Genomic DNA, 56,240 nt, shown 5'->3' with positions numbered 1-56,240 from the left:
GCCGGGCCGCTGCACGCGCGTCGGTCCGTGACTGGGGAATCCCCTGCTCCTCGTGAGCGTGGGGCAGGGCCGAGGAGGGCCGGGTGACGACCTATGACGATCGAGCGAGCCTCACAGATCTGACCACGACTGCGGAGCGGGTGCGCAGGTCGGTGGAGAGCGTGATCGAGGGCAAGCCCGAGGTCGTACGGCTTTCGCTGACCGTGCTGCTGGCGGAGGGGCATCTCCTCATCGAGGATGTTCCCGGCGTCGGCAAGACGATGCTGGCCAAGGCGCTGGCGCGGTCCATCGACTGCTCGGTGCGGCGCATTCAGTTCACGCCGGACCTGCTGCCCTCGGACATCACCGGTGTGTCCATCTTCGACCAGCAGCGGCGCGACTTCGAGTTCAAGCCGGGCGCGATCTTCGCCCAGATCGTGATCGGCGACGAGATCAACCGGGCCTCGCCGAAGACCCAGTCGGCGCTGCTGGAGTCGATGGAGGAGCGCCAGGTCACCATCGACGGGCACACATACGAGCTGCCCGACCCGTTCATGGTGGTGGCCACCCAGAACCCGGTGGAGATGGAGGGCACCTATCCGCTGCCCGAGGCCCAGCGAGACCGGTTCATGGCGCGGGTGTCGATCGGCTATCCGAATGCGGAAGCCGAGCTGCGGATGCTCGATGTGCACGGCGGGATCTCGCCGCTCGACGATCTCCAGCCGGTGGCGCACGCCCACGACATCGTGAAGCTGATCGACGCGGTACGGACGGTCCATGTGGCCGACGCCGTGCGGCGGTACGCGGTGGAGCTCGTGGGGGTTACCCGCAGCCATCCCGATCTCAGACTCGGCGCCTCGCCGCGTGCCACCCTGCACCTGCTGCGCGCGGCGAAGGCCTCCGCGGCGCTGAGCGGCCGGGACTACTGCCTGCCGGACGACGTGCAGGCGCTGGCGGTCCCGGTGCTCGCGCACCGGCTGCTGCCGACGGCACAGGCCCAGCTGAACCGCCGTAACGCCGAGCAGGTCGTGCTGGAGATCCTCCAGCAGACACCGGTGCCGACGGCCGGCGGTAGCGGTGGCGGGGGCGTCCCACGGGTGCAGCCCCAGCACCAGCCGGGCCGTCCGGTGTACGGCCGGCAGCAGCCCGGCGTACGGCGGGCGTGATGACCGCCGGGGGGCCGGCCTCGATGGACGACGGCGACGGAAAGGGCGCTCTGCGGGCCGCTCTGAGCGGACTGACCACGCGTGGGCGGTCCTTCCTCGCGGCCGGTGTCGCCGCCGCGGTCTGCGCCTATGTGCTGGGGCAGGCGGATCTGCTGCGGGTCGGGCTGCTGCTCGCCGCGCTGCCGCTGGTCTGTGTGGTGGTGCTCGTCCGCACCCGTTATCGGGTCACGGGCACCCGGCGGCTCTCGCCCTCCCGGGTGTCCGCGGGCACGGAGGCGCGGGTCCATCTGCGGATGGAGAATGTGTCCCGGCTGCCGACCGGGCTGCTGATGCTGCAGGACCGGGTGCCCTATGTGCTCGGGCCGCGGCCCCGGTTCGTGCTGGACCGGGTGGAGGCGGGCGGCCGTCGCGAGGTGTCCTACCGGGTGCGGTCGGATCTGCGTGGGCGCTATCCGCTGGGGCCGCTGCAGTTGCGGCTGAGCGATCCGTTCGGGATGTGCGAGCTGACGCGTTCGTTCAGCGCGTACGACACCCTCGTCGTCATTCCGCGGACCGAGCCGCTGCCGCCCGTACGGCTGGCGGGCGAGGCCTCGGGGTACGGCGAGGGGCGGCAGCGTTCGCTGGCGCTGGCCGGTGACGACGACGTGATTCCGCGCGGATACCGGCACGGCGACGATCTGCGCCGGGTCCACTGGCGTTCCACCGCGCGGTACGGCGAGCTGATGGTGCGCCGCGAGGAGCAGCCGCAGCGGGCCAGATGCACGGTGCTGCTGGACACCCGGCGGATCGCCTATCAGGGGTCGGGGCCCGACTCCGCCTTCGAGTGGGCGGTGTCGGGGGCCGCGTCCACGCTGGTGCACATGCTGGAGCGCGGCTTCGCGGTCCGGCTGCTGACCGACGACGGGAACGCGGTGCCGGGCGAGGGCGAGGGCGGCTTCGCCGGATCGACACAGGATTCCGCCGATTCCGCGGGGCTGATGATGGACACCCTGGCGGTGGCCGACCACTCCGAGGGGGGCGGCCTGTCGCGCGCGTACGACGTGCTGCGCGGCGGCAACGAGGGGCTGCTGATCGCGTTCTTCGGTGATCTGGACGAGGAGCAGGCGGCGGTGGCGGCCCGGATGCGGCAGCGCAGTGGCGGCGCCGTCGCGTTCGTACTCGACAGCACTGCCTGGGTACATGACGACGTCCCGCCCGCGGGGGCGGACGCGGCGTTCGAGCAGCGGCTTCGGCTGCTGCGCGAATCGGGCTGGACGGCGGTGGCCGTGGCGCCCGGGACCGGTCTCGCCCGTTATTGGCAGCAGGCGGCGGGACACCCGGGCGTGACGACGCAGTCGGCTGCCGTCGGCGGCACCACAGGTGGCACGACAGGTTTCTCCGGGGGATGGTCATGAGCGGTCGCGGTCGGCTGACGCTGTGCGCCTTTGCGGCGACGCTCATGGCGGCGGGCTCGATGCTGCCGCTGGTCGAGCCGGCCGGGTGGATCCTGCAGGCCGCGTTCCTGCTGGCGGTCCAGAGCGGGATGGGCATGCTCGCCCGCCGGGTGCCCATGCCCCGGATGCTGGTCATCGTGGCGCAGACGCTGGTCACGCTCGTCCTGCTGACGGTCGTCTTCGCCAGGGGGCAGGCTCTGATCGGGGTCCTGCCGGGTCCGGAGGCCGTCCAGCGGCTCGCGGATCTGCTGATGTCGGGCGCCGACGATGTCGGACGGTACGCCGCTCCGGCGCCCGTGACGGACGGCATCCGGCTGATGCTGATCGGCGGTGTCCTGCTGGTCGGCCTGATCGTGGACGCCCTCGCTGTGACGTTCCGCAGCGCGGCCCCGGCCGGCCTGCCGCTCCTCGCGCTGTACTCGGTCGCCGCGGGGCTGTCCGAGGGCGGAGCGGACTGGCTCTGGTTCCTGCTCGCGGCCGGCGGCTATCTGCTGCTTCTGCTGGCCGAGGGCCGGGACCGGCTCTCCCAATGGGGACGGGTCTTCAGCGGCGCGGCCGGAACCCGGGGCGGTGCGACGGCCGGTGCGGCGTTTTCCGCCGACCGCCCGACGGCGCCGGTCCGCACCGGCCGCCGTATCGGCGCGCTGGCGCTGGGGATCTCGCTGTTCGTACCGGCGGCGCTGCCCGCGCTCGACAGCGGCCTGCTGGCCGGTACGGGGGACGGGAACGGCAAGGGGAACGGCGGCGGCACCATCTCCGCGGTGAACCCTCTGGTCTCGCTGCAGAACAACCTGAACCAGCCGGAGAACCGGGAGGTGATGTCCTACCGCACCAATTCCGCTGATCCACAGGGCTTCTACCTGCGGATCCTGGCCCTGGACCAGTTCAACGGAAACGAGTGGCGGCCCTCCACGCGCCGCCTGAAGGGTGTGCCGAAGCGACTCCCGGCCCCGGAAGGTCTCGGCCCGGACGTCATGGTCACGGAGATCAGCACGAACATCTCCGCATCGAGCTCGTACCAGCAGACCTATCTGCCGCTCCCCTACCCCGCGACCGAGGTCAGGGTCGGCGGACGCTGGCGGTACGAGCCGATGGGACGGACCCTCGTCGGTGACGGCGGGGAGACGACCCGCGGTGCGCAGTACCAGGTCTCCAGTCTGGTGGTCCAGCCGACCGCCGATCAGCTGGCTGCGGCGGGTGCCGCGCCGGTCGCCCTGCGGCGCGAGTACACCCGTGTTCCCGACTCCCTGCCGAAGGTGGTCGGGCAGACCGCGGACCGGGTGACGAAGGGCGCGAGCAACGATTACGAGCGGGCGGTGAAGCTGCAGAACTTCTTCGCCTCGGAGGGTGGCTTCAGCTACGACACCTCGGTCAACTCGGGCACCGGGAGCGCGGCGATCGGCCGGTTCCTGAAGGAGAAGCGGGGCTTCTGCGTCCACTTCTCGTTCACGATGGCCGCGATGGCGCGCACGCTGGGCATTCCGGCCCGGGTCGCGGTGGGCTTCACTCCCGGCACCGCGCAGTCGAACGGTTCGGTCTCGGTGGGACTGCGCGATGCGCATGCCTGGCCGGAGCTGTATTTCGAGGGTGTCGGGTGGACCCGTTTCGAGCCGACCCCGACGCGGGGCACCGCCCCGTCCTACACCCAGCCGGACGCCCCGTCGGGCGGCACGTCCGACCCGGCCCGGCCGGAGAAGGGCGCCTCGGCCGCTCCGACGGTCGCACCGTCCGTCGCGGAGAGCTGTCCGGCCCAGATGCGCAAACAGGGCGAGTGCGGCAGCTCGGCGGCGCCGGGAGTGGTGGCCCCGACGGATTCCGGGACGCCCACGGGCACCGTCCTCGGCGTGGTCCTGGGCGCGCTGGCGATCCTGGTGCTGCCGTTGCTGCCGATGCTCTGGCGGCTTCGGGTACGCAAGCACAGGCTGAGCTTCTCCGCAGGGCGTACGCCTGCGGATGCGACGGCGAGAACGCTGGCGGCCTGGCGGGAGATCACCGACACGGCATGGGATCACGGCATCGAGCCGGACGACTCCCGGACCCCGCGCAAGACGGCGGCCAGGGTGGTGCGGCTGGGGCAGCTCGAACCCGACGGGGCCGCCGCGGTGCACCGGGTGGCGGGGGCGGTGGAGCAGGTGCTCTACGCCCCGGAGCCCCGGTCGGGTACCGGGCTCGCCGAGGATGCGGAGGCGGTACGGGCGGGTCTGCGGGCGTCGTCCGGCCGGTTCGCCAGGGCCCGCGCGATCGCGGCACCGCGCTCGGCCGTTCGGGTGATCTGGGCGGCGTCGGACCGCTGGGCGGCGTTCACCGGCAGGTGGGCGGCGCGGTGGGGCCGGGAGCGGTGGACGGGGTGGCTGCGGCGGCCGTCCCGCCAGCAGGGGTGAGCGGGCGGGACATGAGCGGGATGCCCGCAAGCATGGCGCTGCCGTCCCGTCGACAGGGGGCGACGGGAGGGGCGTGGGCCGGATGCGGTCCTCCGGCCTCGATCACCGAACGGGCCGGCCGGTAGGTGGCCCGGGCCCGCCCGGCACCTTCTCGCCCGCTCGCCCCGGCAGCGGACGGGCCTGGCCGTCCCCCGGTCTCCCCGGCAGCCTCTCCCCGCCAGCCTCGCACCGGCACCGGCACCGGCACGACCGGGCCTGGCGGTTCCCGGGGCAGCCCGGCGCCCTGGCCTGAATGGCCGCGCGGGCTTGGTTCTCCTCGGCCTGTCCCCCGGATGAAGGGCCGCCGTCGGTCGCCGGGCGAACCCGATTCTCCAGCCTGCCCGGCGACCGAGGACAAAGTCGGCGGCGACGGCCGATCCGGGCGGCCCGGCCCGGGCACGCATGAGGGGCGGCCGCAAAAACGCGGCCGCCCCTCACCCAAAGACTGTCCGGGGGCCTATTGGCCCTGCTCGTCACGGCGGCGCTGCCACCGCTGCTCGATCCGGTTCATCACGGTCCGGCGTTGCCTGGGCCGACGGCTGTCGCCGCCGCCTCCGGCTGCCTGCCGCTCGCCCGGTTTGGGCGCCTTGCGCCAACCAGTGACCGCAAGGACCGCACAGCCGAGCATGACGAGGAACCCCACCACGCTGATCCAGATCTGCTGGGCGACCATTCCGGCCATGAGGAGCGCGATACCCACCAGGAAGCCTGCGACCGCCTGGTAGACCCGTCGCCGGGTGTACGTACGCAGCCCGCTTCCCTCGAGCGCTGTCGCGAACTTGGGATCTTCGGCGTACAGCGCTCGCTCCATTTGCTCGAGCATTCGCTGCTCGTGCTCCGAGAGCGGCACGGAGTCCTCCTCGTCGTCGGCCGCGGGGGGCGGCCGGTATGCGGCCCTTCCAGGATAGGCAGGGATTCGCCCCCGTGAAACCCGCCCTCATTGCCAATCAGCCAGTCCGGGCCGCCACGACGGCTCAGCTGCTGAGGCGTTGATTCCCCAACCTCCGATCCGTCATGCCGGATGGTGTCCCCCGATCATACGGGGCGAAGCCCCCGATCGGGGGTCCTGGGCCGTACTCCATCTGCGGCTGCGTCCCTGATCAGCCGCACTACAGCCGCGCTACCACCGGCACCCGGCCGCGCACGGCCGCGCTTCGTGCCCAGAACGTCTCAGGTGCGCTTCGTGCCCAGTACGTGCAGCTGCGTCGCGACCGAGTGGAAGGCAGGCAGTTCGGCCGCGGCCGCCTCAAGCTTGAGCAGGGCCTCCATGGCACCGGGCTCGGTGTCCACCAGGACGCCCGGTACGAGGTCGGCGAAGACCCGTACGCCGTGGACCGAGCCGACCTCGACGTCCGCCGCGGAGACCAGCTCGGTGAGTTGCTCCGCGGTGTAGCGCCGGGGCACCGGGTCCCCCTCGCCCCAGCGGCCCGCCGGGTCGCCGAGCGCCTGCCGGGCCTCGGTGAAGTGACCGGCGAGCGCCCGGGCCAGAACGGCGCCGCCGAGCCCGGCGGCGAGCAGGCTGAGCGCACCGGCCGGACGCAGCGCCTCGACCGCGTTGCGCACGCCCTCGGCGGGGTCGTCCACGTACTCCAGGACTCCGTGGCACAGCACCGCGTCGTAACCACCGCGCTCGACCACCTCGAACAGGCCGTGGATGTCGCCCTGGACCCCGCGGACCCGGTCGGCGACCCCGGCCTCGGCGGCGCGGCGCTCCAGGGCGAAGAGCGCGTTGGGGCTGGGGTCGACAACGGTGACCCGGTGGCCGAGGCGGGCCACCGGCACCGCGAAGTTGCCGGTGCCGCCGCCGGTGTCCAGGACGTCCAGGGCGTCCCGGCCGGTCGCCTTGACCTGGTGGTCGAGGGCGTCCTTCAGGACCTCCCAGACCACAGCGGTACGGAGGGAGGCGCGGGGGCGCAGCTGGTCCGACACGGCAGATGACTCCTCGGCACGGTGCCGCCACTGACGGCGGAGCGTGAACAGTGCAGGTGGTACACGTACTGTCCACCCTATTGCCTCGCGCCACCGTCGCCGTCATCCCGCGTCGGGCCGCTCCTTCCGGGCCTGCGGGAGCACCGGCTGAAGCACCAGCAGCCGCTCGACCAGGCGCAGGAACATCTCCGCGTCGCGCAGCAGGTCGTCGGCGTCCCGCCGGCTGGCCGCGCCCGGTATGCCGGCTTCCGCGCGGGCCCTGCGGCGGGCGCCGGAGGCGAACAGCGCACTCCACTCGGTCAGCTCGGGGGCTATTTCCGGGAGGACTTCCCAGGCGCTGCGGATCCGCTCCCGGCGCCGCCTGGAGGTCTCGGGGCGGGCCCGCGCGGCAAGCACGGCGGCGGCGGTGCGCAGCGCGGCAAGGTGGGCGGTGGCATACCGCTCGTTCGGCACATCGAGAACGGCGGCCTCGTCGAGACCGGTGCGGGCCTGGGCGAGCAGATCGAGGGCGGCGGGCGGCGCCGTGGTGCGGCGCAGAACGGGGTGGGCATCGCTTGCCGGGCCGGTCAGTGAGGGGGCAGGGCCGTCTGCGCGGCGCCGGGGTGCGGCTGCTGCGGACGAGTGGGCCATGACGAAACCTCCTGTCTCGTGTAACGGCTCCGTGGCCGTATGTATCCATCGTGGCGGGCGCCACTGACAATCGACCCCATCCCCTTCCTGACCTGCGCCTTTGCTTCGATTACGAGTTCGGGCTACATTTTTGAACTGACTAGTCAGTTCAAAACGAGGGGGAGTCTGTGGACAGCCCGCACGGGGCAGCCGTCACCGCCGAGGATCTCGGGCTCAGAGGACCGCGCGGCTGGGCCTTCCGGGGCGTGGGCATCAAGGCCGGGCCCGGCTCACTGGTGGCGATCGAGGGCCCCTCCGGCTCCGGCCGCACCTGCCTGCTGCTCGCGCTCACGGGCCGGATGCGCCCCACCGAGGGCCTGGCGGAGATCGGCGGACTGCGCCTGCCGCGCAAGATGGCCGCCGTACGCCGCATCAGCGCACTGGGCCCGGTGACCGGGGTCAGCGAGCTCGACCCGGCCTTCACCGTCGCGGAGCACCTGCGCGAGCGTGCCCTGCTGCAGCGCCGCTTCGACGGTTCGCTGCGCGCTCTGCTGCGCCCGCGCGCCGAGCGCGCCGCCGCCGCGCGGGGACGGATCGACGCGGCGCTGGATGCCGCCGGACTCGACCTCGCCACCCTGCCCAAGGCCGAGCGGACCTCCGTACGGGACCTGGAACGGCTGGAGGCGCTGCGGCTGGCCATCGCCCTCGCCCTGCTCGGTCGGCCCCGGCTGCTCGCGGTGGACGACACCGACCTCAAGCTCTCCGACGCCGAACGCGCCGAGGCCTGGGAGCTGCTGCGGTCCGTCGCCGACAGCGGCACGACCGTGCTCGCCGTGTGCAGCCAGGCGCCCGAGGACGCCATCACCGTACGTACCGACACCACGGCCGCACCGGCGGACACGCAGGATGCCGCGGCCGACGAGACCACGACCGAGGAGGGACCGGCCGATGCGTTCGCCGAGACTGGCCGCGCTTGAGCTGAAGCGTTTCGGCAGGGGGAAGCTGCCGGTCGCCGCACTGATCGCGCTCCTGCTGCTGCCGCTGCTCTACGGCGCCCTGTACCTGTGCTCCTTCTGGGACCCGTACGGCCGCCTCGACAAGATCCCGGTCGCGCTGGTCAACAACGACAAGGGCGCCACCGCCGCCGGAAAGCGCATCACGGCCGGCGACGAGATCACCGGCAAGCTGCTCGACTCCAAGACCTTCGAGTGGCACGAGGTGAGTTCCACCGAGGCGCACAAGGGCGTCGAGGACGGTACGTACTACCTCTCGCTCACCATGCCGTCGGACTTCAGCAGGCGGATCGCGTCCAGTTCGGGCGACTCCCCCGAGACCGGCGCGCTCCAGGTGCGGACCAACGACGCCAACAACTACATCGTCGGGCAGATCTCCCGTTCGGTGTTCTCCGAGGTGCGCACCGCCGCGTCGACCAACGCCTCACGCGGCTTCCTCGACCGGATCTTCATCAACTTCTCCGACCTCCATGACGCCACCGCGAAGGCGGCCAAGGGTGCCGACGACCTCAAGGGCGGCATCGGCAAGGCGAAGAAGGGGTCGCAGGATCTCGCGGACGGGCTGAAGGACGCCAAGGACGGCAGCAGCAGTCTGGCCGGTGGGATCGTCAAGCTGAACAAGGGCGCGGGCGACCTCGAATCCGGCTCCCGGCAGGTCGCCGACGGCACCCAGCTGCTCGCCGACAAGGTCGACGGGGTGGCGGCCGACGTCCGCCCGTTCCTGAAGGACAACGGGAAGTCCATCGGCGACACCGCCCGGCTGGTCGCCGACTCCTCGCAGACCGTGCGGGACAACCTCGACCTGCTGGTGGAGGCGGCGCCCACCGCGGCCACCGCTGCCCATGCGGCCTCCGGCGAACTGACCGAGGTCTACCGCACCAGCTGCGCGGAGCAGCCGCCCGCCGACCCCACCGTCTGCCCGCCGCTGAAGCGCGCAAAGTCCGCGGCGGCCGATGTCGCGAAGGTCGCCGACGATGTGAACGTGCTGGTCACCAACCAGAACGGCGATCTGAAGAAGCTGCGCGGCCGGCTGACCACACTGCAACGGCAGGCCAATGACCTGGCCGAGAGCGCGCCGCACCTGGACGAGGACCTGAAGTCCGCCGTGGCGAAGGTCAACGCGCTGAACACCGGCGCCCACAAGGTCGCCAAGGGAGCGAACGAACTGCACACCGGCCTGGCCACGGCCAGGACGGGCTCCGCGAACCTGGACACGGGCGTGAGCAATCTCAAGAAGGGCGCGACCGACCTGGACGGCGGGCTGATCAGGCTCGGCGACGGCTCGGCCACCCTCGCCGAGGGACTCAACGACGGCGTCGGCAAGATCCCCGACTACGACAAGAAGGACCGCGACGCGCGTACGGAGGTCATGGCCGACCCGGTGCGGCTGGCCTCCGAGTCGCTGCACGCGGCCCCCAACTACGGCACCGGCTTCGCCCCTTACTTCATCCCGCTCTCCCTCTGGGTCGGCGCGATGGTGGCGTACATGCTGATCCAGCCGCTCAACCGGCGCGCACTCGCCGCCGGGGCCTCCGCCTGGCGGATCGCCTTCGCGGGCTGGCTGCCGGTCGCCGCGATCGGACTGCTTCAGGTGGCCGCCCTGATGTCCGTACTGCACTGGGGGCTCGGGCTGCAGATGACCCGCGCCGCCGGGACGATCGGCTTCCTCGCACTGACGACCTGCTGCTTCGCAGCGATCGTGCAGTGGCTCAACGCCCGGTTCGGGGCCGCGGGACGCATCCTCGTGCTGGCGGTGCTGATGCTCCAGCTGACCTCGGCCGGGGGCACGTATCCCGTGCAGACCAGCCCCGGATTCTTCAACGCGATCCACCCCTACCTGCCGATGAGTTACATCGTCGAGGGCCTGCGCCGGCTGATCACGGGCGGCGGTCTCGGCCCGGTCTGGCAGGGCAGCGCGGTGCTGCTGGCCTTCACGGCGGGGGCGCTCGCCCTGACCGCGGTCGCCGCGCGCCGCAAGCAGGTGTGGACCCTGGAGCGGCTGCATCCGGAGCTGAGCCTGTGAGCGCGCCCGGACCTGTGAGAATCAGGGGCATGGAAAGCAGTAGCACCACCCGCCGCCAGGCCACCCGGCAGAAACTCTACGAGGCGGCCGTGACTCTCATCGCCGAGAAGGGCTTCTCGGCGACCACGGTGGACGAGATCGCCGAGCGCGCCGGGGTCGCCAAGGGCACGGTCTACTACAACTTCAAGAGCAAGACCGAACTCTTCGAGGAGTTGCTGCGCCACGGCGTCGGGCTGCTCACGGCATCGTTGCGCTCCGCGGCCGAGGACACCGAGGAGCGCGGCGGCACCCGGGTCGAGGCCCTGGACGCGATGATCAGGGCGGGTCTGGTCTTCATCGACCGCTACCCGGCCTTCACCCAGCTGTACGTGGCGGAGCTGTGGCGCACCAACAGGGCCTGGCAGTCGACCCTCCTGGTGGTGCGTCAGGAGGCCGTCGCCGTGGTCGAGGGGGTGTTGCGCGAGGGGGTGAAGAACGGTGAGCTCAGCGAGGAGATCGACATCCAGCTGACGGCCGCGGCCCTGGTCGGCATGGTGCTCGTGGCCGCCCTGGACTGGCAGGCGTTCCAGCCGGAGCGGTCGATCGACGATGTGCACTCGGCGCTCTCGCTCCTGCTGCACGGCCGGGTCAGCGGACGCTGACCGGGCGGCGTGGGCCGACCTGGCGGCAGGGACTGCCCCGGCGGGCGGCGTCGGCCGGCCCGGCGTACGGACACGCGAAGACGCCGGCCCGGTGAGGCTCGATCCCCCCGAGCCTGCGCCGGACCGGCGTCTCCTGTGCTGTCGGAGAGCCTTCCCCCGTGACCCCCGTGACCCCCGTTTCCCCCCGTGGTCCTCGGGCTCTCCGTCGTACTCCCCCGTTCCGGAAGGAGTTGCCGCACCCGCTCCGCCGCCCCGTGTCGGCGGTGCCGGTGCCGCGCCTCTCCCCCGTGGGCTCCACTCTCCCGTCCGCGCAGGTCGGAACCCATCCGCGCATCTACTCATCTCGTTGCCTAGGTACGGATACTCAGGGCTGCGCACCGATCCCCACCCCGGGCCTTACGCCATCTGGTTACTATCGCGTCCGTGTCCGTACTCCCCCTGGTGTTCACAAGCGGCTGGGCGAGCGGGATCAACGCCTATGCGGTGGTCCTGTTGCTCGGTGTCTTCGGCGCGACCGGTCTCAGCGACGAGGTGCCCGCGTCGCTGCAGCGCACCGATGTCCTCGTCGTGGCCGGTGTGCTCTTCCTGTGCGAGGTGGTGGCGGACAAGATCCCGTACGTTGACTCGGTCTGGGACTCGGCGCACACCGTCATCAGGCCGGTCGCCGGGGCCGTCGTGGCGGCGCTGCTGGCCGGCGGGAGCGGTTCGCTGCCGGAGCTCGCGGCCGGAGCCGTCGGCGGTTCCACCGCTCTGCTGAGTCATCTGGTGAAGGCGGGCACCAGGATGGCGGTCAACACCTCCCCCGAGCCGTTCAGCAATGTCGCGCTGAGCACGGCCGAGGATTTGGGCGTCGCGGGAATCGTCACCTTCGCGATATTCCATCCGCTGGTGGCCGCGGTCATCGCCGGGACACTGCTGTTGCTCGGCATGGTGGTACTGGTCCTCCTGGCCTCCCGGATCCGCCGGTTCCTGCGCCGCAGGGCGCAGCGCCGCGAGGAGAAACGCCTGGCGGGAGCCGGTTCGCACTGGCCGCTGGACTGAGTGTCAGAGGTGGCCGTTAAGGTCACTGACATGGCACGTATTGCGGTGATCGGCGCCGGGATGGGCGCGATGGCGGCGGCCGCCCGGCTCGCCGTGGCAGGCCACCGGGTGACGGTGTACGAGCGGTCGGACACCTTCGGCGGCTCGGTCGGCCGGTACGCCCATGAGGGCTTCGCCTTCGACACCGGTCCCACGCTGCTGCATCTGCCCGCGGTCTACCGCGACTTGTTCGTGAAGACGGGCAAGGAGCCGCTGGAGCGGTGCGTCACGATGACCCAGGTCGATCCGGCGAGCCGCCACATCTTCGCGGACGGTACGGCGGTCTCGCTGCCGAATGCGTCACGGGCCGGGGTGGTCGCCGCCCTGGACACCGCGCTCGGGGGCGGCGCGGGCGCGGCCTGGGGCGAGTTCCTCGACCGGGCGCGCGATGCCTGGGACCGGTCCCGGCGTCCGCTCCTGGAGGAGCCGTTGCGCTCCGACTGGCAGGGGCTCGGCCGGGATCCGTATCCGGCGCTCCGGCAGCGCCGCCTGCTGCGCCCGGCCCGTCGGGCGGACACGGTGGCGGAGATCGGCGCGTGGGAGCTGCCGGACCCCCGGCTGGCCGCCCTTCTCGACGGGTACGCCCTGTCGTACGGGCTCGACCCGCTGCGCGCCCCGGCGGCGGCCGCCCTGCTGCCGTACATGGAGGAGACCTTCGGCAGCTGGTACGTCTTGGGCGGGATCCGGGCCCTGGCGCAGGCCGTGTACGAGCGGTGCCTGGCCCGGAAGGTGGAGTTCGTCTTCGGCGGCGAGGTGGCCCGGGTCGTCGAGAAGGACGGCCGGGCGGCAGGCGTCGAACTCGTGGACGGGACGGTTGCCGAGGCCGCCCATGTCGTGCTGGGGGCCCGCCCGCATCCGGGCCTGGTGCCCGGTCAGGAGCTGTGGCGGGACGGTGATGTGGCGGTTCAGCCGCGGCCGGGGCAAGGGGTGGTGCCGGGCCGGTTCCTGGTCCTGCTGTCGCTGCGCGGCGCCCGGCCGGGGGACGCCGTGCACCGGACCCTGGTCCACCCGGCGGACGGCGCGGCGGAGCGCGAGGCGGTGTTCGGCGGCCGGCTCGCCGACCGTCCCACGGTGACGGTGCTGCGCCCGGACGACCCGTCGACCCGCCCCGACGACGCGCACGAGGCGGTGACGCTGATGGCGACGGTCGCCCCGCACGGTGCGGTCGACTGGACGGACCAGGTGTTGCGTGAGCGGTGTGCCGACGCGCTGATCGAGGCGGCCGGCGCGGCCGTGCCCGGCCTGCGGGAGCGGCTGCTCCACGCCGAGGTGCGGACCCCGGCCGAGACGGCGGGCGACACCGGCGCCGAGGGCGGTTCGGTGCCCGCGCCCGCGCTGGCCGGGGCGCAGGGCGCGTATCTGCATCCGGGCAATCGCACCCGGCTGCCGGGGCTCTACGCCGCGGGCGGCTGGTCGCACCCGGGCGGCGGGCTCGCCCATGCGGGGATGTCGGGGGCGCTGGTCGCCGGGCTGATCGTGGAGGGGGACGGGTTCCGGGGCTCGCAATGATCCCGGAAGCCGCCTGCCGGGCCCGTCCTCAGGAGCGGTACTGCTGTTCGTCGTAGCCGTTGCCGTTGGCGTAGCCGTTCGGGTACGGGGCGGGCTGCTCCGGAGGCGTGGGCGGGTACTGCTCGCCCTCGCGCTGCTGCGGCACCCAGACACCGCCGGGCGGGGTCTCGGGGGCGTACTGCCGGGCGTACGGGTCGGCGGTGTACTGCTGCTGGCCGCCGTAGCCGTCATAGCCGTTGCCGTAGCTGTCGTACGCGGCGTACTGCGTGGAACCGTCGGTGGTGCCGGTCCCGATGTACGGGTCGGAGTACGCGGCGTACTGCTGCTGACCGGTGCCGTAGTCGTACTGCCCCTGCCCGGCGAAGGAGTCCTGGCCGCCGAGGGAGTCCTGGCCGCCGAAGGAGTCCTGGCCCGCGTACGGATCCTGGCCCGGCCCGGCGTACGTGGAGTGGCCTGCGTAGGGGTCGTACGCGGCGTACTGCGGCTGCTGTTCCGCCTGGCTGCCCTGGCTCTGGCCCTGCCCCTGCTGCGACCGCTGGTGATCTCTGTAGATGCCGTACTGCCCGGTGTCGTCGGGGAGCGGCTCCGGCTCGTAGACCGCGGTCCGCTGCGCCGGGGTCCCCGGTGCGGCGGACGATGCCGCCGCGGTGTCCGCCTGCGCCGGGGCCCGCTCGTCGTGCTCCAGCTCCAGGTCCGACACTTCGAGCGTGGGCTCGCGGCCGTCCCGGTCACCCCCGCCCCGGCGGCGACGGCTCTCGCCGGGGCTGCCCCCTATCGCCCAGCCGGTGGAGAAGCCGCGCCGGAAGGACAGCGTGACGTACGTCTGACCGGTCGCGAACGCGATCGCGCCGATGGCGATGACGAACACGGACGGCATCAGCACGCCGACGACCACACAGCCGAAGCCCGCGAAGGCGAGCAGACGCCAGCGAAGGCGTGCCTTGTACTGCAGGAGCACCTCACCGAGCAGCCACAGCGCGACGATGCCGAACGCGATGTAGAGGACCGTCCAGCCCATGCCCGCCCCCTCCTACGGCCACCGCCCCGGGTCGCGGCGGGTACGGCCGGTCAGGACTGCTTGTGCAGTCCGAGATTCTCGTAGATTTCGAGCGTCGCCGTCGAGTTGTTGAGCGTGATGAAGTGCAGTCCGGGCACACCCTCGGATCGCAGCCTCGCGCAGAACTGCGTTGCGAAGTCGATGCCAATGGAGCGTACAGCGGCGGGATCGTCCTTGGCGGCGAGGATGCGTTCTTTCAGCGCGGAAGGGAAAGACGCGTTGCTGAGCTGCGCAAACCGCTCCAACTGCTTGACGCTGGTCAGCGGCATGACCTCGGGAATGATCGGGGTTTCGCAACCCACGGCGACCACCCGGTCACGCATCCGCAAATAGTCGTCCGGATTGAAGAACATCTGCGTGATCGCATAGTCGGCACCGGCGCGGCACTTGTCCACGAAATGCCGGATGTCGGTGTCCCAGTCGGTCGAGCGCGGGTGCATCTCGGGAAATGCCGCGACGCCGACACAGAAATCTCCGGATTCCTTGATGAGCCGGACGAGATCGGCGGCGTACCGCACGCCCTGCGGGTGCTTGACCCACTCGCCCATCGGGTCGCCGGGCGGGTCTCCGCGCACGGCGAGGATGTTCCGGATTCCGGCGTCGGCGTACTGCCCGATCATGTTGCGCAGCTCGGCGACGGAGTGGTTGACCGCCGTGAGGTGCGCGACCGGGGTGAGGGTGGAATCGGCGGCGATCTGCTCGGCAACCCTGACCGTACCGGCCCGGGTGGAGCCACCCGCCCCGTACGTCACGGAGACGAAGCTCGGCCCCACCGCCTCGACGCGGCGCAGCGCACTCCAGACGTTCCGCTCGCCCTTCTCGGTCTTGGGCGCCCAGAACTCGAACGAATACGAAGTCTTGCCGGTCGCGAGGAGCTCACGCACCGTGCGCGCGTGATCTGTCCTGGTAGATGGTGTGCCAAGGGCCATACGGGCAGGTTAACCAGAGCACGACGACCACAGGACCGGACCAGCGCTAATTGCCCGAATTGACCGGTTGTTTGTCCACCCTTCGGACACCCGGCTTCGGGCATCCGGCCGGATCACGTCCCGGCGCGCACCCGGATTCGCTCGGCCAGCCCGGCGGTGGCGGCGGCCGGGTCTGCCGCCTCGGTGATCGCCCGTACGACGACCACCCGGCGCGCTCCGGCGTCCAGCACCTCGTCGAGATTGCCCGCGTCGATCCCGCCGATGGCGAACCACGGGCGGCGGGTGCCGAGCGAGGCGGCGTACCGCACGAGGTCCAGGCCCGGGGCGTGCCGGCCGGGCTTGGTCGGGGTGGGCCAGCACGGACCGGTGCAGAAGTAGTCCACACCTGGTTCGGCGACGGCCGCGTCGACCTCGGACTCGGCGTGGGTGGAACGGCCGATCGCCACGTCCTCGCCGATGATGGCGCGGGCGGCGGGGACCGGCAGGTCGCCCTGGCCGAGGTGCAGCACGTCGGAGCCGATGGCGTGGGCGACATCGGCCCGGTCGTTCACCGCGAGGAGCTTGCCGTGGCGCTTGCAGGCGTCGGCGAAGACAGCCAGGTGTTCGAGCTCCTCGGCCGCTTCCATGCCCTTGTCGCGCAGTTGGACGATGTCCACCCCACTGGAGAGGACGGCGTCGAGGAACGCGGGGAGGTCGCCCTGGCGCTTGCGGGCGTCCGTGCACAGATAGAGCCGGGCGTCCGACAGCGGCGCGCGAGGCGTGGACATGGTGCAGTTCCCCCTGGAGAGCGTGGTGGAGCCGGAGTGCCTGGTGGAGCGGTTGCCGGTTTCGGGGCGGGGCGCGGACCGCGCGGTGGTGCGCGGTCCGCCCCTCACCTACGGCCGGCGGTCAGACGGCGAGCGCCTGGGCGCGGCGCTTCACCTCCGTGCCGCGATTCTCGCTCAGTGCCTGGGCAGGGGTGCCCGGCAGGGTCGGGTCGGGGGTGAAGAGCCATTCCAGCATCTCTTCGTCGGTGTAGCCGTCGTCCCTCAGGAGCGTCAGGGTGCCGGAGAGGCCCTTGACCACCTTGTCGCCGTCGATGAAGGCGGCAGGCACCTGGAGCGCCCGGTTCTCACCACGTCGTACGGCGATGAGCTGGCCCTCCTTGACCAGCTGCCGTACGCGCGTCACCTCGACACCGAGCATTTCGGCGATGTCGGGGAGGTAGAGCCAGGCGGGGACGAGAGCATCGATCTTTGCGTCAATCTCGGTCACAGGGACAAGCGTGCCATCCCGGACCGACAGCCGGTAGCCGGGCCGACCGTACGGGGCTCCGGGGTACGCCGTCGGAGGGTCGCCCCGGTCAGCCGTCAGAGGGTCGCCGACTTGAGCGGTACGGAGGGGTCGGCGGCGCGCGCCGGATCGAGCCGCGCGCCCGCTTCGATGAGCTTGCGCCCCTGCGCCAGATCGCGCGGCCGGCCGACGGCGAGGACCGCGACCAGGACGCCGTCGCGCAGCCAGCACACCGACCAGGCGGGGCCGGCGGGATCGCCGCGCCACAGCAGGGTGTCGGCGCTCTCGTGGTGGCCCGCGTACTGCACGAACCGGTCGAACTGCTCGGACCAGAAGTACGGTACGGGGTCGTACGTCAGCGGCGCGGGGCCACCGCCGGCAGCGGCGGCGATGATGTTGGCGGCGGCGGTCCGCGGGCCCTGGAGGGCGTTGTCCCAGTGGTGGACGAGAAGGCGTTCGCCGTACCGGGCGGAGGGGAACGAAGCGCAGTCACCGACCGCGTACACATCGGGCTGCGAGGTGCGCAGCGCCCCGTCGGCGGTCACCGATCCGTCGGGGCCGAGCGCGATGCCGGAGCCGGCCAGCCAGCCGGTGGCGGGCCGTGCGCCGATTCCGACGACGACCGCTCCGGCCGGGATCGTACGGCCGTCCGCGAGGATCACCCGGCCCGGTTCGACGCGGGCGACCCGGGCTCCGGTGAGGAGTTCGGCGCCGCTCTCGGCGTACCAGGCGCTCATCGGGGCGGCGACCTCGGCGGGCATCGCGCCCGCGAGGGGCCGGTCGGCGGCCTCGACGACGGTGACGGCGCAGCCCGCGGCGCGGGCCGCGGTGGCGAACTCGGCGCCGATCCAGCCCGCGCCGACGACCACGACGCCGTGCTGCTCGTCGAGGACGGGGCGCAGCCGCGCCGCGTCGTCGAGGGTGCGCAGCAGATGGACGCCGGGAACGCCCTCGGCGCCGGGCAGGACGACCGGTTCGGCGCCGGTCGCGATCACCAGCACGTCGTAGGGCACGGGTCCCGACGGGGTGTCCAGCTCATGTGCGCCGGGGCGCACACCGGTCACTTCGCGGCCCAGTTGCAGATCGATGTCCAGCGCATCGAAGTCGACGTCGAAGGCGGAGTCCTCGGCCTCGCCGAGCAGTACCGCCTTGGACAGCGGGGGCCGGTCGTAGGGCTGGTGCGGTTCGGCGCCGATCAGGGCGACGGGGCCGGTGAAGCCCTGCTCCCGCAGGGCCACCGCCGTCTGCACACCGGCCATGCCCGCGCCGACGATGACGACGCGGCGCCCCGCGCCCCGGCCCGGCTGCTCTGACTGCTGCTGCTCGCTCACCCGTACACCTTACGCACCTGACGGTTCGTCAGGAAAGCGGGATCTCTTCCACCGTGCTCGTCCCGCTGCCCTCCTGCGACTCCCATTCCCATCGCTCGTCCAGCCTGACCCGGCCGTCCGCGAGATCGACGACGGTGGAGACACAGTGGCCGCAGGACGTCGTTCCGTCCTGCTTCAGCTGGACGTACCTGAAGTCGAGGGTGTCGTCGACGCGGGTGCCGACGAGATGGCCGCGGACCACGTCGCCGCCGGCGTACTCGGCCCAGATCCGGCCGCCCTCCTCGTGGTACGTGAAGCGGGTACGGGTACCGACCTGGCCCGGGGCCTGGTCGGCGACCGGTGAGAGGACGAGTCCGTCGAGCGAACGGGCCACGGTGGCTACTCCCTTACAGGGTCCGGAGGGCGGGGTCTAGGGTGGCCAACGTAAAACACTCGCGGGAGCCCGGACGCACCGGGCTGAGAGGGAGGCTGGGGCGGCCTCCGACCGTACGAACCTGATCCGGGTCATGCCGGCGAAGGGAGGGGCTGGACGCCCATGCGTTCTTCTCGGAACGGAAACGGATCCGACGTCCTGGTCATCGGGGGCGGGATCATCGGTCTGGTGACCGCCTGGCGGGCCGCGCAACGCGGACTGCGCATCGCGGTCGCCGACCCCGAACCGGGCGGCGGGGCCGCCCAGGTGGCGGCCGGCATGCTGGCCGCCGTCACCGAACTCCACTACGGCGAACAGATGCTGCTGGCCCTCAATGTCGCCTCGGCCGCCCGCTATCCGGCCTTCGCGGCCGAACTGGAAGCGGCGAGCGGGCGGGAGACCGGCTTCCGCGCCTGCGGCACCCTGGCCGTCGCGCTGGACTCCGACGACCGCGCCCATCTGCGGGAACTGCATGCCCTGCAGCAGCGTTCGGGCCTGGAGTCGGAGTGGCTCACGGGCCGCGAATGCCGCCGTCTGGAGCCGATGCTCGCGCCCGGCGTCCGCGGTGGTCTGCGGGTGGACGGCGACCACCAGATCGATCCGCGCCGGCTGGCCGCCGCGCTGCTGACCGCCTGCGAGCGGGCCGGGGTGGTCTTCCACCGCGGCCGCGTGGAGCGTCTGACGGTCGTTCGCGACCGGGCCGCCGGAGCCGTGCTCGCCGGGGGCACGGAGCTCGGCGCCGACCAGGTCGTGCTCGCCGCGGGCAGCCTCAGCGGCCGGCTGCCGGGGCTGCCGGACGAGGTCGTGCCGCCGGTCCGGCCGGTGAAGGGGCAGGTGCTGCGGCTGACCGTGCCCGCCGCGTACGCGCCCTTCCTCACCCGGACGGTCCGGGCCGTGGTCCGGGGCAGCCATGTCTATCTCGTACCGCGGGAGAACGGCGAACTGGTCGTCGGCGCCACCAGCGAGGAGATGGGCTGGGACACCACCGTCACCGCGGGCGGCGTCTACGAGCTGCTGCGGGACGCCCACGAGCTGGTGCCCGGCATCACCGAGCTGCCGCTCACCGAGACCCGCGCCGGTCTGCGCCCCGCCTCCCCCGACAACGCCCCGCTGCTCGGCCCCACCGCCCTGCCCGGCCTCCACCTCGCCACCGGCCACCACCGCAACGGCGTACTGCTCACCCCCGTCACCGGCGACGTCATGGCGGCGCTGCTGGCCGACGGCGAGCTGCCCGAGCCGGCCCGCCCCTTCACCCCGCACCGCTTCCCGCCCGCCGCCCCCGTACGTCAGGAGCAGCCCGCATGACCGAGCCCGCGCCCCTCTCCGAGCCCGCGCCCCGCCCCCGGCCCGCACCGCCCTCCGATCCCGTGCCCGTCCCCGTGGCCGTGAACGGCGAGGTCCGTCTCCTCGCCGCGGGCACCACCCTGGACGCCCTCGTCGCCACCCTGACCACCGCGCACTCCGGCGTCGCCGCCGCCGTCAACGAGGCCGTCGTCCCGCGCGGCCGGTGGTCCGCCACCGTGCTCGGCGGCGGTGACCGCGTCGAGGTCCTGACCGCGGTCCAGGGAGGCTGACGATGGCCGACGACCTCTTCACCCTCGGCGACGCAGCCTTCGGCTCCCGGCTGATCATGGGAACGGGCGGGGCACCCGGCCTCGACGTCCTGGAGCGTTCCCTGACCGCCTCCGGCACCGAGCTGACCACCGTCGCGATGCGCCGCCTCGACCCGACCGTGCAGGGCTCGGTGCTCTCCGTCCTCCAGCGGCTCTCCATCCGCGTCCTGCCGAACACGGCGGGCTGTTTCACCGCGGGCGAGGCCGTGCTGACCGCCCGGCTGGCCCGCGAGGCGCTCGGCACCGACTGGATCAAGCTGGAGGTGGTGGCCGACGAGCGGACCCTGCTGCCCGATCCGATCGAGCTGCTGGACGCCGCGGAGACCCTGGTGGACGACGGCTTCACCGTGCTGCCGTACACCAATGACGATCCGGTGCTGGCCCGCAGGCTCCAGGACGTGGGGTGTGCGGCGGTCATGCCGCTCGGCTCCCCCATCGGCTCCGGCCTCGGCATCCGCAATCCGCACAACTTCCAGCTGATCGTCGAACAGGCCCGGGTGCCGGTGATTCTCGACGCGGGCGCCGGGACGGCCTCGGACGCGGCGCTCGCGATGGAGCTGGGGTGCGCGGCGGTGATGCTGGCGTCCGCGGTGACCCGCGCCCAGGAGCCGGAGCTGATGGCCGCGGCGATGCGACACGCGGTGGAGGGCGGGCGGCTGGCGTACCGCGCGGGCCGGATCCCGCGCCGCCACTTCGCCGAGGCATCGTCGCCGGTGGAGGGGCGTGCGGCGCTGGACCCGGAGCGCCCGGCCTTCTGACCCGCCGGGACGCCGTGGACCACATGTTCCTGTCACGGCTCGGCTGCAGTACGGCCCCGGGACCGCTCCGGTCCGTGGGAGGTGTTCGTGGCGGCTCGTAGACTCGCATGCGTGGATACGACCCTCCAGGACCCTCTCGTCGGGCAGCTGCTCGACGGCCGCTACCGCGTCGATGCCCGCATCGCCGTGGGCGGCATGGCCACGGTCTACCGGGCCGTGGACACCCGGCTCGACCGGGTGCTCGCCCTCAAGGTGATGCACCCGGCGCTCGCCACCGACGCCTCGTTCGTCGAGCGCTTCATCCGCGAGGCCAAGTCCGTGGCCCGGCTCGCGCACCCCAATGTGGTCGCGGTCTTCGACCAGGGCGCCCAGGGCCAGTACGTGTACCTCGCGATGGAGTACGTCGCGGGCTGCACCCTGCGAGACGTGCTGCGCGACCGCGGTGCCCTGCAGCCGAGAGCCGCGCTGGACATCCTGGAGCCCGTCCTCGCCGCCCTCGGCGCCGCGCACCGGGCGGGCTTCGTGCACCGCGACATGAAGCCGGAGAACGTCCTCATAGGGGACGACGGCCGGGTCAAGGTCGCCGACTTCGGTCTCGTACGGGCGGTGGGCGCCGTCACCGACACCACCGGGTCGGTCCTGGGCACCGTCTCCTATCTCGCCCCTGAGCAGATAGAGCACGGCACGGCGGACACCCGTACCGATGTGTACGCCTGCGGTGTCGTCCTGTACGAAATGCTGACCGGTTCCAAGCCGCGCGCCGGGGACACCCCCGCCCAGGTCATCTACCAGCACCTCAACGAGGACGTCCCGGCCCCGTCGGCCGTCGTCCCGGGGCTCCCGGTCGCGCTCGACGACCTGGTGGCGAACGCCACCGCCCGCAACCCCGAGGTCCGCCCGTTCGACGCGGTGGCGCTGCTCGCCGAGACCCGTGAGGCCCGCTCCGACCTCACCGACGCCCAGCTGGACGCCGTACCGCCGCAGGCCCTCGCCGGGGCGCACGACGCCGCGGAGGACCGTACGAGCGTGATCCCGCGGCTGGTCCCGGCCGATCAGGGCGTCGCCCATCACACCAGCCGGCTGGAGATGCCCGCGCCGATGCCGCCGGGGCCCGCGCCGCGCGGACCGTGGCGCCTCGGTCCGCGGCGCTCCGTCATGGCCGCGGTCGTCGCCGTGCTGCTGGTGCTGGGGGTCGGCACCGGTGTCTGGTACATCAACTCCGGGCAGTTCAGCCGGGTGCCCGCGCTGCTCGGCCAGACCGAGAAGACCGCCCAGCAGCGGCTCTCGGACGCCGGTCTGGAACTCAAGGGCGTCAAGCGGTCCTTCAGCGACACCGTGGACCGCGGCAAGGTCATCAGCAGCGATCCCGCATCCGGGGCCCGCATCCGGGGGAACGACGCGGTGACGCTGGTCGTCTCGCGCGGCCCCGAGATCGTGAAGGTGCCCGACGTCCAGGGCCGTACGCTCGCCGACGCCCGGCATGAGCTGAAGAAGGCCGGCCTGGTGCCCGGCATGGTCACCAAGGAGTTCAGCGAGCAGACGGGGCGGGGCGAGGTGATCCGTACGGAACCCGCGGCCGGCACCGGACGCCACCCGGACTCCGCGGTCGCCCTGATCGTCAGCAAGGGCGCCCCGGTCGACGTCCCCGATGTCACGGGGCTGTCCGTCGCGGACGCCACCGCCGCGCTGGACGAGCAGGGCCTGAAGGCAGAGGTGCTGCCCGACCGGGTCAACTCCCCCGAGGTCGCGGGCGACATCGCCCATCAGTCACCGGCCCGGGGCAGCCAGGCCGCCGAGGGCGACACCCTCACGCTCACGGTCTCCAAGGGACCGCGGATGATCGACGTCCCGGACGTCACCGGCAAGGACGTCGACGAGGCCAGGAGCGAGCTGGAGAACGCGGGCTTCGAGGTCAAGGTCGACCGCCCGTTCCTCTCCTTCAGCGACACCATCGCGAGCCAGTCCGTCGACGGCGGCAAACAGGCCCCCGAGGGCAGCACCATCACCATCAAGACCAAGGGGCTCTAGATCCATATGCGCAACCCGGTCGGCGGCCATGTTCCCGTGGCCGGAGGCCTCGCCAAGGTCGGCCTCCCGTACGCCCGCGAGATGGGGGCGGAGGCCGTCCAGGTCTTCGTCGCCAACCCGCGCGGCTGGGCGACGCCCGTCGGCAACCCGGCCCAGGACGAACAGTTCCGCGCCGAGTGCGCCGCCGAGTCCATACCGGCGTACGTCCACGCCCCGTACCTGATCAACTTCGGCTCGCACACCGGGGCCACCGTCGAGAAGTCCGTGGACTCACTGCGCCACTCGCTGCGCCGGGCCCGCGAGATCGGCGCCCTGGGCGTCGTGGTGCACACCGGATCGGCGACCGGCGGCCGCCCGCGCGAGCAGGCCCTCGCACAGGTACGCACGCACATGCGGCCGCTCCTGGACGAGCTGACGCACGACGACGACCCGTATCTGCTGCTGGAGTCGACCGCCGGACAGGGCTCCTCGCTCTGCTCACGGACCTGGGACTTCGGCCCGTACTTCGAGGCACTCGACGCCCACCCCAAGCTCGGCATCTGCCTCGACACCTGCCACATCTACGCGGCGGGCCACGATCTGACCGGTCCGGCGGGCATGCGCCAGACCCTGGACCTACTCGTGGACACGGTCGGCGAAGGCCGGCTGAAACTGATCCATGCCAATGACTCCAAGGACGCGGTGGGCGCCCACAAGGACCGCCACGAGAACATCGGCGCCGGGCACATCGGCGAGGAACCGTTCCGGGAGCTGTTCGCTCATCCGGCGACCGCCGACGTACCGCTGATCATCGAGACGCCGGGCGGCAAGGAAGGTCATGCGGCGGATGTGGCGCGGCTGAAGGGGCTGCGCGAACGGGACTGAGCGCCTCGCCCCCGCACAGATTTTTCCGTTGTGGGATACCCCATGGGGGTATACGGTTCCTCCTGTCGGCAGGAACCGCTACTCGGCATTGGGGGATCGCCATGCATCACGACACACAGCACGAGCAGCACAGCCACCATGAGCGGAGCGGGCAGCACACAGAGCACAGCCCGCATGCAGACCACGGCGAGCACGCGGCCCATGCCGACCACACCGGCCGCCACCCCGGCAAGGCCGGCTGGGCCATGGCCGCGCAGGCCACCCTGCACTGCCTCACCGGATGCGCCATCGGCGAGATCCTCGGCATGGTGATCGGCACGGCGCTCGGCTGGGGCAACATGGGGACGATGGTGCTCGCCATCGCCCTGGCCTTCTTCTTCGGCTACGCGCTGACGCTGCGCTCCATCCGGAAGGCGGGCGTCGACTTCCGTACGGCCCTGCGGGTCGCCCTCGCCGCCGACACCCTGTCCATCGCGGTGATGGAGCTGATCGACAACGGAGTGATCGCACTGTGGCCGGGCGCCATGGACGCCACTCTCTCCGACACGCTGTTCTGGGGAGCACTCATGCTCTCGCTCGCCGTCGCCTTCGTCGTCACCACACCGGTCAACAAGTGGATGATCGGCCGCGGCAAGGGCCATGCGGTGGTGCATCGGTACCACCACTGAGGACGGACCGGGCCGGCCCGGGAGCCGTCAGGTCAGAGCTCGGGGCCGTCCCCGGGCTCCTCCTGGTACGAGTAGCGCTGCTCGCGCCACGGATCGCCGATGTTGTGATAGCCGCGCTCCTCCCAGAAGCCGCGGCGGTCGGCCGTCATGTACTCGACGCCGCGGACCCATTTGGGCCCCTTCCAGGCGTAGAGGTGCGGCACGATGAGCCGCAGCGGGAAGCCGTGCTCGGCGGTGAGCAGCTCACCACCCTTGTGAGTGGCGAAAAGTGTTCGGTCCGAGGCGAAGTCGGAGAGCCGCAGATTCGAGCTGAACCCGTACTCGGCCCAGACCATCACATGGGTGACGTTCGGCGCGGGCGGTGCGAGTTCCAGGATCGTACGGGCGAGCACGCCGCCCCATTCGGCGCCGAGCATGCTGAATTTGGTGACGCAGTGCAGGTCGGCGACCACCGAGGTGAACGGCAGCACCGAGAATTCCTCGTGGTTCCAGCAGTGCTTCTCGCCGTCCGCCGTGGCACCGAAGACCCGGAACTCCCAGCGGTCGGGCTTGAACTTGGGCACCGGCCCGTAGTGGGTAACCGGCCAACCACGCTGGAGTCGCTGTCCCGGCGGAAGCTCGGACTGCTCTGACGCGCGGTTTTCCCGGCTTTCCGGCTGACCCATGACTCCATGGTGACAGACAGGCAGGGGTGGTTCTGACCAGGGCGCAGGCAATTCGGGCAACTCGTACTAAGCATGTACTTACTGGACGATCACCGGGTGCGGTGCGAGGATGCGGCCAACTTGACCAGTTCACCGGTTGGAAGGAGCCTCTGCGATGCAGGGCGACCCCGAGGTCCTTGAGTTCCTGAACGAGCAGCTGACCGCCGAATTGACTGCCATCAACCAGTACTTCCTGCATGCAAAGATGCAGGACAACTTCGGCTGGACGAAGCTCGCGAAGTACACCCGCTCCGAGTCGTTCGACGAGATGAAGCACGCGGAGATCCTCACGGACCGCATCCTCTTCCTCGATGGACTGCCGAACTACCAGCGGCTGTTCCATGTGCGGGTGGGCCAGACCGTCACCGAGATGTTCCAGGCGGACCGTCAGGTCGAGGTGGAGGCGATCGACCGCCTCAAGCGCGGGATCGAGCTGATGCGAGGCAAGGGCGACATCACGTCCGCAAACATCTTTGAGTCGATCCTGGAGGACGAGGAGCACCACATCGACTACCTCGACACCCAGCTGGAACTGGTCGAGAAGCTCGGCGAGGCGCTCTACATCGCCCAGCAGATCGAGCAGCCGGACAGCTAGGACCTCTCGTTCGGAGCAGACCGGAGCAGACCGGACCGGAGCAGACCGGATCAAGCCGCTTCGGAGAGCCGGATGCCCGGGGTCACGCCCGGGACGGTGCCGGGAGCGATACCCGGATCGGCCTCGGGAGCGGTGCCCGTCCCGGCGTCGCCCGTGGTGCCGGGCGTCCGCTTCCGGTCGAGCAGTTCGCGGCGCGGACAGGCGCCCCGGCCGAGCATGGCCTGGATGGCGCGGACGCAGCCGCCGCAGTCCGTGCCCGCCTTGCAGGCGGAGGCTATCTGCCGGGGTGTGCACGCCCCGGCGTCCGCGTGTTCCTTGACCTGCTTCTCCGTGATGCCGAAGCACGAGCAGACGTACACGCGGTTCACCTCCCGGCGGGATCGGTCGTTGCTGCCACCCCGTTGATCGGTGAGGCTAACCTAACCTTACCCGGCGCCAGGAGCCCTTGAAAGCCTCCGAACGCCCTGTGGGGCACGGATCACATCGATCCGTGCCCCACAGTCATACGCGTACCACCTGCGGTGATGCCTACTGGTCCCGGTACATCTCGGCGACCAGGAACGCCAGGTCGAGGGACTGGCTGCGGTTGAGCCGCGGGTCGCAGGCCGTCTCGTAGCGCTGGTGCAGATCGTCGACGAAGATCTCGTGTCCGCCACCGACGCACTCGGTGACATCGTCACCGGTGAGCTCGACGTGGATGCCGCCCGGGTGCGTGCCGAGGCCCTTGTGGACCTCGAAGAAGCCCTTGACCTCGTCCAGGACATCGTCGAAGCGACGGGTCTTGTGACCGGAGGCGGCCTCGAAGGTGTTGCCGTGCATCGGGTCGGTCACCCACGCCACGGTGGCGCCGGAGGCGGTGACCTTCTCGACCAGGTCGGGCAGCTTGTCGCGGACCTTGTCGGCGCCCATGCGGACGATGAAGGTCAGCCGGCCGGGCTCACGCTCGGGGTCGAGGCGTTCGATGTAGCCGAGCGCCTCGTCGACGGTGGTCGTCGGACCGAGCTTGATGCCGATCGGGTTGCGGATCTTCGAGGCGAACTCGATGTGCGCGCCGTCCATCTGACGGGTGCGCTCACCGATCCAGACCATGTGACCGGAGGTGTCGTACAACTCGCCGGTGCGCGAGTCGGTACGGGTCAGCGCCGACTCGTAGTCCAGCAGCAGGCCCTCGTGCGAGGAGTAGAACTCGACCGCCTTGAACTCGGCCGGGTCCGTACCGCACGCCTTCATGAAGTTCAGCGCGTTGTCGATCTCGCGGGCGAGCGCCTCGTAGCGCTGGCCGGACGGCGACGACTTCACGAAGTCCTGGTTCCAGGCGTGCACCTGGCGCAGGTCGGCGTATCCGCCGGTGGTGAAGGCGCGGACCAGGTTCAGCGTGGAAGCGGATGCGTGGTACATCTGCTTCAGCCGCTCCGGGTCCGGGACGCGGGATTCCTCGGTGAAGGCGAAGCCGTTGACGGAGTCGCCGCGGTAGGTCGGCAGGGTGACGCCGTCGCGGGTCTCGGTCGACTTGGAGCGCGGCTTGGAGTACTGGCCGGCGATCCGGCCCACCTTGACGACGGGCACGGAGGCCGCGTAGGTCAGCACGGCGCTCATCTGGAGCAGCGTCTTCAGCTTGGCCCGGATGTGCTCGGCCGACACGGCGTCGAAGGCCTCGGCGCAGTCGCCGCCCTGCAGCAGGAACGCCTCGCCCTTGGCGACGGCTCCCATGCGGGCACGCAGCTGGTCGCACTCGCCCGCGAAGACGAGCGGCGGATACGACGCGAGGTCCGCGAGCACATCGCGCAGGGCCTCGGCATCGGGGTACTCGGGCTGCTGCGCCGCGGGAAGGTCTCGCCAGGTCGCCTTGTCGGCGACACTCAGGGATTCAGCGTTCACGATCACGTCAGCAAGAATACGGGGTCGGCGCTCCCCTGCCGGTACTCGACCGCCTGGTGAGACGGACCCATCGGTCCTGTCGCACCGGACGACCCCGCAGTGGCGGGGAGCGGAGTTGCCGCGCCGCAGGAAGGTCCCGTCCCCGCAGCAGCGGGAAACACGCCTTGCCGACGGACTCGCGCCCCGTCGGTCACGCTGCCATGTGCGTTACGATCCACGGCATGTTCGCGCAGACAAACCAGAACTGGTGGTGGACCGCTCATCCGGCGGCCCACTGATCGATCGCGCGCGACAGACCACGCGAAGGCCGCCCGAGGGGCGGCCTTCTCTGCGTTTCGGGAGCCGTTCCTCCATCCGGAAGGAACAACCCATGCCGCACCGCACCGACCTCGTCATCGAGCGGCTGCTCCGTGACGACAGCCCACCGTTCGCGCTGCTGCGCAGGTGCACTCCCGGCCGCGATCAGGACACCGTCGAGGTGCTGATCGGCCGGGTACGGGAAGTGGACCGGCTCGCCGATCTCCCGGTCGGCGAGCTGCCGTCGCTCGCCCTGGTGCCGTTCCGGCAGATCGCCGAGCGCGGTTTCGATGTGCGCGACGACGGGACGCCGCTGTCCGTACTGGTCGCCGAGGAGACGTACGAGCTGCCGCTCGCCGAGGTGCTGGACCACTTGCCGGTCCATGACGTGCGGGTCGAGGGCGGCGGGTTCGACGTTCCGGACGAGGAGTACGCCGGGATCGTGCGGCGGGTCGTCGAGGACGAGATCGGGCGGGGCGAGGGCGCGAACTTCGTCGTCCGGCGGACCTTCCGGGGCGAGATCCCCGGCTTCGGGCGGGCGGACGCGCTGGCCCTCTTCCGGCGGTTGCTGGCCGGTGAGCGGGGCGCGTACTGGACGTTCGTGGTCCACACGGGTGACGGCGGGCCCGAGGGGCCCTCCTCATCGGGGCGGCGGCGGGTGACGGGTGACAGCGGGCCCGAAGGGCCCTCCTCATCGGGGCGGCGGGGGGTGACGGGTGACAGCGGGCCCGAAGGGCCCTCCTCATCGGGGCGGCGGCGGGTGACGGGTGGGCGGACGCTCGTCGGCGCGAGTCCCGAGGTGCATGTGCGGATGTCCGGCGGAACGGTCGTGATGAACCCGATCAGTGGCACGTACCGCTACCCCGACGGGGGCCCGGGCGTCGAGGGGCTGCTGGCCTTCCTCGCCGACCGCAAGGAGCGGGACGAGCTCTCCATGGTGGTCGACGAGGAACTCAAGATGATGTGCACCGTCGGCGACATGGGCGGGGTCGTGGTCGGGCCGCGGCTCAAGGAGATGGCCCATCTCGCGCACACGGAGTACGAGCTGCGCGGGCGTTCCTCGCTGGATGTGCGGGAGGTGCTGAGGGAGACCATGTTCGCGGCGACGGTCACCGGTTCCCCCGTGCAGAACGCCTGCCGGGTCATCAAGCGGTACGAGCCCGGCGGGCGCGGCTACTACGCGGGCGCGCTGGCGCTGCTGCGGCAGGAGCCGGGCGGGGCGCAGTCCCTGGACTCGCCGATCCTGATCCGTACCGCCGACATCGCGGCCGACGGGCGGTTGCGGGTGCCGGTCGGGGCGACGCTGGTACGCCACTCCGACCCGGACAGCGAGGTCGCCGAGACCCATGCGAAGGCGGCCGGGGTGCTGGCCGCGCTGGGGGTGCGGCCCGGCCGGCCGCGCGACGGGGCGGTGCGTCCGCAGCTGGCCGGCGACCCGCGGGTGCAAGGGGCGCTGGACGCCCGGCGGGACGGTCTGGCGCCGTTCTGGCTGCGGATGCAGGAGCGTACGCACGAGCTCTCCGGCCGTGCGCTGGTGGTCGACGGGGAGGACACCTTCACCGCGATGCTGGCGCATCTGCTGCGCTCAGCGGGTCTGGAGGTGTCGGTGCACCGCTACGACGAGCCGGGGCTGCGCGAGCGCGTACGGGCGCACGCGGGCCCGGTCGTGCTGGGCCCCGGGCCCGGGGATCCGGGCGACACGGCCGATCCGAAGATGCGGCTGCTGCGTGGGTTCGCCGCGGAGCTGGTCCGTGATCACCGGCACGGGCTGCTCGGGGTCTGTCTCGGCCATGAGCTGATCGCGGCGGAGCTGGGTCTGGAGATCGTCCGCAAGACCGTGCCGCACCAGGGCGCGCAGACCCGGATCGAGCTGTTCGGGCGCCCCGAGACGGTCGGCTTCTACAACAGCTTCACCGCGCGCTGCGACGACGGTGCGGTCACCGAGCTGGCGGCGCACGGTGTCGAGGCGAGCCTGGACGCGGCGACCGGGGAGCTGCACGCGCTGCGCGGGCCGGGCTTCGCCTCGGTGCAGTTCCACCCGGAGTCGGTGCTGACCCTGCGCGGCGCGACGATCGTGGCCGAGCTGCTGGCGGGGCTGCCGGTCGCCGGCTGAAGGGGCGGAGGGGACCCCGGAGGGGCTCCGGGGTCTCAGCTCTCCGGGAGGGCCGGGACGAGGACGTTGTCGCTGCGGCGGTCGGCCAGGTAGTCGGCGACGTTCCGGACGGTGGCGTCGATGATCTGGGCCACGGCGTCCTGGGTGTAGTACGCCTGGTGCGAGGTCACGATGACGTTCGGGAAGGTGACGAGCCGGGCGAGGGTGTCGTCGTCGATGCCCTCCAGGGACTTGTCGAGGAAGAACAGTCCGGCCTCCGCCTCGTACACATCGAGCCCGACGCCCAGAAGGCGGCCCGCGCGGAGCTCGGCGACCAGTGCCGTCGCGTCGATGAGTCCGCCGCGGCTGGAATTGATCAGGATCGCGTCGTCCTTCATCCTCGCCAGGGCGTCCGCCCCGATGATGTGGTGGGTCGCGGGCAGCAGCGGGACGTGCAGGCTGACCAGGTCGGACTCGGTGAGGAGCCGCTCCTTGTCGACGTACTCCATGCCGAGGGCGACGCAGGCGGGATTCTCGGCGACGTCCCAGCCGAGCAGCTTCATGCCGAAGCCGTGGGCGATACGGGTGAAGGCCTCGCCGATCTTGCCCGTACCGATCACGCCGGCCGTGCGGCCGTGCATGTCCCGGCCGAGGAGGCCGTCGAGCCGGAAGTCGAAGTCACGGGTGCGGCTCGCGGCCCTGATGATGCGGCGGTTGACCGCCATCGCGAGGGTCCAGGCGAATTCCGCGACCGAGTACGGCGAGTAGGAGGCGACCCGGGCGACCCGCAGGGCGAGCCGTTCCGCGACGTCGAGGTCGATGTTGTTGAAGCCGGTGGAGCGCTGGGCGATCATCTGCGTGCCGCCCACCGCGAGGGTCTGCAGGACGCCGCTGCCCAGGTCGGCGTTGACGCTGGTGGAGATGACCTCGTATCCCGCGGCGATGGGGGCGGTGTCCTTGGTGAGGAAGACGTCCAGGCAACGGACCTCGTGCTGCCCGGCGAAGGCCTTCTCGATCAGCGGCTTCTCGTCGGACTGCACACCGAATGCCAGGATTTCCACGACGTCTCCAGCTTTCTTGATGCGCGCGAAAAGCAGCGTTACGTACCGGATGTTCGCGAATATACGGCCCGCGCCCCCGGTGCGCCGCTCAGCCGAAGAAGACACCGGCCTCCGCGTAGAGGGCCGGGTCGACCGTCTTGAGGCGGGCGGTCGCCTCCGCGATCGGCACCCGCACGATGTCGGTGCCCTGCAGGGCGACCATCATGCCGAAATCGCCGTCCCGCACGGCGTCGATGGCGTGCAGGCCGAAGCGGGTGGCCAGCCAGCGGTCGAAGGCGCTGGGGGTGCCGCCGCGCTGGACATGGCCGAGGACGGTCGTTCTGGCTTCCTTGCCGGTGCGGCTCTCGATCTGCTTGGCCAGCCATTCGCCGACGCCGGAGAGCCGGACATGGCCGAAGGAGTCGTGCGAGCCGTCCTTGAGGATCAGCTCGCCCTGCGTGGGCATGGCCCCTTCGGCGACCACCACGATCGGTGCGTAGCTGGCCATGAAACGGGAGGTCACCCAGGAGCAGACCTGCTCGATGTCGAAGCGCTGTTCCGGGATGAGGATGACGTTCGCACCGCCGGCCAGCCCCGAGTGGAGCGCGATCCAGCCGGCGTGACGGCCCATCACCTCGACGACGAGAACCCGCATATGGGATTCGGCCGTGGTGTGCAGGCGGTCGATCGCCTCGGTCGCGATGGAGACGGCCGTGTCGAAGCCGAAGGAGTAGTCCGTGGCGGAGAGGTCGTTGTCGATGGTCTTGGGCACGCCGACGCACTTGATGCCGTGCTCGTCGGACAGGGTCGCCGCCGCGCCGAGGGTGTCCTCGCCGCCGATCGCGATGAGCGAATCGACCTCGTACGCGGCGAGGCTGTCCCTGATCCGGCGGACCCCGTGCTCAGCGCCGAGCGGATTGGTGCGCGAGGAACCGAGGATGGTGCCGCCGCGCGGCAGGATGCCACGCACCGCCGGGATGGAGAGCGGCACCGTCACGCCCTCCAGCGGGCCGCGCCAGCCGTCCCGGAATCCGATGAAGTCGTAGCCGTACTCCTGCACGCCCTTGCGGACGACGGCGCGGATGACCGCGTTGAGCCCGGGGCAGTCGCCGCCCCCGGTCAGTACTCCGACCCGCATGCACGCATCCCTTCGCCGACGTGAGCCCGCCATCGACCACGCTAAGGGTGATCCAGGTCACTCAGGAATGGGTCGGAGGGTCAAATTCCGTGCAATCCGGGCGCGTTGATTCAGGCGTCGTCGAGGCCGCGCTCGATCGCGTACCGCACGAGCTCCACGCGGTTGTGCAACTGGAGCTTGCCCAGGGTGTTCTGGACGTGGTTCTGGACGGTGCGGTGCGAGATGACCAGACGCTCGGCGATCTGCTTGTACGAGAGCCCCTTGGCGACCAGCCGCAGCACCTCGGTCTCGCGCTCGGTGAGCTGCGGGGCCTTGGGTTCGTCGGAGGCGACGGGCGTGGGGTCCGAGGCGAGCCTGCGGTACTCGCCGAGGACCAGTCCGGCCAGGCCCGGGGTGAAGACGGGATCGCCGACGGCGGTGGACCGCACGGCCTCGGTCAGCTCCTGCGTACTGGCCGACTTGAGCAGATAGCCGGTGGCACCGGACTTGACCGCCTCCAGTACGTCGGCGTGCTCGCCGCTCGCGGAGAGCACCAGCACCCGCAGCCCCGGGTGGGAGCCGACGAGCTCCTTGCAGACCTGTACGCCGGGCATGCCGGGCAGATTGAGGTCGAGTACGAGGACATCGGGGGTGGCGGCCTTCGCCCGGCGCACGGCCTGCGGCCCGTCACCCGCCGTCGCCACGACCTCGAAACCGGACTCGGAAAGATCGCGGGCCACCGCGTCGCGCCACATCGGGTGGTCGTCGACCACCATCACCCTGATGGCCCGCTCCTCGGCGCCCTGGGTGTTCTCCGCGCTCATCTGCCTGATCCTGCCTTCCCCCGCGAAACCTACGAATCCTACGAATCCTGTGAAGCGTTTGAAGCGTTTGAAGCGTTTGAAACAGTTTGAAACCTACGGGACTTACGGGACTAAGCGACCTTCGGGACCTTCAACTCGACCTCGGTGCCCTGGCCGGGCACCGAAATCAACTCGGCTGTGCCGCCCAGGTCACGCAGCCGCCCCCGGATCGACAGGGCGACCCCCATCCGCCCCTCCCCCTCCGCCTGGGCGAGCCGCCCTTCCGGGATGCCCGGGCCGTCGTCCCGGACCGTCACGATCACCTCGTCCGGCCAGTCCTCGACGAGGATCCAGGCCTGGGCGTTCTCCCCCGCATGGACCCTGACATTGTCCAGGGCGGCACTGACAGCGGCCGCCAGTTCCTTCGCGGCCGCGGGAGCGAGCAGCACCGGAGCGCCGGGCTCCGCGAAGCTGATCCGGGAGCCGGCGTGCGGGGCGAGCAGGGCGCGCAGATCGCAGCCGGCCTGCCCGGACAACCCGTCCTCGTCGTCGACCTCGACGCTGCGGACCACGGCGCCCTCGGCGGCGTCCTCGGAGACCCGGGTGGTGGGCACGAGCCCGCTGGAGACCAGGGTGCGCAGGGCGACTTCCTGCTCCCCGGCCATCCGGCCCAGCTCGGCGGCCTCGCCGCCCAGCGCGGTGCCGCGGCGCTGCACCATCGCGAGGACCTGGAGCACGCTGTCGTGGATGTCGCGGGCCAGCCGTTCCCGCTCGCGAGTGGCGGCCTCGATCTCCAGCGCGCGGGCGAGGGTGCGTTCACTGGCCCTGGCCACCTCGACGACGTAACCGATGGCGATGGAGGCCACCCAGACCAGCAGGACGTTGTGGAAGGTGTCCCGGCTGGGCTCGCCGCGCTCGATGATGTTGGCGACGGCGACGAAGGTGGAGGCGAAGGCCGCCCAGCGCCAGCCGCCCTTGATCGCGAAGGCCAGTACGGAACCCGCGGTCCAGATCGACGGCAGCGTCGGACCGTCGACGTGCTGGGCCTCGAAGTCGGCGAGCGGGGTGAGGAGGATGCCGATGAGGGCGACGGCCAGGTCGGCGCCGAGGAAACGCTTGGTGCAGGCGACGGCGCCCGCGACCTTCGGGAGAGTGGCGAGCGTCCAGGCCGACATCACCACCAGGAAGGCCACGGCCACCCACGGCCGGTCGTACCTGTCCCGGCCGAAGACGGCGAGCAGCACCGCGTAGAGCATCGTCAGAATGCGGTACGCCGTCAGCGCACGCCACAGCGGCTGCTCGACCGACATACGTACGACCCGCTCGCGCTTGGCCATGTCCCCACCCCCCCCCGGACGGAAACGACGCGGTTACGCGCCGAACCGTTCCGTCACTGCTGCGTCACTCCTGCGTTCCGGACTCTCTGGCCGCGCGCTTCTCCTCCTCGGCGCGGCGCTTCGCCTCGTCCGCGATCTGCCGCTTGGCGGCGGTCGCGTAGATGTCGACGTACTCCTGGCCGGAGAGTTTCATGATCTCGTACATCACCTCGTCGGTGACCGAGCGCAGGATGAAGCGGTCCCCCTCCATGCCGTGGTAGCGGCTGAAGTCGAGCGGTTTGCCGATCCTGATCCCGGGGCGCATCAGCTTGGGCATCACCTGGCCGGGCGGCTGGATCTTCTCCGTGTCGATCATCGCGACGGGGATGACGGGCGCTCCGGTGGCCAGCGCCACCCGGGCGAGCCCGCCGGGCTTGCCGCGGTAGAGACGGCCGTCGGGCGAGCGGGTGCCTTCCGGGTAGATGCCGAAGAGTCCGCCGCTCTCGATGACCTCGATGCCCGCCTTGATGGCCGCCTCACCGGCGCCGCGGGCACCCGAGCGGTCCACCGGGAGCTGGCCGACGCCCTTGAAGAAGGCGGCGGTCAGCCTGCCCTTCACCCCGGGTGCGGTGAAGTACTCGGACTTGGCGATGAAGGTGACCTTGCGGTCCAGGACGGCCGGCAGGAAGAAGGAGTCGGAGAACGACAGATGGTTGCTCGCGAGGATCGCCGGTCCCTGCGCGGGGATGTTCTCCAGGCCCTCCACCCACGGCCGGAAGGCGAGCTTCAGACCCCCGCCGATGGAGAACTTCATTGCGCCGTAGATCAACTCGGGTGCCTCCTGTGTCCTGTCGGAATGACCTTAACCCGTGTGGTCGTCCGCGCTCCCGCCCGGCGTGGAAACGGAAGTGGCGGCCACGGCCGTGGCCACGGCGGCTGCCGGTGTCGACCACCACGGCCGGTGTCGGTGACCACCCCGCCCCGTGTCAGTGACCACCCCGGCCCATGTCGGTGACCACCCCGGCCGGTGTCAGTGACCACCCCGCCCCGTGTCGGTGACCACCCCGGCCCATGTCGGTGACCACCCCGGCCGGTGTCAGTGACGACCCTGGTCGGTGTCAGTCCGGTCGCGTACGGTGAAGTAATCCTTCCGCGCTCCCCCCTTTCGCTCCCTTTCGAGCCTCACGAACAGGAGACCCCGGTGCCGGTCCTGCCTGGAGCCGAGCCGTTCCGCCACGAGGGCGGAGAGGTCGGCGTCCTTCTCTGTCACGGATTTACCGGTTCCCCGCAGTCGCTGCGCCCCTGGGCCGACCATCTGGCGGAGCGCGGGCTCACCGTGTCGCTGCCGCTGCTGCCCGGGCACGGCACCCGCTGGGAGGACATGCAGCTCACGGGCTGGCAGGACTGGTACGCGGAGGTGGACCGGGAGCTGCGCGCCTTGTTGGAGCGGTGCGGCCAGGTCTTCGTCTTCGGTCTCTCCATGGGAGGCGCGCTGACCCTGCGGCTGGCGGCGAAGCACGGGGACGCGATCAGTGGTCTGGTGCTCGTCAATCCGGCGAACAAGGTGCACGGCCTGTCGGCGTACGCGCTGCCGGTGGCTCGCCATCTGGTACGGACGACGAAGGGGCTGGCGAGCGATATCGCCCTGCCGGGCTCCGCCGAGGTGGGGTACGACCGGGTGCCGCTGCACGCGGCGCATTCGCTGCGGAAGTTCTTCCGCCTGGTCGATGCCGAGCTGCCGCAGGTCACCCAGCCGATCGTCCTGCTGCACAGCCCGCAGGACCATGTGGTGCCGCCCGCGGACTCGGCCCGGATCCTCAGCCGGGTGTCCTCGACGGACGTCGAGGAGATCCTGCTGGAACAGAGCTACCACGTGGCGACGTTGGACCACGATGCGGAGCGGATCTTCGACGAGAGCTACCGGTTCATCGGCCGCCTCGCTCCGAGCGTCGGAAAGAAGGGGAGCACGTCAGGTGGCTGAGCACGACGCGGAGCGCGCGGGCAGTGAGGAGGGGCGCGAGCCCCTTCCCGCAGAGGGAACGGCCGTTCCCGAGGACGGTACGGACACGGGCACGGCCCCGCAGGATGCTGCTGCCGCCCGGACGGCGCCGCCGGGCGGCGACGGCGACGGACCCGACCGGTCGATGGACGAGAAAGCCGCGTGGGAGGCGATCGTCGCGGCGTACGGCGAGGAGCCGGCGGACCCGCCGGGCGCCAGGCCGTTCAGGTCGATCGAGGATCTCGCCCTGCTGGAGGACGATCAGTCGGCCGTCCTGGACCCGGACAAGGGGGTCGGGAAGAAGTCCCCGAAGCCGCCGGAGAAGCCGCTCGGCAGCTCGATCGTGTTCGCACCCGGCGTCGTCGGCCCGCGCGACTACGGGGTCGCGGAGCCGAAGGACGACGATCTCGACGACAGCGACGAGGGGCATTTCGTCCCCCCGGAGCCGCCGCCGCTGCCGGAGGCCGATGTCACGGCGAAGTTCGCCTGGCTCGCGGTCGTCGGCGGTCCGGTGCTGATGCTGATCGCGGTGCTGCTGCGGTGGGACATGACCTGGTGGCTCACGACGCTCTGTGTCGGCGGCTTCCTGGGCGGCTTCGTCACGCTGGTGGCGCGGATGGAGGACGACGACGAGGATGGCGACGACCCGGGCCGCGGAGCAGTGGTCTGAGACCGGTCCGGCCGAGGCCCCGGGCCGCTGCCGCGCGGCTCAGGGCCTGGTCGCGGGCACCCGTAGCGCTGCCAGCACCGGCAGGTGGTCCGTGGCCGCTCGCAGGTCCGCGTCGGTGACACCGGGCAGCCCTGCCGGGACACCGCAGCCGAGCACCTCGATCCCGCTTGTCGCGAAGACCGCGTCGATGCGCCGCCCCGGCCGGTCCGGCGAGAAGGTGTGCTCGCCGCCCCACGGCCGGACGGCCCAGCAGTCCTGGAGGCGCCCGGCCAGCCGCCGGAAAGCGGCCCCGGTCGGTACGTCGTTGAGATCGCCCGCCGCGATGGCGTGCTCGACGCCCATCGCGTCCAGCCGTTCCAGCAACATCCCGGTCTGAGCCAGGCGTTCGTCGCGCTGCAGGCTCAGGTGGAAGCTCAGCAGACCGATCCGGGTGCCCGCGATCCGTACCACCGACGTGGCGAAACCCCGGCGGTGCAGTCCGGGGGTGAGCGGCAGCAGGACGTCCTGCGTGCGCTCCACCGTGGCCCGCAGCGAGCAGAGCAGCAGCGGGCCGGCCGCCGTGGCGCCGCCGCTGAGGACGACGAGGTCGGTGCGGGCCGCGAGCCAGGCGGCGCGCTTGCGCCAGCGGAAGAAGCGCGGGGCTTCCTGGATGAGGACGAGGTCGGGGGCGCAGGCGCTGATGACGCGGGCCAGCGCCGCGCAGTCGTCGCGCATCGAGCGGATGTTGTAGCCGAGCACTCTGATGACGGCCGAACCATCCGGCTCGGTACGGGAGTCGGGCAGTGGCGTCAGGACCATGCGTCTCACGATACGACGGACGCCCGCCGCACCCCACAGGGGCGCGACGGGCGTCCGGTTCTGTCCGGTTCCGGCCGGCTCAGCCCTGGCGGGCCAGGTCCGCCGCGCCCACCAGCCCTGCCTTGCCGCCCAGTTGGGCCGCGAGCACCTGGGCGTGCGGACGCCACTCGCCGCCGATCAGCCAGCGCCGGAACGACTTGCGGATCGGGCCGAGGACGAGCTCACCCTCGTCCGACACGCCACCGCCGACGATGAACGCGGACGGGTCGAACAGCGAGGCGAGGTCGGCGAGTCCGGCACCGGCCCAGCGGGCCAGCTCACGGAACGAGTCGATCGCCACCGGGTCGCCCTGCCGGGCGGCCGCGCTGATGTGCTTGCCCTCGATGCCGTCCACCGTGCCGTCGCCGAGGGACAGCAGGATCGTGGCGCTCGAAGGGGTGGCGTTGGCGCGCTGCTTCGCGTACCGGACGAGTGCGCGCCCGGAGGCGTACTGCTCCCAGCAGCCCTGGCTGCCGCAGCCGCAGAGCAGCCCGTCCGGGACGACCCGGATGTGGCCGAACTCGGCGGCCACACCGAAACGGCCGCGGCGCAGCTTGTTGCCGATGATGATGCCGCCGCCGAGACCGGTGCCGAGCGTGATGCAGATGACGTCGTCATGCCCCTGCCCGGCGCCGAAGCGGTACTCCCCCCAGGCGGCGGCGTTGGCGTCGTTCTCGACGACGACCGGAAGGCCGACGCGCTGTTCGACCTTGTCCTTCAGCGGCTCGTGCCGCCAGTTGATGTTGGGCGCGAACAGCACGGTGGCGCGCTTGTCGTCGACGTACCCGGCAGCGCCGATGCCGACGGCCTCGATCTGGTGGCCCTCGCTCGCGCCGGACACCGCCGACGCGATCGCGTCCACGATGCCGTCGGCCGTCGGCGGGGTCGGCACCTTGAACGTCGAGAGGATCCGGCCCTCTTCGTCGACCACTCCAGCTGCGATCTTCGTGCCGCCGATATCGACGCCGATGGTGAGTCCCATGAATCCCTCAGTTTCGGTCGAGCCCCGCTGTGGCCAACGGTACCCGAGCCGGGGGCCCGGCCCATCCGTGCCGGTCAGTCCAGGTCGATGTGCTCGCCTGCGGCGGGGCCCTCGTCGCGGGGGTCGGTGGGGTCGTCGGCCTTCTTCTCGGTGCCTGCGGGGTCCCCGGCGCCCCGGGTCCAGCGGCGTTCCTGGCCTTCCACCGCGGAGCGGTAGGCGGCGAGGAGTTCGCTGCCGGCCGCAGCGATGTGGTCGAAGACGTCCGGATTGCGTTCGATGACGGGCTCGACGGCGGACTTCGCCTGCTTGATGATCTGCCGCACGGTGCCCTGGGCCGCCGTGCCGAGGAGCGGCGTCTGGAGGGAGGAGATCTTGTCGGCCACGGCGTCGACCAGCTTGCGCAGCTCGTCGGCGGCGGCGCCGGGCGGCGGGCCGTGCTGGGCGCGGCGGCGGGCCTTCTCCGCTTCGAGGTCCTCGGCGCAGGCCTTCGCCCACGCGTCGTCGTCGGCGGGACGATCGGTGGCTTCGCTCATGGCGGACTCCTGCGACGTGGTGTGCCTGCGGTGCGCATCCGGGGGTACGTACTACCGACGTTACCGGAACCGTGACGCGCCGTTCAGCTCGTCCGGGGCCACAGCCCGGGGTCCGGCGTGAACCTGACGCGGAGCACCCCGTCGGTGAGGGCGGCGCCGGATACGGTGCAGCGGCGCAGCCCGGACTCCAGGGGAACGATCCGGTGGAACGGGCCCACGGTGAGGAGCAGTTCGTTGCCGCGGCGCACCAGCTGGAGGTCCGTCTTGACGGCGCCGGGCAGGGGCAGGCACCAGACGAGCACCGGATCGCCGTCGCCGGACCGCGGGGCGGTCACGATCCGGGAGCCGGGCAGCAGTCCGTCGAGGCCGTCCGGGGCGTCGGGGTCCTCGATCCACCAGGGGTCGTCGGCGCGGCCGGGGCTGCGGTCGTCCAGTTCCGCGGCGAGTCCGTCGCCCTCGAAGAGACCGCCGCCGGTGCCCGCCTCCTCGAAGACGGTGCTGCTTGCGCCGGTGTCGAGGAGGGTGAGGTCGTCCGGGCCGCGCGGGTCGCGGCCGAGGTGCGGCACTTCGCACAGGGCCGCCGCGGGCACCCATTCCTCGTACCAGTGGTCGATGGTCTTCTCCTGCTGCGCGGCGAGGGCCGCGAACCAGGGGTCGCCGGAGTGCCTGGGCAGCACCCGGTTCACCACCAGGGTGTCGACGCGCAGTCCGTGCAGGGCGAGTCCGGTGCGGGCGGTGCGCAGGGCGTCCTCGGCGGCGGGGCCGGGCTCGGCGACCAGCCGGAGCGTGGTGTTGCGGTCCTCGATCAGCGCCTGGACGGCGGCCAGCTCGGCGTCCTTGCGGGCGGCGGCCTCGTACAGCCACTGGGCGGGCATGGGTACGCCGGCGAGCTGGGCGAGCATCGGGCGCAGGGCGCGGGCGGCCTGGCGTTCCTGGGGCAGCAGCCGGCGCAGATAGCGGCGCAGCTGTTCGGGCAGGGCGAGCGCGGCGAGCGCTTCGCGCAGCGGCGGCAGGTCGACGACGAGGAGTTCGTAGCCGTCGGCCGACCAGTCGCCCTCGGCGGCGCGGCGCAGGGCGTGCAGGAGGGCGAGCTGGGCGCTGCCGGGGAGTTCGGTGAGTTCCTCGGCGTCCAGCCGGTTCCCGCCGAGCAGGTCGAGCACGCCGGAGGCCCGGTCCTGGAGGGTGAGGAGTTCGCCGCGGAAGTGCTCGCCGGAGTCGATGCGGGCGGACCACAGGTTGTCGGTGACCTCGGCGGGTTCCGTGCCCGCGGGGAAACCGGGTATCGCGTCGGCGGAGAGCAGCAGGGTGCGGCGGCCCCGGCGGGCCGCGGCCAGCGCGGTCGCCGCCGCGACGGTGGTACGGCCCGCGCCGCCGGGGCCGGTGACGAAAACCGTACGCACCGGGTCAGGCCTTCGGGATGGACTCGACGCGCTTCTTCAGGCCGGCCAGGGCGCGGTCGATGATGACCTTCTCCGCCTTGCGCTTGATCATGCCGAGCATCGGGATCTTGACGTCGACGGTCAGCCGGTAGGTGACCTCGGTGCGGTCGCCGTCGCCGAGCGGGGCCAGTGCGTAGGAGCCGTCGATGGCGCGCAGCATCTGGGACTTGACGAGGGTCCAGCTGACCTCGTAGTCACCGATCCAGGTGTACGCGAGGGTGTGGTCGTCCTTGATCGCTCCGGCGTCGAGGACGAGACGGACCTTTTCGGCGTGACCCCGGTCGTCGGTGGAGAGGACCTCGGCCTCCTTGACCTCGCCGGTCCACTCCGGATAGCGGGCGAAGTCGGCGATCACTCCCATGACGTCGGCCGGCGCCGCCTCGATCGTGATGCTCGAGCTGGTGTGTTCAGCCATCGCCGTGGCTCCTCCAGTGCGGTGTACCGGTGCGTCGGCAGATGCCTGCCGTCAGAAGGCTATCGCGTGTGCGCGGCGCCCCGGTCCAGGGTCCGGCGCCGGTGCGGTCACCATTCCAGGGCCCAGGGCCTGCCGGTGGACGCGAAGTGGCCGACGTTCACGCACTCGGTGGCACCGATCCGCATCCGACGCACCAGGGGCTGGTGGACATGGCCGAACAGTGCGTACCGGGGACGGGTCCTGCGGATGGCGTCGAGCAGGGCCCGGCTGCCGCGTTCGAAGCGGCGCGCGACCGTGTCGTACGTCAGCTCCGGCACGTCGGGCGGGATGTGGGTGCAGAGCACGTCGACCGGGCCGATCGCCTCGATCTTGGCGGCGTACTCCTCGTCGCCGATCTCGTACGGGGTGCTCATCGGGGTCTTCAGCCCGCCGCCGACGAAACCGATCACCCGGCCGCCGATCTCGACTCGTTCGCCGTCCAGGACGGTGGTGCCCGGGCGTGCGTACTCGGGCCACAGGCCGGGGATGTCGACGTTGCCGTAGGTGGCGTACGTCGGGGTGGGGAAGGCGGCGAAGAGCTCGGCGTACTGCTTGCGCACCGCCGAGACGATCGCGGCGTTGCGGTCCTTGCCCGCCCACAGGCCGCGGCCGAACTCGCGGGCCTCGTCGAAGCGGCGCGCGGTGCGCAGCGCGACGATCCGGTCGGCGTTCTCCACGCCGAAGAGGTCGGGGAAGATGCCGCGCGAGTGGTCGGCGTAATCGAGGAAGAGCACCAGGTCACCGAGGCAGATCAGGGCGTCGGCACCGTCCCCGGCGCGGGCCAGGGCCTCGGTGTTGCCGTGCACGTCACTGACCACATGAACGCGGGTGCGCCGCGAGGTCGGGGTTCCTTGCCTGTTCGGTCCGGCTGGCATGACGATCACCCTAGAACCTCGCCGTGCACCTGGGTAGAGGTCGCCGGACCTGCGAATACCTCCGGCCGGTAACGGTGGTGGACTACTGTGCGCCCAAGGATCACGGTTGTGTGTGACGCATAAGACATCTGGCCGGAACCCCCTATCGGGAACCGAGTACTGGTGGGTAACGTCCGGGCAGTCCAGTCGTGCTCACCCCACTGAGCATCAGCCATTCTCGGACCGCAGCCGGTGCGTCACACAGAGCCGTGGCACCGGAGCCCGATGAGGAGCAGCAGTCTTGCGCGAGTTCAGCCTTCCGGCCCTGTACGAGGTCCCTTCGGACGGCAACCTGACGGATCTCATCCGCCGCAATGCCGCTCAGCATCCCGATGTCGCGGTGATGAGCCGCAAGGTGGCGGGGGTGTGGACCGATGTCGACGCCACACAGTTCCTGGCCGAGGTCAGAGGCGTCGCCAAGGGCCTGATCGCCGCGGGCGTCGAAGCGGGCGACCGGGTGGCCCTGCTCTCCCGTACCCGCTACGAGTGGGTGCTGCTCGACTTCGCGATCTGGAGCGCGGGCGCGGTCACCGTCCCGGTGTACGAGACGAGCTCGCCCGAGCAGATCCAGTGGATCCTCGGGGACTCCGGCGCCACGCTGTGCATCGTGGAGTCCGAGGCGCATCAGGACTCCGTGGCCTCGGTCCAGGCGGATCTGCCGGAGCTGAAGGGCATCTGGCAGATCGAGGACCGGGCGATCCGCCGGCTGACGGCGATCGGCGAGGACGTCTCGGACGAGACCCTCGACCTGCGGATGGCGTCCGCCAAGGCCGACGACCCGGCCACCATCGTCTACACCTCGGGCACCACCGGCCGCCCCAAGGGCTGTGTACTCACGCACCGCAGCTTCTTCGCCGAGTGCGGCAATGTGGTGGAGCGGCTGAAGCCCCTCTTCCGTACCGGTGAGTGCTCGGTGCTGCTCTTCCTGCCCGCCGCGCATGTCTTCGGACGGCTGGTCGAGGTGGCCTCGGTGATGGCCCCGATCAAGCTCGGCTGCGTACCGGACATCAAGCACCTCACCGATGAACTGGCCTCGTTCCGGCCGACGTTGATCCTCGGTGTGCCGCGGGTCTTCGAGAAGGTCTACAACGCGGCGCGCGCCAAGGCACAGGCCGACGGCAAGGGCAGGATCTTCGACAGGGCCGCGAACACGGCGATCGCGTACAGCCGCGCGCTGGGCACCCCTCAGGGCCCGTCCATGGGTCTGAAGTTCAGGCACAAGGTCTTCGACCGGCTGGTCTACGGCAAGCTGCGGGCCGTGCTCGGCGGCCGCGGCGAGTACGCGATCTCCGGCGGCGCACCGCTGGGCGAGCGGCTCGGCCACTTCTACCGCGGCATCGGCTTCACCGTCCTGGAGGGCTACGGCCTCACCGAGACGTGCGCGGCCACGGCCTTCAATCCGTGGGACCGGCAGAAGATCGGCACGGTCGGCCAGCCGCTGCCCGGCTCGGTCGTCCGGATCGCCGACGACGGCGAGGTGCTGCTGCACGGCGAGCACCTGTTCACCGGTTACTGGAACAACGAGGCGGCGTCGGCCGAGGCGCTGGCCCACGGCTGGTTCCACACGGGCGACATCGGCACGCTCGACGAGGACGGCTATCTCGCGATCACCGGTCGCAAGAAGGAGATCATCGTCACGGCGGGCGGCAAGAACGTCGCTCCCGCGGTGATCGAGGACCGTATCCGCGGGTACGCCCTGGTCGCCGAGTGCATGGTGGTCGGCGACGGGCGGCCGTTCGTGGGCGCGCTGATCACCATGGACGAGGAGTTCCTAGGCCGCTGGGCACAGGAGCACGGCAAGCCGGCCGGCTCGACGGCCGCGTCGCTGCGCGAGGACCCGGAGCTGGTGGCCGAGGTGCAGCGGGCGGTGGACGACGGGAACGCCGCGGTGTCCAAGGCCGAGTCGGTACGCAAGTTCCGCATCCTGTCCTCCCAGTTCACCGAGGAGGCGGGCCACATCACGCCGTCGCTGAAGCTGAAGCGGAATGTGGTGGCGAAGGACTTCGCGGACGAGATCGAGGCGATCTACCGGGGCTGACGGACGTCGGCCGGGGGCCGATGGCCGTCAGCCGGAACCGGCGGTCAGGTGCCGGAACCGGCCTTGTGCCGGTGGCGCGCCGACACGGCCGCCTTCCCTTCACCTCACCGGCCCTTCACCTCACCGGCCGGACAGCGGCACCGCTGTCCGGCCGCGGCCCGAGAACACCGCCCCGCGCGGGACGGGTACGGACCCGGGCAGTCCGGGACGGCCGAAACCCGGCCCGGTTCGGGCGGCACCCCGGGCCGGTTCAGAGCAGCGCCTTGAGCCTCTCGGCCAGCAGGTCCCAGCGCCACTTCTCCTCGACCCAGGCCCGCCCCCGCTCCCCCATCCGCTGCCGCAGCTCCGGGTCGCGGAGCAGCGTGACGATCCGGTCGGCCGTGTCCTCCGCCGAACCGCCGCGCACCACCCACCCGGTCTCGCCGTCGAGCACGGCGTCCGGCGCGCCGCCCGAGTCGCCCGCCACCACCGGCAGTCCGGTCGCGGACGCCTCCAGGAAGACGATGCCGAGGCCCTCCACGTCGAGGCCGCCGCGACGGGTCCGGCACGGCATGGCGAAGACGTCGCCGGCGCCGCAGTGGGCGGGCAGCTCGTCCCACGGCACCGGCCCCGTGAAGTGCACCGAGTCGGTGACCCCCGCCCGTACGGCCAGCTGCTCCAGCTCCTTGCGGTACGGCCCGCCGCCCACGATCAGCAGCACCGCGTCCGGCACCCGCTCCAGGATCGCGGGCATCGCGAGGATCAGCGTGTCCTGGCCCTTGCGCGGCACGAGCCGTGACACGCACACGACGACGGGCCGGTCCGAGAGCCCGAGCCGGGCCCTGATCAGGTCCCCGCCGGAGTCCGGGTGGAAGGTCTTCTCGTCGACGCCGGGCGGCAGTTGGACCATGCGGCCCGCCGCCTCGGGGGTGAGCGCGGTGGCGATCCGGGAGCGGGTGTACTCCCCCAGGTAGGTGATCGCGTCCGTGGTTTCGCCGATCCGGCCCAGCAGCTGCCGGGCCGCGGGCAGCTGGGCCCAGCCCGCCTCGTGACCGTGCGTGGTGGCGACCAGCCGCCGGGCGCCGGCCCTGCGCAGCGCCGGTGCCATCAGCCCGAGCGGGGCCGCGGCGCCGAACCACACGGACGTGCAGCCGTGTATGCGCAGCAGCTGCGTGGCACGCCGGGTGACCCGCGGGGTCGGCAGCAGCATCGTCGTCCGGTCGCGGACGACGGTGAAGGGCTGCTCGGCGTCGAAGGCGGCGGTGGCCGCGACGCCTTCGGGGCTGCGCTTCCAGGTGGAGGCGTATACGACGATCTGTCCGGGGTCCAGGCGCAGTGCCATGTTGTGCAGAAACGCCTGGATACCGCCGGGGCGGGGCGGGAAGTCATTGGTCACGATCAGGGTCTTGTCCATCCCGGCCGACAGTACCGGGCGGCCGGATGGCTCCCGCACAGGCCGGCGGGCATCATGACTCCCCGTACCACCGGCTACCCACCGGGTGACCCACCGGTGTACCCACTGACGAAACGGATGAGGCGGTCATGACCGGATCGACCGGCACGCGGCTCGCTCTCGCGGTCTGGGCCCTCACCAGGGTCGCGCCGCTGCTCTGCGTCACCAAGGTGATCACACTGTCCGGACCGGACGTGACCAGCGACGTCTCGGTGATCTACCACGGTTGGTCCGAGGTCCTGAAGACCGGTACGTACCCGCGGTCCGACGTCACCTGGCAGTACCCGCCCCTCGCCGCGCTGGCCGTCCTCTCCCCCGCCCTGCTGCCGTTCCTGGACTACGCCTCGGCCTTCTTCGTCCTCGCGTTCCTGTGCGACGGGCTGGTGCTGGGGCTCATGCTGTACGCGGGCCGCGGGAACGGCCGGTGGACGGCGGGTGCGTGGGTGTGGGTGGCGGGGGTGCCGCTGCTCGGTACGACCGCGTACGCCCGTTACGACGTGATGGTGACGGCGGTGGCGGTGGCGGCGCTGCTGGCGGGCGTGCGGCATCCGCGGGTGCTGGGCGCGCTGGCCGCCGTCGGTGCGCTGCTGAAGGTGTGGCCGGCGCTGATCCTGGCCGGTACCGCGCGCGGGCCGTGGACGCGCCGGGCGTGGACGGCCGCGGCGGTGACGGCGGCCGGGCTGCTGCTGGCGTGCACCGTGGCGATGCCGGGTGCGCTGGCCTTTCTCGGCTTCCAGCGGGACCGGGGCACCGAGGTCGAGTCGCTGGGAGCGCTGGTCTTCCACGTGTGGCGGAATTTCGGCTGGCAGGGCCGGGTGGAGCTGCACTACGGCTCCCTGGAATTCCTGGGCCCGCATGTGCCGCTGGTGAGCACGCTCGCCCTCGGCCTGTCCGTCGTCGCGTTCGGCTGGCTGCTGGTGTGGCGGCTGCGGGCCCGCGACTTCCGGGTGAGCACCCCGGCCGACGCGGCGTTCACGGCGGTGCTGCTGTTCACGACCACGAGCCGGGTGATCAGCCCCCAGTACATGCTCTGGCTGGTCGGCCTGGCGGCGGTCTGCCTGGTCTTCCGCGAGAGCCGGATAGTGCTCCCGGCCGGTCTGGTGCTGCTCGCCACGGGCATCACGCAGTGGGAGTTCCCGTTCGGGTTCGTCCATGTGGTGAGCAGTGACGCGACGGGCGTGACGCTGATGTTCCTGCGCAACGGACTGCTGGTCGCGGCGACGCTCATCGCCTGCCGACGGCTGTGGCGGCAGACGGTGTCCGGTGCGCCGCGCGACGGCACCGCGCCCTCGGCCGCCGATTCCGACGCCGGGCGCGAGGCGGAACCGGTCGGCTCCTGAACCACGCGCGGCGCTCAGCAGCCGTGTGCCGTGCGCGGCGGGCAGCGCCGCGTGGTCAGCCGAGCCGGGAGCGCAGATACTCCCGCCAGAGCGCGGTGAACTCCTGCGGGGTCGTGGCGAGCACCTCCTGCATGGCCTGCTCCACCGCCCCGTCCCGCCCCGAGTGCCCTCCGACGGCCCGGTAGAAGGCGAACAGCTTCTTCTCGCCCCAGTGGTCGGCGATCAGCTCGCAGGCCAGCCAGCCGCCCTCGTACGCCTTCGCCAGGCGCGCCGAGTCGCCCGAGAAGCCGAAGTCCTCGTCCGTGGGGAGTCCGGCGGGCAGCTCGCCGCGTGCGACGGCGTCGGCCAGTTCGGGCGCGGCGCGGGTGGCGGTCCGGTCCTCGGCGCGGTAGGCCGCCCAGTCGGCGAAGCCCTCGGAGAGCCAGGTCGGGGTGGCGGCGGAGGTGTGGGCACGGGTGGCGACATGAGTGATCTCGTGGGTGAGGACGACGCGCTGCCCGAAGGTGCTGAGCAGGCCGTACGCCTGCGGGTTGACGATCACCCGGTCCGCGGGCGCCCGGTCCGGACCGCCGGTCCGCCCGGTGGTCACGGCCGCGATGCCCCGGTAGTTCGCCGCGGGTGACCCCAGCAGATCCGCCATGTCCTCCACGGTGTGCGGTACGAGCACCAGCACGCGGCCTGCCCAGCGCTCCGGCCAGGCGTCCGAGACGGCGGGCACCGCGCGGTCCGCCGCCTGGGAGATCCGGTGCAGCTCCTGCTCGGTGCGGCCGACCCCGAGGACGAGGCTGTGCTTTCCGCCCACCACCTGGACATCGCCCTGCTGCCAGAGCTGCCGGCCTCCGTCCTTGCCCGCCCGGTCGCCGGTGATGTACCAGCGGTCGTCCGCGCTGTCCCGTCTCAGATCGAGCACCCGGTCCGCGGCGACCGGGGCGGCGTCGTAGCCCTTGATCCGGTAGCGCAGCTGTATGTCCGCGGTAGCCCGGTCGGTGCCCTGTCCGGTCACGTCCGTCAGCCGGTACGTCCATGAGCTCAGCGGTACGTCCGCGAGGTTGTCCAGTTCCCGGCGCTGGGCCGTGCGCAACCCGGTGGCCCGCGGGTCTATGGCGGCCAGATAGGCGTCCGTGTCGTGTTCCAGCACGGCGGCCGCGCGGCGGTCCAGGGTGGCCCGGACACCGCGGGTGGTGGAGTCCGGGACGGCGTCGTCGTCCGGGGCCGCGCAGGCGGAGACCAACAGCAGCCCGGCGAGCAGCGCGCCGGCCGCGCGCCGTCCTCCGTCACATCCCCGCCGTGCGGTACGCCGTCTGTGGGTCACCCGGTCGAGCGTACGGGTCAGATGCGGGTGACCGACGAGACGGGCATCATGCCGACGGGGTCGTAGCGCACCGGGGCGCCCGGGTACGGGGCGTGGATGACCTGGCCGTTGCCGACGTACATGCCGATGTGACCGGCGTCCGCGCGGTAGGCGACCAGGTCGCCGGGGCGGGCCGCGGAGAGCGGCACCAGGTGTCCCGCGTACCGCTGGGCCTGCGAGGTGCGCGGCAGGCTGACCCCGGCCTGGGCGTACGCCCACTGCATCAGCCCGGAACAGTCGAATCCGGCGGGTCCGTTGGCCCCCCAGATGTACGGGCGGCCCAGTGCCTGGCGGACCGCCAGGACGGCTGCGGCGGCCCGTGCGGAGCCGGCCGGCAGAACGGCCATGGCCGGGAACGCGTCGTCGCGGCCGGAGCGCGAGGACCACTCGAAGTCCGCCCGATCAGCGCTGGGCAGCGCGTCCAGCAGCTGCTCGGCCCGGGCGAGCTTGCGCTCGACGGTCCGTTTGTGACGGGTGGCTGCCGCCCTGTTGCGCTCCAGATCGGCCAGCGCCCGGGCGGCCTCCGCGCGGGTCTGTGCGAGAGAGCGCTGAGCCCGCTGGAGCTGCCGCAGCTCGGCGGCCTGATGCTCGGTCAGGCGGTCCACGGTGGCCGCCCGGTCGAGGTAGGTGTCGGGATCGGAGGAGAGCAGCAGAGCGAGCGAGGGATCGAGGCCGCCCGAGCGGTACTGCGCGCTCGCCACCGAACCGAGCGCCGTACGCATCCGGTTGAGGCGTTCCTGGTCGCGGGCCGCCCGGTCCTGGGTCCGCTTCAGCTCACCGCGCAACCGGTCGGCGTTCTCACCGGCCTTGTTGTACTGCTCGGTGGCCCGCTCCACCTCGCTGTACAGCCGGTCGACCCGGGCCTTGGTGGTCCGGGGCGTGTCCTGCGGGTCGGCGTTCGCGGTGGCCGCCCCGAGCGTGGCGGCCGCGGTCGCCGCCGCGGCCGACAGAACAGTGACCCGGGCGCCCCGGTTGAGGCCGGGCTGTGTGGAACGGCGATGGGACACCACAGGACGCCGCACTCCCTTCCGCTGTACGCAGACGCGCGCAGCCCCTGCCGCCCGGGGCGGGCGGACCGACGACCGGGAGCTGCACGGCAGGCAGACAGTAGTCGGACGATTACGGAGCGGCCAAAGGCTGCGCCGGGCGGCAGGGCGGCAGAAACGGCGACGCCCCGCCGGTGACCTGTGGTCTCCGGCGGGGCGGGCTGTCTGCGCGGGCGCGGGAATTCGCCCGTTCGGGCGTCGTCAGCCGACGCGCACGCCGAACTGGAAGCTGCCGATGGTGTTCATCGACTCGTAGCGGACGAGGGTGCCCGGGTACGGGGCGTGCAGGACGGTGTTGTTGCCCGCGTAGAGCGCCACGTGCGAGGTGTTGTTGAAGAAGACCAGGTCGCCCGGCTTCAGCGCGCTGCGCCCGATACGGACACCGTCGTTGACCTGGGTGTACGTGACCCGGGAGATCTGGACGTTGGCCTGGGCGTAGGCCCACTGGGTCAGCCCGGAGCAGTCGAAGGAGTTGGGGCCGGTGCCGCCGCGGCCGTACGGCTTGCCCACCTGGCTGGAGGCGGCGTTCAGGGCGGCAGCGCCCCAGGCGGAGGCGGGAACCTCCTTGCCCAGTTCGACCCGGTCGCCCGCGTCGCGGCTGGCACGCTGCTGGTCATCGCGCATCTTCGCGCGCTCGGCTTCGGTCATCGTGTTGAGCAGGCGCTGCGCCGCGGCCAGCTTGTCCTGGAGCTTCTTCTTCTTCTCGCCGAGCGTCTTGCGTACGTCAGCGAGGTCACCGAGCTTGTCCTGGGCCTCCTTGCGCTCCTGCGCGAGGACCCGCTGCTTCTCCTGGATCTTCCCCAGGGTCTCGGTCTGCTTGGCCGTCAACTGGTCGAGGGCCGATGCCTCGTCGAGGAAGGTGTCCGGGTTGGACGAGAGGAAGAGCTGCACCGACGGGTCGATGCCACCGGAGCGGTACTGGGCGGCGGCGAGCGAACCGAGGCCGTTTCGCAGGGTGTTGATCTCCTGCTGGCCGCGGGCCACCTTGTCCTGCAGCGCGCCGACTTCCTTCTCCAGCTTCTGCTGCTTCTCCTTGGCGCCGTAGTACTGCTCATTGGCCTCGCCGGCCTCGTGGCTGATCTTCTCGACCTCCGCCTTGACCTCGCCCTTGGAGGGCTTCGGGTCGGCGTGGGCCGCTTGGGAGGTCAGGGCCACGGCCGCGGCGGCGGCTGCGGTGAGCACGGTCACGCGGGCGCGGCTCGGCTGCTTGGGACGACGGTGGGACGCCACGAAGGCGAGCTCCTTCTTCCTCGAGCCGCCTACCGGGCTGTGGGGGACATGAATCCCCGGCTCCGTGCATGTCACGGACTCGGCGGCGCCTTCGCCGTCACCCCGGATGGGTGATCAACCGTGCGAAGGTTCGAGGCCCGACCCTAGTGACCAACTTGTGATCAGTTCAAATCCTCGCAAGAAAAATCTCGTCACAGGAGGTACTTCTTTACCCACAGCACACAGGGCGTAGCGGCGACTTGACGGTCCGTTCCCCGATTTCCACCGAGTTCCACCGAGTTCCGACAAGCGTCACTAGACGCGTGAAAGGCGCTTCAGGAGCAAGACGGACGCAACGGGCCTGGCGCCCGCCTTCGCCACTCCGTCGGCGACTTCACGGTCGGTGGAGACCACCACGACCGGCCGGCCCGGCGGTTCGGCGCGCGCCAGCTGGCGGATGAGTTCGTCCGCGGTCACACCGGGCTTGCTGAACAGCACCCGGACCCCGCGCGGCGGTGCGAGCAGTACCGGGGCGGCCAGTTCGGCCCCGTCGAAGACACAGGTCATCTCCGCGCCGGTCTGCGCCGCGAGCACCGCGAGACCGCCCAGCAGCCGCAACCGCTGCTTCTCCAGCGGCAACTGCGGATAACCGGTCTTGGTGACGTTGTAGCCGTCCACGATCAAATGCGCCTGCGGCAGCGCGAGCAACTGGTCGAGCAGGGCCGGATCGGTCTCCGAAAGCGCCCTGGCCGCGATGTCCTTGGGCGACATCCTGCCGGGCTCGACCGCGTCGACACTGTCCGCGGGGCGGATCGAGGAGGGCGGCAGGGCCAGTTCGCGACGGAGCCCACTGGCCGCGTCGAGCACCGTGTCCAGCAGCAGCCGCAGCCGCATGTCCTCGACCGAACGGCCTTCCCTGGCGGCCCTGCGACCTGCCTCGACGGCCGCCTCGGCTTCACCGAGCCGCGCCTTGAGCCGGCGGGTCTCGCTCTCGGCCGCGGAGACCTGGGCGGCCGCCTCGGACCGTGCGGCGTCGGCCTCGGCCCGGCTGCGGCGCAGCGCGGCCTCGCCGCGCCTGACCTCGTTGACGGCGCTGCGCAGTTTGCGCTGGAGGGAATCGGCCTCCTTGCGGACCGCGTCCAGCTCGCTGCGGAGCCGTTCGGTCTCGCTCTTCGTCTGGGAGCGGGCGTGCGCGAGTTCCTCGCGCAGCCGTTCCAGTTCGCGGCGGCTCTCCTCGTCGGCGCGCTCGGCGTCGGCCCGCTGGGCCTCCTCGCCCGCGGCGGCGACCAGCTTCACCCAGCCCGCCGGGCGCAGCACGTAGGCAGCGGCGGCCACATCGACGGGGTCCGCGGCGGCAGGCGGCGAACCGGCCTCCAGCGCGGCGGTCAGCTCCGGCTGCCCCTCCTTGAGCCGTTCACCGATGCGCTGACGGAACAGCGCGTCCCCCTCCAGGGCGGCCGCCATCGCGTTCCCGGCGAACTTGGCGCGCCGGGTCGGGGTGAAGCGGGCGTACTGTCTCAGCTGGGCGGGGAGTTCGGTGACCGTCAGGCCGCCGAACGCGTCCGAGACCAGCGCGACGACCCGTCGCCGTACAGCTTCGGGCAGCGGGCGGTCGAGCGCCTCGACGGCGTCGCCGGCCGCCTCGGCCGGCTCTGCGCCGCTAGCGGGCTGCTCCACCATCCGTCACCCCAAATTGTCTGTACGCGCGCCTCCGTCAGGAGTCGGCACCCGGCCTGGCCACCAGTTCGATCTGATCCACCGCATTGCACCAACGGCAGCGCACCGACTCGATGGTCTCACTGACCACCTCACGTTCCTCGACGGTGGACTCCCCGGCCAGGTCGAGATGGACGTACTCGACGACCTTGGAGGAGCGCGTCACGTCGAAGCGCGTCAGATTTCCGCAGAGCGTGCAACGCCAGCGGGTCCCGTCCGTCGGCTGGGGAACCGTCGTCATCGTGCGTCCTCTTTCGTCGAGCCTCGTGCTGCCTGCTTCAAGGATCTCGCGGTGCGCCGTCGAACTGCGGATGTCCTCTCGTAACCCTACGGCCTCGGTGTGTCCCCAAGACACGGCGAGGCGGTCTGTCCCGTTCCCTCCGCTTGCGTCATGCTCTGTTCATGATCGATCGGCGTGCCGCGGCCGGCAGATTGACCAGCGGGCTCCTACGGACGGTCACCTCGGGCGGACCGTCGGTGGCCCATGCCCTGATCGCCCTGTGCTGTCTGGTCTTCCTGATCAGCCCGCTCTCCGGCTTCAACTCGTCCTACGGCACCGCCGACGCCCTGCTCGCCGCCCAGGCCGGGTACTTCGAACGCTGGGGCGTGATCCCGAGCGAGCTGTGGGACGGCTCCGCACGCGCCCTGCTCACCCCGCTCACCGCCCTCTTCGTTCACGGCAGCTGGCTGCATCTGCTCGGCAACATGCTCTTCCTGTACGTGTTCGGGGCGATGACCGAGGAGCGCATGGGCCGTACCGAGTTCACCTTCTTCTACGTCGCCTGCGGCTATCTCGCCCTGGTCGCCTACGCCGCCGCGCACGCCACGTCCGACGAGACGCTCGTCGGCGCGTCGGGGGCGATCTCGGCGGTGCTCGGGGCGTTCCTCTATCTGTTCCCCAGGGCCCGGGTCACCAGCCTGTTCCCGTTCCTCTTCTTCCTGCCGCTGCGCTTCCCCGCCTGGATCGTGCTGATCTTCTGGTTCGCCCTGCAGTGGCTGGCGGTCCGGAGCGCGGGCAGCGGGGGGCCCGGCGTGGCCTATCTGGCCCATGTGGTCGGCTTCGCCCTCGGCTTTCTCTACGCCTGGGGGCGTTACCGGCGTACGGATAGAGTGAAGACTCCAGCCAGGGCCACCGAGGGAGAAAGCCAGCCGTGATCACCGCGATCGTGCTCATCAAAACCAGCGTGGACCGGATTCCCGAGATCGCCGAAGCCATCGCCGCACTGGACAGCGTCAGCGAGGTCTTCTCGGTCACCGGTACGTACGACCTGATCGCCATGGTCCGGGTGGCCAAGCACGACGATCTGGCGGACGTCATCCCCGGCCGGATCAGCAAGATCCCCGGCGTCGAGGCCACCGACACGCATGTGGCGTTCCGTACGTACTCGCAGCATGACCTGGAGGCCGCCTTCGCCATCGGCCTCGACGCGTAGGTACGCCCCCGTATTACGGCGTAATACTCCGGCGGGGGACGGGCTCGGACGCCCGTCCCTCGCCGAAGTGTTACGTGGCCGTCAGAGCTGCGCCGTGCCCCGGTCCGGGACGCAGCGGCCGTCCTCGGTGCGGTACTTCCACTGGGCACCCTCGCTCACCAGCTCCTTGACCGCGCGGACGAACCGCTCGATGTGCTCGTCCGGCGTGCCGGCCCCGAAGCTCACCCGGATCGCGTTGAGCAAGGGGGTCCCCACGGTCGGGTTCGTTCGAGACCGGGGGAGCTCGCCCGGCTCGGCCTCGGGCGCGCCGCACTCGCCGGCCTCCTGCGGGTCGCTGCCCAGCAGGGTGCGGACCAGCGGGTGTGCGCAGAACAGTCCGTCGCGGACCCCGATGCCGTACTCGGCGGAGAGCGCGGCGGCGAAGTGCGAGCTGTTCCAGCCCTCCACCACGAAGGAGATGACGCCGACCCTCGGGGCGTCGTCACCGAACAGCGAGAGCACCTTGACCTCGGGGACCTCCGCGAGACCGGTCCGGACCGCGCTGACGAGGTGCTGCTCCCGGGCGACCAGGTCGTCGAAGCCGGCCTCGGTGAGCGCCTTGCAGGCGGAGGCGATGGAGTACACGCCGATGACGTTGGGGGAACCGGCCTCGTGGCGGGCGGCGGTGGTGTGCCACTCGACGTCCACTCCGCCGTCGCCGCGCCGGGCGACCCTGCGCGAGGCGCCGCCGCCGGCCAGGTACGGCTCGGCGTCCCGCAGCCAGTCGGCCCGGCCCGCGAGCACGCCCGAGCCGAACGGCGCGTACAGCTTGTGCCCGGAGAAGGCGACCCAGTCGACGTCCAGGTCCGTGATGTCGACGGGGTGGTGCGGGGCGAGCTGCGCGGCGTCCAGCACGATCCGGGCACCGTGCGCGTGCGCGGCGGCCGCCAGCTCCTTCACCGGCCACAGTTCACCTGTGACGTTGGAGGCGCCGGTGACACAGACCAGCGCGGGGCCGTAGGGGTCACGGCCGGCGAGCGCCCGCTCCAGCGTCTCGACGGCCCGGGCCGGGGTGCGCGGGGCGTTCAGGTAGGTCACCCGGGCGTCGCGCCAGGGCAGCAGCGAGGCGTGGTGCTCGGTCTCGTACACGAAGACCTGGCAGTCGGCGGGGATGACGGCGGCCAGCAGGTTGAGGGAGTCGGTGGTCGACCGGGTGAAGATCACCTGGTCCTCGGCGCGGCACCCGAGGAACTCCGCGACCGTCGCGCGGCTGTTCTCGAAGAGGTCCGTGGAGAGCTGCGAGAGGTACCCGGCACCGCGGTGGACGCTGCCGTAGTACGGGGCGTACGCGGCGACGTCGTCCCAGACGCGCTGCAGGGCGGGGGCGCTGGCGGCGTAGTCGAGAGCGGCGTACGTGACCTCACCACCCGTGACGAGCGGAACCGTTACATCCTTGCCCAGAACCGGCAGAGGGGTACAAAGCGACTGGTCGGCGGCAGCGGTGAAGACAGACATGGCGAACTCCCGTAACAGGCAGGCGAATCGCGTGCGCCGGCGGATACGCGGCAGCGCAGCGGAAAGAGAAAAAAAGGGGTGCGGAGGAGGGCCGGGAAGCCCTATCGCATTCGCTTGCTCACAAGAGACTCCCTGGGGACCAGGACCCCGGGGGTTGGCATTCACAGATGCCGAGGGGCCCGCGCTTGCCGCAGACCTCGCTGCCTACGGCCTGGTCTTCACCCGGGGCACCCCGCCACGGACGGAGGGTTGCCGGACAGCGGGCCGGGGCCGTAGTCGCTGTCACTCATGACCTGCGCAGCATCTTGCCATACGTGCGTCGACCCGCAAGGCGCGGTCCAGGATCCGGACCGCGCCCCGCGTCACCTTCCGTCCGCTCAGGCGTTGCTGACCGCCACCCAGCGCTCCAGCGCCTGCCGGGCCGCCCCCGAGTCGATGGACTCGGCCGCCTTCGCGATACCGGCGGCGATCTGCTCGTTGAGTGTGCCGTCCGTCGGGTCCAGGGCCACCAGCGCCGCCGCGGAGTTGAGCAGCACGGCCTCCCGCGCCGGCCCGTGCTCGCCTGCCAGCACCCGGCGGGCCACGTCCGCGTTGTACGAGGGGTCGCCGCCGCGGAGCGCCTGTGGCGGCACCAGGTCCAGGCCGACGTCGCGCGGGTCGAACGCCTCCTCGCGCACCGATCCGTCCCGGACCACCCAGACGCGCGAGGTCGCGGTCGTCGTCAGCTCGTCCAGGCCGTCGTCGCCGCGGAAGACCAGCGACGAATTGCCGCGCTCG

54 protein-coding genes and 2 riboswitches (1 of these 56 only partly in view) are annotated in these 56,240 nt (G+C 71.5%); of the genes, 23 read left to right on the top strand and 31 right to left on the bottom strand.

The features are described 5' to 3' along the window. Positions 1-83: 83 nt before the first annotated feature. The 3 genes from ACFVV1_RS31615 to ACFVV1_RS31605 are packed head-to-tail and all read left to right on the top strand — an operon-like array spanning position 84 to position 4,959. The gene (locus tag ACFVV1_RS31615; RefSeq protein WP_389996303.1) at positions 84-1,145 is read left to right on the top strand and encodes an AAA family ATPase; all 1,062 of its coding nucleotides are present in this window, start codon (positions 84-86) and stop codon (positions 1,143-1,145) included. After that, positions 1,145-2,539 carry a DUF58 domain-containing protein gene (locus tag ACFVV1_RS31610; protein WP_389996300.1) on the top strand — a complete coding sequence of 465 codons (1,395 nt, stop codon included), beginning with the start codon at positions 1,145-1,147 and terminating at the stop codon, positions 2,537-2,539. The genes ACFVV1_RS31615 and ACFVV1_RS31610 overlap by 1 nt, the downstream gene beginning before the upstream one ends. After that, positions 2,536-4,959, top strand: coding sequence for a DUF3488 and DUF4129 domain-containing transglutaminase family protein (locus tag ACFVV1_RS31605; protein ID WP_389996297.1), 2,424 nt, complete (start codon positions 2,536-2,538; stop codon positions 4,957-4,959). The genes ACFVV1_RS31610 and ACFVV1_RS31605 overlap by 4 nt, the downstream gene beginning before the upstream one ends. Before the next feature lie 496 nt (positions 4,960-5,455). Here the strand turns inward: ACFVV1_RS31605 and ACFVV1_RS31600 are convergent, their stop codons facing one another. The 3 genes from ACFVV1_RS31600 to ACFVV1_RS31590 all read right to left on the bottom strand — a co-directional run bounded on the left by ACFVV1_RS31600 (position 5,456) and on the right by ACFVV1_RS31590 (position 7,557). Beyond that, positions 5,456-5,848: a DUF3040 domain-containing protein gene (locus tag ACFVV1_RS31600; protein ID WP_362204555.1), complete on the bottom strand. Its 393-nt coding sequence runs from the start codon at positions 5,846-5,848 to the stop codon at positions 5,456-5,458. A 320-nt stretch (positions 5,849-6,168) separates the two neighbouring features. Further along, complete coding sequence (locus tag ACFVV1_RS31595) at positions 6,169-6,927, bottom strand: class I SAM-dependent methyltransferase (protein ID WP_389996294.1); 759 nt, start codon at positions 6,925-6,927, stop codon at positions 6,169-6,171. Between the two features lie 102 nt (positions 6,928-7,029). Continuing rightward, positions 7,030-7,557 (bottom strand): SAV_6107 family HEPN domain-containing protein, encoded by a 528-nt coding sequence (locus ACFVV1_RS31590; protein ID WP_389996291.1) that lies wholly within the window; start codon positions 7,555-7,557, stop codon positions 7,030-7,032. A 167-nt stretch (positions 7,558-7,724) separates the two neighbouring features. On the opposite strand from ACFVV1_RS31590, the gene ACFVV1_RS31585 reads away from it, so the two are divergent. The 5 genes from ACFVV1_RS31585 to ACFVV1_RS31565 all read left to right on the top strand — a co-directional run bounded on the left by ACFVV1_RS31585 (position 7,725) and on the right by ACFVV1_RS31565 (position 13,802). Further along, positions 7,725-8,513, top strand: coding sequence for an ATP-binding cassette domain-containing protein (locus ACFVV1_RS31585; RefSeq protein ID WP_389996288.1), 789 nt, complete (start codon positions 7,725-7,727; stop codon positions 8,511-8,513). Further along, positions 8,485-10,572: a YhgE/Pip family protein gene (locus ACFVV1_RS31580; RefSeq protein ID WP_389996285.1), complete on the top strand. Its 2,088-nt coding sequence runs from the start codon at positions 8,485-8,487 to the stop codon at positions 10,570-10,572. The genes ACFVV1_RS31585 and ACFVV1_RS31580 overlap by 29 nt, the downstream gene beginning before the upstream one ends. A gap of 29 nt (positions 10,573-10,601) precedes the next feature. Then, positions 10,602-11,213: a TetR/AcrR family transcriptional regulator gene (locus ACFVV1_RS31575; protein ID WP_389996282.1), complete on the top strand. Its 612-nt coding sequence runs from the start codon at positions 10,602-10,604 to the stop codon at positions 11,211-11,213. A gap of 423 nt (positions 11,214-11,636) precedes the next feature. Next, positions 11,637-12,254 (top strand): DUF4126 domain-containing protein, encoded by a 618-nt coding sequence (locus ACFVV1_RS31570; protein ID WP_389996280.1) that lies wholly within the window; start codon positions 11,637-11,639, stop codon positions 12,252-12,254. Positions 12,255-12,284: 30 nt separating this feature from the next. Further along, on the top strand, positions 12,285-13,802 hold the full coding sequence (locus tag ACFVV1_RS31565) for a phytoene desaturase family protein (RefSeq protein ID WP_389996278.1): 1,518 nt from the start codon (positions 12,285-12,287) through the stop codon (positions 13,800-13,802). 28 nt (positions 13,803-13,830) lie between these two features. Here ACFVV1_RS31565 and ACFVV1_RS31560 read toward each other — a convergent pair whose 3' ends face one another. The 6 genes from ACFVV1_RS31560 to ACFVV1_RS31535 form a co-directional block, all read right to left on the bottom strand. Next, entirely contained in the window at positions 13,831-14,820 is a 990-nt protein-coding gene (locus ACFVV1_RS31560; protein ID WP_389996275.1) for a hypothetical protein, read from the bottom strand. 50 nt (positions 14,821-14,870) lie between these two features. Then, positions 14,871-15,788 carry a methylenetetrahydrofolate reductase [NAD(P)H] gene (gene metF / locus ACFVV1_RS31555; protein ID WP_389996272.1) on the bottom strand — a complete coding sequence of 306 codons (918 nt, stop codon included), beginning with the start codon at positions 15,786-15,788 and terminating at the stop codon, positions 14,871-14,873. A 113-nt stretch (positions 15,789-15,901) separates the two neighbouring features. Further along, entirely contained in the window at positions 15,902-16,555 is a 654-nt protein-coding gene (thiE, locus tag ACFVV1_RS31550) for a thiamine phosphate synthase (protein ID WP_389996269.1), read from the bottom strand. A 121-nt stretch (positions 16,556-16,676) separates the two neighbouring features. Further along, positions 16,677-17,042, bottom strand: coding sequence for an Rv2175c family DNA-binding protein (locus tag ACFVV1_RS31545; RefSeq protein WP_266745680.1), 366 nt, complete (start codon positions 17,040-17,042; stop codon positions 16,677-16,679). Between the two features lie 95 nt (positions 17,043-17,137). After that, on the bottom strand, positions 17,138-18,391 hold the full coding sequence (locus tag ACFVV1_RS31540; protein ID WP_389996265.1) for an NAD(P)/FAD-dependent oxidoreductase: 1,254 nt from the start codon (positions 18,389-18,391) through the stop codon (positions 17,138-17,140). A gap of 28 nt (positions 18,392-18,419) precedes the next feature. Beyond that, the gene (locus tag ACFVV1_RS31535) at positions 18,420-18,764 is read right to left on the bottom strand and encodes a hypothetical protein (RefSeq protein WP_389996262.1); all 345 of its coding nucleotides are present in this window, start codon (positions 18,762-18,764) and stop codon (positions 18,420-18,422) included. 51 nt (positions 18,765-18,815) lie between these two features. Then, positions 18,816-18,929, top strand: a riboswitch (TPP riboswitch). Between ACFVV1_RS31535 and thiO the strand changes: the two genes are divergently transcribed. The 6 genes from thiO (at position 18,927) to ACFVV1_RS31505 (ending at position 24,734) form a co-directional block, all read left to right on the top strand. Further along, positions 18,927-20,108, top strand: coding sequence for a glycine oxidase ThiO (gene thiO, locus ACFVV1_RS31530; protein WP_389996260.1), 1,182 nt, complete (start codon positions 18,927-18,929; stop codon positions 20,106-20,108). Its footprint overlaps the riboswitch before it by 3 nt. Continuing rightward, positions 20,105-20,377 (top strand): sulfur carrier protein ThiS, encoded by a 273-nt coding sequence (thiS, locus tag ACFVV1_RS31525; RefSeq protein ID WP_389996257.1) that lies wholly within the window; start codon positions 20,105-20,107, stop codon positions 20,375-20,377. Before thiO ends, thiS begins: the two co-directional genes overlap by 4 nt. Before the next feature lie 2 nt (positions 20,378-20,379). Continuing rightward, positions 20,380-21,174 (top strand): thiazole synthase, encoded by a 795-nt coding sequence (locus ACFVV1_RS31520; RefSeq protein ID WP_389996255.1) that lies wholly within the window; start codon positions 20,380-20,382, stop codon positions 21,172-21,174. A gap of 111 nt (positions 21,175-21,285) precedes the next feature. Continuing rightward, a complete protein-coding gene (gene pknB / locus ACFVV1_RS31515) occupies positions 21,286-23,202 on the top strand; it encodes a Stk1 family PASTA domain-containing Ser/Thr kinase (protein ID WP_389996252.1) in 1,917 nt (638 codons plus the stop codon). 6 nt (positions 23,203-23,208) lie between these two features. After that, positions 23,209-24,066: a deoxyribonuclease IV gene (locus ACFVV1_RS31510; RefSeq protein ID WP_389996249.1), complete on the top strand. Its 858-nt coding sequence runs from the start codon at positions 23,209-23,211 to the stop codon at positions 24,064-24,066. Between the two features lie 101 nt (positions 24,067-24,167). Next, positions 24,168-24,734, top strand: a complete 567-nt coding sequence (locus ACFVV1_RS31505) for a DUF4396 domain-containing protein (protein WP_389996246.1) — start codon at positions 24,168-24,170, stop codon at positions 24,732-24,734. Between the two features lie 32 nt (positions 24,735-24,766). Here the strand turns inward: ACFVV1_RS31505 and ACFVV1_RS31500 are convergent, their stop codons facing one another. Continuing rightward, positions 24,767-25,399 (bottom strand): sulfite oxidase-like oxidoreductase, encoded by a 633-nt coding sequence (locus tag ACFVV1_RS31500; RefSeq protein ID WP_266745686.1) that lies wholly within the window; start codon positions 25,397-25,399, stop codon positions 24,767-24,769. A 154-nt stretch (positions 25,400-25,553) separates the two neighbouring features. On the opposite strand from ACFVV1_RS31500, the gene bfr reads away from it, so the two are divergent. Continuing rightward, positions 25,554-26,033: a bacterioferritin gene (bfr, locus tag ACFVV1_RS31495; protein WP_329920115.1), complete on the top strand. Its 480-nt coding sequence runs from the start codon at positions 25,554-25,556 to the stop codon at positions 26,031-26,033. Between the two features lie 50 nt (positions 26,034-26,083). Here bfr and ACFVV1_RS31490 read toward each other — a convergent pair whose 3' ends face one another. After that, positions 26,084-26,392 (bottom strand): bacterioferritin-associated ferredoxin, encoded by a 309-nt coding sequence (locus ACFVV1_RS31490; RefSeq protein ID WP_389996241.1) that lies wholly within the window; start codon positions 26,390-26,392, stop codon positions 26,084-26,086. Between the two features lie 169 nt (positions 26,393-26,561). Next, complete coding sequence (locus tag ACFVV1_RS31485) at positions 26,562-27,917, bottom strand: class II 3-deoxy-7-phosphoheptulonate synthase (RefSeq protein ID WP_389996239.1); 1,356 nt, start codon at positions 27,915-27,917, stop codon at positions 26,562-26,564. Positions 27,918-28,111: 194 nt separating this feature from the next. Here ACFVV1_RS31485 and ACFVV1_RS31480 point away from each other — a divergent pair, with 194 nt between their 5' ends. Both ACFVV1_RS31480 and ACFVV1_RS31475 read left to right on the top strand, forming a co-directional pair. Then, positions 28,112-28,189, top strand: coding sequence for a trp operon leader peptide (locus tag ACFVV1_RS31480; protein ID WP_389996352.1), 78 nt, complete (start codon positions 28,112-28,114; stop codon positions 28,187-28,189). Between the two features lie 92 nt (positions 28,190-28,281). Next, positions 28,282-30,321, top strand: a complete 2,040-nt coding sequence (locus tag ACFVV1_RS31475) for an anthranilate synthase family protein (RefSeq protein WP_389996236.1) — start codon at positions 28,282-28,284, stop codon at positions 30,319-30,321. A 35-nt stretch (positions 30,322-30,356) separates the two neighbouring features. Here ACFVV1_RS31475 and ACFVV1_RS31470 read toward each other — a convergent pair whose 3' ends face one another. The 5 genes from ACFVV1_RS31470 to ACFVV1_RS31450 all read right to left on the bottom strand — a co-directional run bounded on the left by ACFVV1_RS31470 (position 30,357) and on the right by ACFVV1_RS31450 (position 35,405). Continuing rightward, positions 30,357-31,361, bottom strand: a complete 1,005-nt coding sequence (locus ACFVV1_RS31470) for a 2-hydroxyacid dehydrogenase (protein WP_389996234.1) — start codon at positions 31,359-31,361, stop codon at positions 30,357-30,359. Positions 31,362-31,449: 88 nt separating this feature from the next. Beyond that, a complete protein-coding gene (locus tag ACFVV1_RS31465; RefSeq protein ID WP_389996232.1) occupies positions 31,450-32,478 on the bottom strand; it encodes a 6-phosphofructokinase in 1,029 nt (342 codons plus the stop codon). Positions 32,479-32,588: 110 nt separating this feature from the next. After that, a complete protein-coding gene (locus ACFVV1_RS31460; RefSeq protein WP_389996230.1) occupies positions 32,589-33,281 on the bottom strand; it encodes a response regulator in 693 nt (230 codons plus the stop codon). A 110-nt stretch (positions 33,282-33,391) separates the two neighbouring features. Beyond that, positions 33,392-34,597 carry a MacS family sensor histidine kinase gene (gene macS, locus ACFVV1_RS31455; protein ID WP_389996227.1) on the bottom strand — a complete coding sequence of 402 codons (1,206 nt, stop codon included), beginning with the start codon at positions 34,595-34,597 and terminating at the stop codon, positions 33,392-33,394. Positions 34,598-34,661: 64 nt separating this feature from the next. Next, positions 34,662-35,405 (bottom strand): lysophospholipid acyltransferase family protein, encoded by a 744-nt coding sequence (locus ACFVV1_RS31450; protein ID WP_389996224.1) that lies wholly within the window; start codon positions 35,403-35,405, stop codon positions 34,662-34,664. 372 nt (positions 35,406-35,777) lie between these two features. Here ACFVV1_RS31450 and ACFVV1_RS31445 point away from each other — a divergent pair, with 372 nt between their 5' ends. Both ACFVV1_RS31445 and ACFVV1_RS31440 read left to right on the top strand, forming a co-directional pair. After that, the gene (locus ACFVV1_RS31445) at positions 35,778-36,557 is read left to right on the top strand and encodes an alpha/beta hydrolase (RefSeq protein ID WP_389996221.1); all 780 of its coding nucleotides are present in this window, start codon (positions 35,778-35,780) and stop codon (positions 36,555-36,557) included. Further along, positions 36,550-37,245: a hypothetical protein gene (locus tag ACFVV1_RS31440; RefSeq protein WP_389996218.1), complete on the top strand. Its 696-nt coding sequence runs from the start codon at positions 36,550-36,552 to the stop codon at positions 37,243-37,245. The genes ACFVV1_RS31445 and ACFVV1_RS31440 overlap by 8 nt, the downstream gene beginning before the upstream one ends. A gap of 39 nt (positions 37,246-37,284) precedes the next feature. Here ACFVV1_RS31440 and ACFVV1_RS31435 read toward each other — a convergent pair whose 3' ends face one another. The 6 genes from ACFVV1_RS31435 to ACFVV1_RS31410 all read right to left on the bottom strand — a co-directional run bounded on the left by ACFVV1_RS31435 (position 37,285) and on the right by ACFVV1_RS31410 (position 42,365). Then, positions 37,285-38,043, bottom strand: a complete 759-nt coding sequence (locus ACFVV1_RS31435; protein ID WP_389996215.1) for an endonuclease/exonuclease/phosphatase family protein — start codon at positions 38,041-38,043, stop codon at positions 37,285-37,287. 79 nt (positions 38,044-38,122) lie between these two features. Beyond that, entirely contained in the window at positions 38,123-39,064 is a 942-nt protein-coding gene (locus ACFVV1_RS31430) for an ROK family glucokinase (protein WP_389996212.1), read from the bottom strand. Between the two features lie 74 nt (positions 39,065-39,138). Continuing rightward, positions 39,139-39,597, bottom strand: coding sequence for a DUF5304 domain-containing protein (locus ACFVV1_RS31425; protein ID WP_389996210.1), 459 nt, complete (start codon positions 39,595-39,597; stop codon positions 39,139-39,141). Between the two features lie 83 nt (positions 39,598-39,680). Beyond that, the gene (locus ACFVV1_RS31420) at positions 39,681-40,997 is read right to left on the bottom strand and encodes an ArsA family ATPase (RefSeq protein WP_389996207.1); all 1,317 of its coding nucleotides are present in this window, start codon (positions 40,995-40,997) and stop codon (positions 39,681-39,683) included. Between the two features lie 4 nt (positions 40,998-41,001). Next, positions 41,002-41,451 (bottom strand): SRPBCC family protein, encoded by a 450-nt coding sequence (locus ACFVV1_RS31415; RefSeq protein ID WP_389996204.1) that lies wholly within the window; start codon positions 41,449-41,451, stop codon positions 41,002-41,004. A gap of 107 nt (positions 41,452-41,558) precedes the next feature. Further along, complete coding sequence (locus tag ACFVV1_RS31410) at positions 41,559-42,365, bottom strand: metallophosphoesterase (RefSeq protein WP_389996201.1); 807 nt, start codon at positions 42,363-42,365, stop codon at positions 41,559-41,561. Positions 42,366-42,645: 280 nt separating this feature from the next. On the opposite strand from ACFVV1_RS31410, the gene ACFVV1_RS31405 reads away from it, so the two are divergent. After that, complete coding sequence (locus ACFVV1_RS31405) at positions 42,646-44,442, top strand: AMP-dependent synthetase/ligase (RefSeq protein ID WP_389996198.1); 1,797 nt, start codon at positions 42,646-42,648, stop codon at positions 44,440-44,442. A gap of 250 nt (positions 44,443-44,692) precedes the next feature. On the opposite strand, the gene ACFVV1_RS31400 is transcribed toward ACFVV1_RS31405, so the two are convergent. Continuing rightward, positions 44,693-45,835: a glycosyltransferase family 4 protein gene (locus ACFVV1_RS31400; protein WP_389996195.1), complete on the bottom strand. Its 1,143-nt coding sequence runs from the start codon at positions 45,833-45,835 to the stop codon at positions 44,693-44,695. 128 nt (positions 45,836-45,963) lie between these two features. On the opposite strand from ACFVV1_RS31400, the gene ACFVV1_RS31395 reads away from it, so the two are divergent. Next, a complete protein-coding gene (locus tag ACFVV1_RS31395) occupies positions 45,964-47,214 on the top strand; it encodes a glycosyltransferase 87 family protein (protein WP_389996192.1) in 1,251 nt (416 codons plus the stop codon). A 55-nt stretch (positions 47,215-47,269) separates the two neighbouring features. Here the strand turns inward: ACFVV1_RS31395 and ACFVV1_RS31390 are convergent, their stop codons facing one another. The 5 genes from ACFVV1_RS31390 to ACFVV1_RS31370 form a co-directional block, all read right to left on the bottom strand. Next, positions 47,270-48,526, bottom strand: coding sequence for a hypothetical protein (locus ACFVV1_RS31390; RefSeq protein WP_389996189.1), 1,257 nt, complete (start codon positions 48,524-48,526; stop codon positions 47,270-47,272). A 17-nt stretch (positions 48,527-48,543) separates the two neighbouring features. Continuing rightward, positions 48,544-49,575: an NlpC/P60 family protein gene (locus ACFVV1_RS31385; RefSeq protein WP_389996186.1), complete on the bottom strand. Its 1,032-nt coding sequence runs from the start codon at positions 49,573-49,575 to the stop codon at positions 48,544-48,546. 237 nt (positions 49,576-49,812) lie between these two features. Next, complete coding sequence (locus ACFVV1_RS31380) at positions 49,813-50,841, bottom strand: NlpC/P60 family protein (RefSeq protein WP_389996183.1); 1,029 nt, start codon at positions 50,839-50,841, stop codon at positions 49,813-49,815. A gap of 294 nt (positions 50,842-51,135) precedes the next feature. Continuing rightward, positions 51,136-52,497, bottom strand: coding sequence for an NYN domain-containing protein (locus tag ACFVV1_RS31375; RefSeq protein WP_389996349.1), 1,362 nt, complete (start codon positions 52,495-52,497; stop codon positions 51,136-51,138). 37 nt (positions 52,498-52,534) lie between these two features. After that, positions 52,535-52,777, bottom strand: coding sequence for a hypothetical protein (locus ACFVV1_RS31370; RefSeq protein WP_266745708.1), 243 nt, complete (start codon positions 52,775-52,777; stop codon positions 52,535-52,537). A 161-nt stretch (positions 52,778-52,938) separates the two neighbouring features. Here ACFVV1_RS31370 and ACFVV1_RS31365 point away from each other — a divergent pair, with 161 nt between their 5' ends. After that, the gene (locus ACFVV1_RS31365; RefSeq protein ID WP_389996180.1) at positions 52,939-53,691 is read left to right on the top strand and encodes a rhomboid family intramembrane serine protease; all 753 of its coding nucleotides are present in this window, start codon (positions 52,939-52,941) and stop codon (positions 53,689-53,691) included. Next, positions 53,688-53,969, top strand: a complete 282-nt coding sequence (locus ACFVV1_RS31360; RefSeq protein WP_093543818.1) for an Lrp/AsnC family transcriptional regulator — start codon at positions 53,688-53,690, stop codon at positions 53,967-53,969. Before ACFVV1_RS31365 ends, ACFVV1_RS31360 begins: the two co-directional genes overlap by 4 nt. Positions 53,970-54,050: 81 nt before the next feature. Here ACFVV1_RS31360 and ACFVV1_RS31355 read toward each other — a convergent pair whose 3' ends face one another. Further along, entirely contained in the window at positions 54,051-55,463 is a 1,413-nt protein-coding gene (locus tag ACFVV1_RS31355) for an aminotransferase class V-fold PLP-dependent enzyme (RefSeq protein WP_389996177.1), read from the bottom strand. A 176-nt stretch (positions 55,464-55,639) separates the two neighbouring features. Further along, positions 55,640-55,757: riboswitch (SAM riboswitch) on the bottom strand. 83 nt (positions 55,758-55,840) lie between these two features. Further along, positions 55,841-56,240 carry the final stretch of an anthranilate phosphoribosyltransferase gene (gene trpD / locus ACFVV1_RS31350; protein ID WP_389996174.1) on the bottom strand. The gene runs 665 nt beyond the window's last position, so 400 of the gene's 1,065 nt are visible here — the last part of the coding sequence; its start codon lies beyond the right edge, outside the window; its stop codon occupies positions 55,841-55,843.

The sequence above is a fragment of the Streptomyces sp. NPDC058092 genome (assembly GCF_042884935.1).
In the GTDB taxonomy this organism is placed as follows: domain Bacteria; phylum Actinomycetota; class Actinomycetes; order Streptomycetales; family Streptomycetaceae; genus Streptomyces.
Note: the sequence above shows the minus strand (reverse complement) of the source record. Positions and strands in the feature narration are given on the sequence as shown.

Bases quoted from the DNA above. Each gene is read 5' to 3' on its own strand.
- ACFVV1_RS31520 (WP_389996255.1), top strand. From the start codon at position 20,380: ATGGCCGACGACCTCTTCACCCTCGGCGACGCAGCCTTCGGCTCCCGG.
- macS (WP_389996227.1), bottom strand. From the start codon at position 34,597: ATGGCCAAGCGCGAGCGGGTCGTACGTATGTCGGTCGAGCAGCCGCTG.
- ACFVV1_RS31580 (WP_389996285.1), top strand. From the start codon at position 8,485: ATGCGTTCGCCGAGACTGGCCGCGCTTGAGCTGAAGCGTTTCGGCAGG.
- ACFVV1_RS31565 (WP_389996278.1), top strand. From the start codon at position 12,285: ATGGCACGTATTGCGGTGATCGGCGCCGGGATGGGCGCGATGGCGGCG.
- ACFVV1_RS31415 (WP_389996204.1), bottom strand. From the start codon at position 41,451: ATGGCTGAACACACCAGCTCGAGCATCACGATCGAGGCGGCGCCGGCC.
- metF (WP_389996272.1), bottom strand. From the start codon at position 15,788: ATGGCCCTTGGCACACCATCTACCAGGACAGATCACGCGCGCACGGTG.
- ACFVV1_RS31560 (WP_389996275.1), bottom strand. From the start codon at position 14,820: ATGGGCTGGACGGTCCTCTACATCGCGTTCGGCATCGTCGCGCTGTGG.
- ACFVV1_RS31400 (WP_389996195.1), bottom strand. From the start codon at position 45,835: ATGGACAAGACCCTGATCGTGACCAATGACTTCCCGCCCCGCCCCGGC.
- ACFVV1_RS31505 (WP_389996246.1), top strand. From the start codon at position 24,168: ATGCATCACGACACACAGCACGAGCAGCACAGCCACCATGAGCGGAGC.
- ACFVV1_RS31425 (WP_389996210.1), bottom strand. From the start codon at position 39,597: ATGAGCGAAGCCACCGATCGTCCCGCCGACGACGACGCGTGGGCGAAG.
- ACFVV1_RS31435 (WP_389996215.1), bottom strand. From the start codon at position 38,043: ATGGTCCTGACGCCACTGCCCGACTCCCGTACCGAGCCGGATGGTTCG.
- ACFVV1_RS31475 (WP_389996236.1), top strand. From the start codon at position 28,282: ATGCCGCACCGCACCGACCTCGTCATCGAGCGGCTGCTCCGTGACGAC.
- thiE (WP_389996269.1), bottom strand. From the start codon at position 16,555: ATGTCCACGCCTCGCGCGCCGCTGTCGGACGCCCGGCTCTATCTGTGC.
- ACFVV1_RS31365 (WP_389996180.1), top strand. From the start codon at position 52,939: ATGATCGATCGGCGTGCCGCGGCCGGCAGATTGACCAGCGGGCTCCTA.
- ACFVV1_RS31410 (WP_389996201.1), bottom strand. From the start codon at position 42,365: ATGCCAGCCGGACCGAACAGGCAAGGAACCCCGACCTCGCGGCGCACC.
- ACFVV1_RS31370 (WP_266745708.1), bottom strand. From the start codon at position 52,777: ATGACGACGGTTCCCCAGCCGACGGACGGGACCCGCTGGCGTTGCACG.
- ACFVV1_RS31430 (WP_389996212.1), bottom strand. From the start codon at position 39,064: ATGGGACTCACCATCGGCGTCGATATCGGCGGCACGAAGATCGCAGCT.
- ACFVV1_RS31610 (WP_389996300.1), top strand. From the start codon at position 1,145: ATGACCGCCGGGGGGCCGGCCTCGATGGACGACGGCGACGGAAAGGGC.
- ACFVV1_RS31510 (WP_389996249.1), top strand. From the start codon at position 23,209: ATGCGCAACCCGGTCGGCGGCCATGTTCCCGTGGCCGGAGGCCTCGCC.
- ACFVV1_RS31465 (WP_389996232.1), bottom strand. From the start codon at position 32,478: ATGCGGGTCGGAGTACTGACCGGGGGCGGCGACTGCCCCGGGCTCAAC.
- thiS (WP_389996257.1), top strand. From the start codon at position 20,105: ATGACCGAGCCCGCGCCCCTCTCCGAGCCCGCGCCCCGCCCCCGGCCC.
- ACFVV1_RS31575 (WP_389996282.1), top strand. From the start codon at position 10,602: ATGGAAAGCAGTAGCACCACCCGCCGCCAGGCCACCCGGCAGAAACTC.
- ACFVV1_RS31460 (WP_389996230.1), bottom strand. From the start codon at position 33,281: ATGAGCGCGGAGAACACCCAGGGCGCCGAGGAGCGGGCCATCAGGGTG.
- ACFVV1_RS31590 (WP_389996291.1), bottom strand. From the start codon at position 7,557: ATGGCCCACTCGTCCGCAGCAGCCGCACCCCGGCGCCGCGCAGACGGC.
- ACFVV1_RS31480 (WP_389996352.1), top strand. From the start codon at position 28,112: ATGTGCGTTACGATCCACGGCATGTTCGCGCAGACAAACCAGAACTGG.
- bfr (WP_329920115.1), top strand. From the start codon at position 25,554: ATGCAGGGCGACCCCGAGGTCCTTGAGTTCCTGAACGAGCAGCTGACC.
- ACFVV1_RS31500 (WP_266745686.1), bottom strand. From the start codon at position 25,399: ATGGGTCAGCCGGAAAGCCGGGAAAACCGCGCGTCAGAGCAGTCCGAG.
- ACFVV1_RS31605 (WP_389996297.1), top strand. From the start codon at position 2,536: ATGAGCGGTCGCGGTCGGCTGACGCTGTGCGCCTTTGCGGCGACGCTC.
- ACFVV1_RS31395 (WP_389996192.1), top strand. From the start codon at position 45,964: ATGACCGGATCGACCGGCACGCGGCTCGCTCTCGCGGTCTGGGCCCTC.
- ACFVV1_RS31355 (WP_389996177.1), bottom strand. From the start codon at position 55,463: ATGTCTGTCTTCACCGCTGCCGCCGACCAGTCGCTTTGTACCCCTCTG.
- thiO (WP_389996260.1), top strand. From the start codon at position 18,927: ATGCGTTCTTCTCGGAACGGAAACGGATCCGACGTCCTGGTCATCGGG.